This window comes from Methanosarcina baikalica (genome assembly GCF_031461075.1).
Lineage (GTDB): Archaea > Halobacteriota > Methanosarcinia > Methanosarcinales > Methanosarcinaceae > Methanosarcina > Methanosarcina baikalica.
Genome location: NZ_JAVKPK010000019.1, coordinates 1 through 55075 on the forward strand (window position 1 = coordinate 1; position 55075 = coordinate 55075).

A 55075-nucleotide genomic window follows, 5' to 3' on the forward strand; every position below is an offset into this window, starting at 1 on the left:
ATCTTATACTAAAAGAAGGCTTAAAGATTAACGAAGTCATACAAATGTTTTTAAAATAATTTCTCATATCTAAATGGGGGAAATAAATGTCATATAAGAGCAATTCTGAACTACCGGAAACAGTCAGAGAGAACTTACCTGAACATGGGCAAGAAATTTACAGGAAAGCTTTCAATAATGCATGGGAGGAATATAAAGAACCCTCTGAAAGAAAAGGAGATACATCGAGGGAAGAGACTGCTCATAAGGTTGCTTGGAATGCAGTTAAGAAAGTTTATGAAAAGGATTCTAAAGGGAACTGGATCAAAAAGAAAGACTAAAGCGCACTTTTCGGATTTAAGTCTGCAAAGCAAAACTTGCTAAAAGTTATTTATAGGACTTACCTACTTGAGAAGAAGATTACTTGAGCAAGTTAAGTAATTCCAGAAGTCAACCAGAAAGTCTTGTTTAACGAGCTAAAATTATTCTAAGTTTTCAGGCAGCAAACAATGCTGAAATCTCTTTGGAATTAAACATTGCTTACAATATCGTAAGAACTCAAATAAAAAGAGTTTTGGATTTTTGAGTTAGAGAAAGCGTGAAGGATAAAACGGGAGGTTGAAGACCAAGAAGATTACAGGCAGATCTCGTTCATGGGTTATCACGATCACATGTATGAAACCAAAAGATTGGGTATTTTGGACACTTATAAAGAAGTAAAAAACTAAACGAAATTAAAAAAAATAGAGAGTTAGAGAGACCGATTTTTTCCTGTGATGAAAAAACATGCATTAAAGCAATTGGAAATGTTTATCCAGATCTTATGCCAGTAGAAGGGCATTATTCTACAATGACAAGGGATTACGAATACATCAGACATGGAACCCTTTCACTATTAGCTGGAATTGACTTGATATCTGGGAAAATTCATTATAAAGTATTTGAGAGATATAGAAGCTGTGAATTCGTTGAATATCTCAAAGAACTGGAGTCAATACATCCAGAAGAAAAAATCATAATTATTCAGGATAATCATAAAATACATACATCAAAAGAAACTCGGCAATACCTGGAAACAGTTCCTGATAAATTTGAATTCGTATTCACGCCCAAACATGCTTCGTGGTTGAATATTATTGAGAGTTTTTTCAGTAAAATGGTGAGAAGTGTGTTTAGAGGAATAAGAGTAGACTCAATAAATGAATTAAGAGAAAGAATTAGTCAATATATAAACCAAATTAACGAAAAACCAGTTCTATTTACGTGGAGATACAAAATGGAAGAAAGGGATGAAATGCCTGGTGGAATAACAATCTAAAATGGAATTAATTAGGAATCGATGCACTAGTTGATGAAGGAGAAGTCGGTGCCTGCCTTTAGAAAATTCCTCGCGCAATTTCAATATGTGCTCGTTATCCTGCTGCTTATCGCAACACTAATTTCGGCAAATGTTATTGCCTCCAATAAAACAGGCACTCTCACAAAGAACGAGATGACTTTACTCACGGTTGTTACAGTGGGCGGGCCGTTAATTTAGGCGGTACGGGTTATGCTCCCGAAGGTGGAGTACTCCGGGAAGGAGGAGGGAAGATTGATGGTACGCTCCAGCTCGAGTTTGTACGTGCGCTTTCAGCCGTCAACTGTGCTAGTAACGCCGCGCTACATGAGCGCGATGAACGCTGCACGGTGCATGGCGACCCGACCGAAGGAGCAGTGATCGTCGGGGGTGTTAAGCCGGGCTGGAAGGTGAGTTTTTGCAGTTTTCAATGTGCGTTCTTTCATAAGCTATTTATTTAATGGCAGGAAAAAGGTATCCTATAGGTGATGAAGTCCGCCTGGACTCTTCAGTCTGAACCGCTTACGCTGATGACTTCTACATTAATTATTGAGGTTTTATTGTGTATACTATTTTATTGGTAGGTATAGGCGGCTTCATAGGTGCTATCCTTAGATACACTTTAGGTGGATGGATACAGAATGGCTTTGTTAGTTTCCCTGTAGGGACACTAATTATAAACACTATTGGCAGTTTCTTTCTGGGTTTAATAATGTACCTTTCTGAATACCAGGGTCTTTTTGGTGAGGAAACCAGGATATTTTTGACAATTGGCGTAATAGGAGCTTTTACAACATTATCAACATTTGGTTACGAATCATTCAGGTTGCTTGACGACTCAAAATTAACACTTTTGGCTATAAATTTAGTATCGACAGTATTATTTTCTATGCTAGCTGTATACTCAGGTAAAATTGCAGCTCTGAGCTTTAGCACTTATCTATTGAGGGGAATGAAATGAAAACGGATAAAATGAGAGCTATTGAGGGAAATCATATGAAAAGGGAGTCTACAGCCATATTATTGAGAATATTTATAGGTGAATCCGATCGGTACGAAGGCAAGCCATTGTATATGCATATTGTTGAAATGCTAAAGGCGGAAGGTATAGCCGGAGCAACCGTTTTCAGGGGCATAACAGGTTTCGGAAAACATAGCTTTATTCATACGACTTCTATACTACGCTTGTCAACTGATTTGCCAATACTTATTGAAGTCGCTGATCTTGAAGAGAATATTGATCGAATAAGACCAAAATTAGACGAAATAATTAATCAAGGATTGATTACAGAAGAAAAAGTTAAAATTATATTTTATGACAGTGATACCACAAATAAGACGTCCATCGTCAATTAATTCTCATTTTTATTATTAAAATTTTCACAATGGCTTTTTAATTCCGGATACAAAATATCCCCCATTTTCCTCAACCCTTGCAAACATTTGGCTTTTGTAGAAATCAAGATCAACAAGAAGAATACGGTCTTTGATCTAACCGATTTTTAATGTTTTTATCTCAGCTGGTTTTTCATTGTACAGAGCAATGGTTTTAGGTCCATTAACAACTGCACTTACCATAAAGCCGACTTTAAATCCTGAAGACACTGTCCTTTAGCGTAACGTTTATTGAGCTGCGAGTGGAAATTCTTTTGAACTTTTCATCTGCCACCTTGGACCCTATAGCTACGGAAAAAGCATCCTGATCGGTTATGAAAATCCCGCTTTCTATAGTGATATATCTGAGTTGCAGTTCGGTGTTGTAGAAGAGATTTTGCTCTTGACTCTATACGATAATAAAATTGGAACCCTGAGCTTTTGATCTCGCCTTCAAAATAAATATTAAAGCTCTCCCTAAGAGAGAAGTTTGCAACCAGTGCAGCAATCCCCATGATAATGACAAGCGTAGTCAGGCCCGAAAGGAGTTCTGCGCTTCATTATGCTCCCAAGAGATATTTTGATAGCTTGCCTTACATTTAGCATAAAACCCTCTAATTCTCCACCCTTGTCTGCTGTAACTCTGTTTAAGATTTGATATAAGTACCGAATTTCAAGTTATCAGCCTGCAGACAGTGTAATACCATGTACGTTGCATACGGTTTCTAAGACCCCTGTAAATATTAATCCTCAAATATATAATAAATGGCTGTTAAAAGAACAGTATATATTCGCACATTTCTTATATATGCTAGTGATATACATTAAAAAAACGAAGCATATGTACAAAGTGTCACAAGCTTAAAATGAGAAATATTGCTCTGGATTTTTTAAATTATTTTAAAATACTTTAAGTCTCATGGAATTTCTGAATATTACGGTTTATACCTTTGTAGACTCTGTCTCATACCCTATTCAAACCCGATTGCATACCACTTAAAACGTATTTACTGTAAGCACATGGAGGGGAAAGATTTTGCAAAAAAATATTAATGAAGACCCCGGACTTTTTTCAAGCGTTCAGCAGAGCTCCCATATCTCTGCCGTATATGAAGATATCGAAGAATTGACCGAATTACTTGTTGCTTATTTTAAGCAAGGGATTGAAAGAGGAGAATATTGCTTATGGGTTTCCCCGGATGATGTGGCAACTGAAAGAGCAAAGGATGAACTTAAAAAGACAGTGGACATCGAGCACTATCTCGTTTCTTCTCAATTAGATATCCTGAAGTCTGCTGAATCACTTCCGGAAAACACTATCCTCCTCGCATCAGCAGTAAAAGAACTTTTAGAAACAGGACGTAAAAAAGCCATTTCAGGAGGTTTTTCTGGATTTAGAACGAATTTCGATCTTAAAAATGCTGGAACTTCTCTTAAGTCCGATCTTGAAACGTGCAGAAAGACTGTTGAAATAGGTATGTCGGGTAGCAACAAAAGTCTCACATTTCTCTGTACTCTTCCTCTTAAAGAACTTTCGGGCAGCATACTGCTTGAACTAATGGAGGAAAAGGGGGAGGAAAAGGGCATTTTTATCAAAGGAAAATGGAAGTGTTTAGGACAGCCAGAAGAGCAACAAAAACTGGAAAAAGTTCTCCTCGTAGCTAAAAACGACGCTGAAGCCACAAACCGAGCTAAGAATGGGTTCATTATGAACATGAGCCATGAACTTCGGACTCCCCTCAACTCTGTGATAGGTTTTTCCGATTTGCTGTTGGAAGGGGCTTTCGGATCTCTGAACACAAGACAATCAAAATATGTCAATAATATTCTCATAAGCGGGAAAAACCTTCTGGAAATTATCAATAATCTTCTTGATATCTCAAGCCTCGAAGACGGTGAAGGGAATCTTAACTATGAAGAAATTGATATTGCCAGCCTTATAGGAGAGGTCAGAATGAGGCTCATCTCGCCTGCTTCAAATAAGAAAGTTAGCGTAGAAGTAAGAGTTGATACTTCCATTGAAAGTGTCCGGGCTGACAGAACAAAACTGAGGCAAATCCTGTACAATCTCATGAGCAACGCTATAAAATTCACTCCTAAGAAAGGAAAAATTATTGTAAGTGCCTGCAAAAAAGAAGGAATGCTTGAGATTAAAGTTTCGGACAGTGGAATAGGGTTGTCAAAAGGAGATCAAGAAAAAATCTTTATGCCCTTTATCCAGGTAGATTCTTCTACAGCCCGGGGGTACGGTGGAGCTGGACTTGGACTGTATATAGTCAAAAACTTTATAGACCTTCACGGAGGAAAAATCTGGGTAGACTCCGAGGTTGGAGAAGGTAGCACATTTACTTTCAATCTTCCGATAGACTAGAAAGAAGGCTTATTGTCCAAAAAGAAAGCGAAAAAAGAATATTTTAATTATTAAAAAAATAATTTGAAAAATTATTTGTTAAAGCTAGGGATTGGTGATTACTCTCCAGTTCCTAGCAGGATTTGATCGCAATGGCAGAGCGTAGCCTGAAACTGTCTGTTATACTTTCAGAAAGAACTGCCTAACTGTGCCATCCTCAACCATCTATGCAAATTTAGTTTTCTGAAAGATTTTACTCGATAGGAAATATTATATTCTCAAAGACGCTCACCTTTTACTTTGCTTATTCTTTCTGTAAAGAAAAACACCCGCAGCAACAACGACAATAAGTAATAAACCTGCAATAACCATATTTGAACTGCCTCCCTTAGTTTCCTCAACAGACTGAATAGACATATTACTTACTATATTTTCGTGTTTATTTATTCCGTTGCCGTAACTTGCTGAAAGTGTCAGGTTTATAGGCTCAGAGATTTCCCTTCTGGAATCCGAGGAATTATCTGCCACTGCATTAAATTCTATTGTAAAAAGCTCGTCAGGATTCATTGGCCCTATGAAATATTCCACAGGGTAAAATCTCACTCCTTGTGCTTCAGGTTTTATTCTTACAGAATTAAACTCGTTCGGATGGGTGTTCGCTACATCAAATTCAAGGGTAGATTCGCCATTTATCATTTGAAGTTCTTTTGAAGGTATCACTCTTATATTTGAAGAATCGACCTTGATAGGAATATTTTTTCTGCTGTTGTAATCGAAGGAATTACCTTCTATTGCAAGTTCAAGGTTGTGAGTTCCTTCTGCAGCATCCTCTGCAATCTTAACGTTAAAAGTCAGCGTGATACTATTTCCAGGTCCTAGAAGGCCCATCTCTTCATAAGGGGCGTCAAGGACAATTATTCCCTCGGATAAAGGCCTTAAAACAGCAGCCTGAATTCTGGCATTGGTATCAAAGTCACTTCCATCAATCGTGACAGTTGGAGTAGTTGCAGTGTTCGTAAGAGTTACAGTGATAGTGCCTCTGTCTCCGGGCATGAAAGCCTTGGGGTCCGAAACAATTTCCTTAAGCTCAACTGTACCTTTACTGTTAAATGTTTCAGTACCTATTCTGATGTCAAAGCTTTTCTCACTCCATGGGTTGTCTCTACCTGTTTTTGTTCTAATGTCAATAGAGCGTACTCCTTTCTGCGCATTTTTGTCTACAAAAAGGTGAAATTCCTTTGTAGCAGTCCTGCCAGGATTGAGGACTCCGACGTTCTGAACGGCGTTTGCCTGGGAATCAAGAGAGAAAGGATATTGAGGTACAATTTCTATGTCAATATTTTCTGCCTTGTCCCCCCCGATATTTTCCACCTGAACGGTCAGATTCAGATATTCTCCTATTTTTGCAGGATACGGGTTTGTTCCTATTATTGTGACTTTTAGGTTAGCCCCCCCGACAGATGCAGAAGCAGGAGCTGCAAAAAGAGAGGAGATAAAAAGAAACGATAATACAAAAAGAATAAATAGGCGTTTGATTTTTGTCATTATAATTCCACCCCGATTAGCTTAAAATTATTAAGTTTAAATATAAATTATTCTGAATTATTCTGAATTATCCCATCCTTTACGAGCACTATCCTGTCCGCATACCTTGCAATTTCCGGGTCATGAGTAATCATTACAATGGTTCTGCCATCTTCATTGAGTCTTGTGAACATATTCAGAATTTCACAGCCTGTCTTTGAGTCCAGATTTCCGGTGGGTTCATCCGCAAGCAGGATCGCAGGGTCATTGATCAGAGCTCTGGCAATAGCAACTCTCTGGGATTGTCCGCCTGAAAGCTCACCCGGCTTGTGATGCATTCGGTCCTCCAGCCCCACCAGTGTAAGAAGCTCTTTCGCCCTTGCATGGGCATCGATTCCGCTCCTTATATTCGCATAGGTAGGGAGCTCTACATTTTCAAGAGCAGTGAGCCGCGGAATCAGGTTGAATGTCTGGAAAATAAAACCGATCTCCAATCCTCGGAGCCTGGCAACTTCCTTGTCAGACAATTCATTGATATCAAGACCTTTAATTATAATCTTTCCTTCTGTAGGTCTATCAAGAAAACCTATGAGATTCATAAGGGTGCTCTTTCCTGAGCCAGAAGGCCCCATGATGGCAAGGAATTCCCCCTCCCGTACTTCCAGGTTTATATCATGAAGGATTGGAACTTCCATATCTGCAAGGATATAACTCTTTTTGACATTAATAACCTCAATAACGGGAGTTCCTGTAGTATGTTCTCCATCACTTTGCAGATGTCTGGAACGGCGCAACTCACATTTAAGGGGATTTTCATTTGAAGTAAAGTTGTTTTCTTTCGAATGCAGTTCCCCTATAAGTCTGGGATCTTCGGTTCCTGTATCCAATATTGAACCTCCTTGAGCAGAAACGTCTTCAATAGGTATTTTCGTTTCCATATCTACTCCTCTGTTTTTCAAATGTCAGGATCAATTTCTCCGCATTTGAGTTACCCATACAATATAGCCTCTTCTGACTTTTAGCTTAAGTATCAGGCAATAAATTTGTCAGTACGTTAAGCTGCCTAGAGACATGTATTGTTTTTCTCAATAGGAATTATCACTTTTTCCATTAGTCAGGTTGTCTATTTCACAGGTTTTGCCAATCCACTGACAAATGTAATTAATTTCTTTTTAACATGTTCATAAGCATTCATTTATATTCATTAAATATACTTAATAAGTTAATAATTAAGAAACTACTTAAAATTTCTTTTTATCCACTTAATGTCCAACTGGCCAATTATAAAGAATAGCAGACTGAAAATAAAAATCGGCTATTCTTGAAATAGAATAGCCCTATTCACGGGATAGATTCTTATTCATATCTTAGAGCATCCACCGGATTCATGCGTGCAGCCTTTCTTGCAGGATATAAGCCGGCAGTTATGCCCACAAGGACAGAAATTACAATACCGATTTCAATTAATTTTAAGGGAAATACTGGAGGAAGTTTGAGAACACTTTCAATGGCATAAGCTCCCATCCCTCCGATTGCAGTGCCTACGATCCCCCCAAAGAAACTGACCATTACAGATTCCAGTAAAAAGAGGGAGAGAATATTAGAGTTGCTGTAGCCTACGGATTTCATTATTCCGATTTCTCGGGTTCTTTCAGTTACGGTCACGAGCATAATATTCATTATCCCTATCGAGCCCACAAAAAGTGAAATTAAGGCAAGGACCAGCAGGAAAGAATTTAAAGCATCTCCTATTTTTCCAGTTTGTTCAAGAATGTCAGCTTGATTGAAGACATAATAGGGTTTTGAATCCTCATCCTCAATTTCTCTTTCCGGGACTCCGAAATTTCTGGCGAACCTTTTATCCACTTCGTCTGCAATGTCCCGAACTTTTTCAGGACTATCAGCCATCGCGAGGAAAGCTCCATAGTCTTTTTCCCCGGTCATCTCATTCAGAGTAGAAATGGGAATGAAAACTGTCAAGTCATAGTCGCTGTCTTCACTAACAACTGTTGGCTCGGAATTTTTCAGTATCCCTTTTACTTTAAAATTTTTTGTCACAACCGTACCGTTCGACTGCCGAAAAGCAATTTCCACACTACTTCTATGGGAAATATTCTTACTGAACTCATCGTTTGCAATATTATACCCAAGAACGGCAGATGAGCTATCTTTATCTGTTAGGAAAGTACCCCCTTCCATCTGCAGGCCCTGGATCTCCTGAAAATCTTTGTTGACCCCTGCAACATTCACGTTTTTAGTCTCTGAAAGATAAGTGAGATCTCCACTCATTGATTTTCTGGGAGATACGCCGGTAATTCCCGGAGTATTCTTCATAAGATTGTACTCGTTATCAAAGAAGAGATTTGGCTGCTCGCTGGCTGCAATAATAAAATTAGAGCCTACAGAAGAGATCTCATCAGTAAAAAACTGATTAAAACTGGCACCAAGAGATGCATTAACAACTACTGCAGCTATGCCAATTACTATTCCCAGTGTAGTGAGTGCAGACCTGAGCTTAGCGCTTCCTATACTTCCAGATGCTATACGGGCTGCCTGTGCGAATTTTATCATATTTTACCCCCAAATATGATGTCAGTTAATTTTTCCTTAACTATTGTTTTCTCCTTCTGTAAAACAAGAAGGCTGCAGGAATAGAAATTATAATAAGTCCACCTGCAAGTACGGCTTTTGAACTGGATTCAGGAGACTCGGAAGCATTTGTAAAATTAAGGTTCCCGACAGTATTTGCATGTCTGTTGATTCCATTGCTATAGTTTGCAGTAAGGCTCATGTTTATACCTTCCGAAGCTTCCCCATCGACACTAAATGAATTGTCTGCCATTGCGTCAAATTCTATTGTAAAAAGCTCGTCAGGATTCATTGGCCCTATGAAATATTCTGCAGGATAAAATTTCACTCCTTCTGCTTCAGGTTTTATGCTTACCGAGTTAAATCCATTTGGGTGGGTGTTCGCTACGTCGAACTCAAGGGTAGCTTGTCCATTTATCAGTTGAAGTTCTTTTGAAGGTATCACTCTTATGTTTGAAGAATCGACCTTGATAGGAATATTTTTTCTGCTGTTGTAATCGAAGGAATTACCTTCTATTGCAAGTTCAAGGTTGTGAGTTCCTTCTGCAGCATCCTCTGCAATCTTAATGTTAAAAGTCAGTTTGATGCTATCTCCAGGCCCCAGAAGGCCCATATCTTCATAAGGGGCATCAAGAACAATTATTCCCTCGGATAAAGGCCTTAAAACAGCAGCCTGAATTCTGGCATTGGTATCAAAGTCACTCCCATCAATCGTGACAGTTGGAGTAGTTGCAGTGTTCGTAAGAGTTACAGTGATAGTGCCTCTGTCTCCGGGCATGAAAGCCTTGGGGTCCGAAACAATTTCCTTAAGCTCAACTGTACCTTTACTGTTAAATGTTTCAGTACCTATTCTGATGTCAAAGCTTTTCTCACTCCATGGGTTGTCTCTACCTGTTTTTGTTCTAATGTCAATAGAGCGTACTCCTTTCTGCGCATTTTTGTCTACAAAAAGGTGAAATTCCTTTGTAGCAGTCCTGCCAGGATTGAGGACTCCGACGTTCTGAATGGCATTTGCCTCGGAATCAAGAGAGAAAGGATATTGAGGTACAATTTCTATGTCAACATTGTCGGCCTTATCTCCTCCGATGTTTTCCACCTGAATGGTCAGAGTAAGGTATTCTCCTATTTTTGCAGGATACGGGTTTGTTCCTATTATTGTAACTTTGAGGTTAGCTCCCCCTACAGATGCAGACGCAGGAGCTGCAAAAAGATAGGAGATCAAAAGCAGAGAAAAAAAAGTTGCAATAACATTCTTCTTAATCATTTCCATATACTTCCACCTTCAATTGTATTGAATTATTCCATCTTTTACCAGGATAACTCTGTAAGCATATTTCGCAATTTCAGGATCATGTGTAACGATTACTATCGTTCTTCCTTCCATATTCAAATCCATAAATATGCAAAGGATATCGGCTCCTGTCCTAGAATCAAGGTTTCCGGTCGGTTCATCCGCAAGCAGAATCGCAGGATCATTAATAAGTGTACGTGCACTTGAGACCCTCTGAGATTCGCCTCCCGAAAGCTCACCCGGTTTGTGATGCATGCGGTCGTACAGTCCCATAATTTCCAGAAGCTCTTTTGTACGCTTCCTTGAATCAATGATAATCCTCGAATTAGCAAAGGTAGGGAGCAAAACGTTCTCAAAGGCAGTCAGGCGCGAGACAAGATTAAAAGTCTGAAAAACAAAACCTATTTCAAGCCCCTTAACGCGGACAAGTTCCTCATCTGACATTTTGTTGAGATCCCTTTCCCTTACAAGAACCTGTCCTTCAGTAGGCCTGTAAAGCCAGCCTATAAGATTCATAAAAGTACTTTTTCCAGAGCCTGATGGGCCCATAGTAGCCAGAAATTCTCTTCTTCCAATTTTAGGATCGATACCTGAGAGAACCGGAATTTCCAGACTCCCAGGTACATAGCTTTTCCTGACATTGGAAACTTCGACAATAGGAAGTCCGTCCTCAGGCAAACTATTTTTGTTAATATTCACATCCCCCTTTCCCAAAGTTACTGAAATGTGATAGAAAGAATTACATTGATAATCTCAATGCTTTTACTTATTATGTAAGGAAGTCCATTTTAACTTATGCCTTATCAAATTTAGTCAAAAGATCCGATTTGAAGGCATAAAGCTATTGATTTATAGCTTTGAGAACATGCATTCGAAAGTGAACTTTCAAAATGCGCACTACTTACACCGTTTTTGACTCTTAAATGTATATATTCAGTCCCAAATACCATTCTTTGCCAAAAATTACCGGAAATGAAATCAGTCAAAATATAGACAGTGAGAACAGACAGCTGTAATTAATTCATGAAAGAAGAGGCCTTTTCCAAAAAATTTATGAGTCCATCCAGAAGTCTGCTTCCAGAAATTTAGGTTGTATTCTATATCCATAGTTTATGTAAAGATAATGGCAGACTTAAAGTGGCCTGAAGAATCATTTTCAAAAATTTTTTCACTAAGCCCTGGAACACATTTTAATATTTATCGCAAAGTAAGACTGAATTCTAAACTTCTAAACATTTAAAAAGTTAAAAATATATATATCTGTTAACGGAAATTCCGCTCGAAATATTTAGGAACTATTATTCGTAAGGAGAAGTAGTTCTATTGAGTTTATATAATTTTGTATATATAGGTATATACAGTCACTGTTAGCTAAAAGTTCAAACGGTGAATCTCAAAATGAGACTGAATTCACATAGTAATATTAGTAAGTAGCTGACAGGGCCTGCGAAATATGGAGGCTTGATAATAGAGAATTATATAAAAAGTAAACAGTCTGTGCAGATAACTATGCTGTTTCAGATATCTAACATTAAGCAAGCATCGGTGTAGAAAATTATGAAATACGGAGGGAATAAATATGCCATTCAGTATACCTAGCATTACCATTGCCTTTGGCCTTGACCAGCTCTTTACATTTGCAAATAACTTCGGCTTCTTATTGAATATATGTTAAATGATTTATCGATGTTGAAACTTATAAAATATGGAGGGAATAAATATGCTATTCAGCCTACCCAGCATTATCATTGGCTTTGGCCTTGACCAGCTCTTTACATTTGCAAATAACTTCGGCTTCTTACTGAATATAGGTTAAATGATTTTCTAAAGCAGAAGTGAAAGAGGTTTCTGCAGGGAATTATACTTCCAAATTGCAGAAGACCTGGGTATAACGGGGGATAAACAAACTCAGGAAACGATTGGAGGGAATAATATGACTTTCGCAATGTTATGGTCAAAGGTCTGCGGCACCTATACATCTGAAATCTTCAAACTCTATTACGAAGAGAGCTGCTGCTAATTAAACTGTAATTAAAAGGTTTCTGCAGGGAATTATACTTCCAAATTGCAGGAGACCTGGGTATAACGGGGGATAAACAAACTCAGGAAACGATTGGAGGGAATAATATGACTTTCGCAATGTTATGGTCAAAGGTCTGCGGCACCTATACATCTGAAATCTTCAAACTCTATTACGAAGAGAGCTGCTGCTAATTAGACTGTAATTAAAAGGTTTCTGCAGGAAATTCTACTTCCAAATTGCAGAAGACCTGGGTATAACGGGGGATAAACAAACTCAGGAAACGATTGGAGGAAATAATATGACCTTCGCAATGTTCTGGTCAAGCGTCTGCTGTACCTATACATCTGAAGTCTTCAAACTCTTCTACTGCGATTAAGCAGGAATGCTAATTAAGAGATAACAATCAGGCGGAATAAACAAACTCAGGAAACTATTGGAGGAAATAATATGACCTTTGCAATGTTGTGGTCAAGCGTCTGCCGTACCTATACGGCTGAAAGCTTCAAACTCTACTACTGCGATTAAGCAGGAATGCTAATTAAGAGATAACAATCAGGCGGAATAAACAAACTCAGGAAACGATTGGAGGAAATAATATGACCTTTTCAATGTTGTGGTCAAGCGTCTGCCGTACCTATACGGCTGAATGCTTCAAACTCTACTACTGCGATTAAGCAGTAATCTGATAAAAGAGCTAAAAATAATATGTATGAAGTTGCCTGCTTTTCAGGCGACTTCATCTTTATAAAGGAAATATATGACTGCCACTTTTTTACTTGCTTTTTATTTTCCTAATATTTGCTCTTTTAAAAGTTCCTAAGATTTCACATATACTTTTTGAAATATAAAGAGAGAAACGGCGTAAAATTTAAAATTGATTTAAAAAGCCCAAAATCGGGATAGTATAATATTTTTTAAACATTATAGGTTCCTAAAAGGGACTTACATCAAAGAAATTAGAGATTCTAATTAAATAAATGAGATGTTTAGACGTTCTGTATATCTAGTTCAATAAACGGCTCTATCTTGAAATATTTAAAGACTATTATTTGTAAGGAGTTCTCGTTCTTTACATTATATATAAATTCAGATGACTTTTTAATATTGATACTCTAAAAGGAATTAAAATTGGAACACATAGCTTAAAATAAATTAAATATACTTTATTTAGACAATATATAACTATAAATTGTCCAGATATTTGATCTAAGGTTCTTAAAATCCTTAAACTTCTTGCTGGAAATTTTTAAGATTGTTTGGGCTTAACTATAGTTCCAAAAGTAAGTTTCTGGGAGTATAATCTATCAAAAGGATATATTGAAGGGGGTTTGGCGAAAGCACACACTATCCTAAATAATCCAAAAATTGAGTTTAGTTAGCCAGAAGGTAAGTAAATTTGAATGAGAAATAACAAAATTCCAAGAATGGAGGGAATTATAATGTTTTTCTATCTCAGTTACACAAAAATCACCCTATCTATACAGATCATAAAGCTTAAGATAATACAAATCAGCGGCCAGGGCTTTGGTGGGTCTGGAAGATTCCTCAGGTGAAGTACATATACATGTTTGATAGAGTTGGTCACCATTTTGAGTGACCTGCTACCACAGGCTCAAACTGTTTGCTCAGGCAGCAGCATGGCCTGTATCACATATTTTTAGCGAATTGTATTCGAATTATTTGTAGACAAGCTACTCACAGAAATTAAGAACAGGCATAAATCTTCAGACAGAATATAGATCCTTTGTATATGCCAGTTCTTCTTATGTACTTGATAATTTAATAAGGAGATTTATTTCGGCGGAATAATTAAAATTTTTTGGAAACTCTTGACAAAACAGTAAAGGAATTATAGAATGGAGAAAAGGGTTCAAATTATTGAGATGAAAATGGTTTAAACTTTTAAGATGAGAAGAGTTTAAATTTTTAAAATGAGAAGGATTCCTACCTTCCGACTTTGTGTCAGAATTTCATCTTCACTGTTTAACAAGTATTATTGAGAATCCTTAAATTGTTTCGCTTACACGGAACAAAATGTCTCTATTCGTCAATCAGGCAACAGGATAATACGAGCTTTTATGCAAATTGTTATTCTCACTGAACAGGGAAACTCTATAGAAGCTGCCTGAAAACTTCAAGATGAGCTCATCTCAAAACTTGATTTAATCTCATTATACTACTAACAGTACAACTCCCAGATATGATATTTCTTTGATTTTATATCTTAGAAATACTTCTGCATGACTTTACCCAGCTAAATAACTTTTATACTACATTCTTCTTAAATTCATCCATATCTTCCTTTATTGGTCTTCCTCTTTTCTTTAAGTCATAATCCTTCTTTTAAAATTCATCGGACATTTCTGATAGATATCATGTTCCCACCAGGTAGAAATGAGCTACCTCTATGGACCTGCTGGTCTAGAGACAATACTAGAGAGAAATGCCTTCCCATGTACAATCTTTTGCAAGATAATTTTCATTTGTTAACTTCTTGTCTGAGCGATTCTTCCAGTATTCGATTCACGTGAAGAAAGATATGTTCCAGGATTCCCATAGAAAAATCATCGTTCACGAAATGAGATTATTTTGACTCTGGAGAAATTCTGAATTTTATAACTCTCTTACAATTTTTAACTGCTGCTTCGAATGTAAATATTCGCATTTCATTTACTCTCTACCCTGTAATCCTTGCAATAAATAGACAATCTAGACTCCGCTGTATCCTGGCTTCCTTTCTTCAGGGGTGCAGGTGCTTTCAGGGGTTTATCTTTTCGTTTGATACTTTTCGTTTGAGATGAGTAAAAGGATTTTGGTGTTCCATTATAAATTACAGCTTTAAACTTCGGAGTTTAAATAACCTGAAATTCAAATTTAGAGAGGATTTCTACAAAGACACAATATTAATTATATAGTTTTAATTGTATTGTTTAAGAGTAAGCTCCAATAAAAAACCGAAATTATTTAAAGTTAAAAAAGTCAATCATATGCATTTGAGGTGTTTTTCTAAAATTTTATCATCGGGATTTATGAAACCACATAAGGCCACTGATAATAAAAATTGCCTTTTTTACAGGCAATTTCATAATTTTCAGATATAAAAACAGAGAGGAAATAAGTAAAATTTTTAACTATTCAGCCTGGGACAAACAACCTCAATAGCCATTTTTCATAAGGTTCAATGTACATATTTTCTGAATTCGTTTCCCTTAATTGCTGGCTCTTGACTGCTTTTTTTATTTTTTCGTCAGTTAATAATCAGACGTATTCATCACGTCTAATCGAGATCAGACAACTGATTTTTAATAGGCTGAATAGTTATGAACATAGAAAGATTTACTTATATATTCACCTTATTAAACCTCCACATAGCAGCAGATAGCATTGCAAGGGCAAAGAAAATGAGGCCCAGGAAAGAGATACCTATATCAGCTGTAGTATAAATATAGTGATTTCCCATCGCAGAGAAATTCTGCCCTAAAGCAAAATAACGAATTCCATTTGCCAGAAGGGTCAGCGGGTTAAACATCGAGAGAAACTTGAGGACAGCAGGAAAGGCATCAATAGGATAAAGGGCATTACTTACGAAGAGAAGGGGCATGCTAAACAGGCTGAAAATAGACTGCATTCCTTCCGGATTTTCAATGGTGATTGCAATAGAGCCTGACAGGAAAAGGAAGCCTAAAGAAAAAATTGCCACCAGTAACATGATGCCTGTGACTGCGATAAAGGTTTCATTAAGGGTGTATCCCTTAAAGAAGTCCATTCCTATAAATTTGCCGAATCCTATTATTATGAATGTTTGAATAAAAGCTTTAGTCACACCGGCAAGTCCGATACCGAGAATTATATGAGATCTCGGAACAGGACTTGCGAGAGTCTCCTTCAAAAGGCTGAATTTTTTGTCAAACATAAGGGTAGTGCCCCCAAATAGGCTGGTGAACAGCACATCCATCGCAATTATTCCTGCACCCATATAGGAAAGGTAATCTACTATAGGAACACCGGATATGTTTGGAATAAGTGAAGTCAGTTGGTCAAAGCTATCTGACATCGCAAGCCCAAAGAACGCCAGCCACATCACAGGCTGAATCAGTGAACTGATTAGTAATGATTTGAATCTGAAGAATTTAAGCATCTCTCTCCAGTATATGGCACGAAACTCGAAGTTCATTCAGAAACACCCTCCGTTTCTATTCCTTCATATTTCTCCTTTGTATCTCCTTCCCTTAACCCATGTCCTGTGTAATGAACAAAAACATCATCCATAGAAGGCTTTTTAATATTTACAGTTGTGATATCTATCCCTTCCTCCCGTATTTTCTCCATAATTTGAGGAAGTACATGCGTAACATTTTCCCCTATCATGACTCTCAGGGACTTTGTATCTTCTGTTACGGTTTTTACAGAGTTGAGTGACCTTAAAATCTCTGCAGCAATCTTATTGTTACTGGTTTCCAGATAAATAAGATCTTTACCAAGTTTATCCTTTAATTCCTCCGCACTTCCGGTTACGATTATTTTTCCATGGTCGATTATGCTTATTCTGTCGCTCAACTGATCTGCTTCTTCCATATAGTGTGTTGTCAGGAATATCGTAGTGCCTTCTCTCTTAATTTCTCTAAGATATTCCCACATTCTCATTCTCGTCTGGATATCAAAACCTACAGTTGGCTCATCAAGGAAGAGGACTGCGGGTTTTGTCATCAGTCCTCTGGCAAGCTCAAGCCTTCTTTTCATGCCACCGCTCAGTTCTTTTCCCAGGGTATTCCTCTTGCCTTCCAGCTCGGTCAATTTTAAGAGTTCTTCGATACGTTCTTTCCTTTCTTTTTTAGGCATCGAATAGATTTTTCCATGATATTCAAGGTTCTCAGATACGGTCATTTCATGATCAAGGCAAAGCATCTGAAAAACGATGCCTATTGATCTTCTTACGGATTTTGATTCCTTGGCGACATCATACCCGTTAACTCTAGCTTCGCCTTTCTGGATTTTCCGGAGTGTCGTGAGAATATTAATCACGGTACTCTTGCCCGCTCCATTTGGGCCAAGAAATGAGAAAATCTCCCCTTGTTTCACAGTAAAACTGATATCGTCAACAGCTTTTACAGATCCATATGCATACTCAAGATTATTTACTTCTATGACGTTTCCGGTCATTCGTAAATCAACCCCTTCCCTCTATCATATCGGCTCACTTTATCACTCATATTAGACCCCCAATCTTGAGTGAGTGTGGATTTAATAAGTAATTTATTGCAACTATTAAGTTTGAATAAATATCTTGATAGTTTACACAAGTAGTTATGCACCGTAAGGTTTATACAAATAGGAAATAATGCTTCTAAACTAACCTCTCAGAGGCCCTTTGTTTTCCGTTTTAGATACTTTTGAAATGTCCAATATATTGCTTATTTCTGTCATGTCTTTTGAAATACATCTTCAATAACTTCGCCCTTTTGCTTTTTATTAAAAAATTACCTTCTGTATTATATTCTAATTAGAAAGTATAATAAATATTAAAATGATAACTTTATATTAAAGGAGAAGTCTCAAAATGAACATCCTTTTTTATTAGAAATCCAATTCTTATCATATATAACTGAAGATTCAAGTTTATTGTTGTATTCTGTTAATAAATTTATACAATATAAAGGACAATCGTCAACCTAAATAATTACTGTTATCCTATTCATGCATATTTCTTATTTTCAAATTACATTTCGCTTCAATCCTTTTTGATTTCAATAGTTTGTAATCTGCGACCCATATACTGGAAAGATATCTGAAAACGGAATTTAAATAAAAGTATTCCAAAGTTCTAAAGAACTTTGAATGATTCTCTTCTCAGGCAAAGATCACATGAATCCAAATCAGAAGAATTCAAAGCAGAGTGCTTGATCTTAGAAATCCCTCACAAATAACCTTATTTCAAAAGAATTCGACTAAACCTGAAACTATAATAAACGCAGTCTACAACTCACAAAATATTCAAGTATGCGGGTAAGATACGTATAAATACGTTAACAGGTGATGTTATTTGGGGGAATATGATGGCGGATACTTTGAGACTATCACCGGTTATCAGTGTATATCCTGACGATGAATACGAAAACCTGCAAATTGAGGTAATTCTTCCAGGAGTAGAAAAAAAAGATATTACTTTTAAGATCACCGAAAATGGCTTTTATGTAAAAGCTACCAAAGAAGGAGTTGAATATGCAGACAGTTACTCAGTCTGCTGCCCGGTAAGCCCGGAAAAAGCAGTCGCTAATTACTCAAATGGAGTGCTTAAAGTAACAGTGCCTTACCAGCAGCCTTTTGAAAAAGCTGTGGACGTGAAAATTGATTAAAGGAATAGATTGCACGGCAAACTTCTCTAAGGGGGAAAGTTTTATGGAAAGTGCTGTACCCAGAATACTGAAAACTCCGATACTAGCGATGTATCACGATGATAAACATGAAAACCTTACCCTAGAAGTTGAACTTCCTGACGTAGAAAATGAGAATATAACACTAGTGATGCATGAAAACAGCTTCTATCTGAAAGCATGCAGTAAAAATGTAGAATATCTGGGCTCCTTTTTTCTGGACGGGCCCGTGGATCCCCAAAAGGCTATTGCAGTTAATGATAAAGGAATGCTTACTATTAAAGTGCCTTACAAAGAATGTTTTATATGTGCAAGGAATATTCCGATTGACTAACTTAAAGAAAGACTTATCGGAAAAAAATCCTGAAGAACTTAGTTTTATATTCTATTAATTTATATTTTATTTAATTGATGGCGACCATTTCTGCGATATTTGTTTACACAGAGGAAATCTTATGAAAATAATAAAATGCGGCGATCTAGGGTTCAAGTGTAATTTTATGGCTGCTGGCAACGAGCTGGAAGAAGTTGAAAATGCCATGTTTGATCATATAGAAAAAGATCATAGGGAAGAGCTTCAGAATATGTCCGAAGATGATATTCATCATCTGAAGCATCGGGTATCAACCCTTCTGGGAAGAAGCTGCGGCTGCGGAGCCCTTTAATAATATTTAATACGAATAATACAACCCTAAAAAACGAAAATTTACCCTGGTACTTTCAGGGTAAACTTCCTTTTACGTCTTTTTTCTTAAGTGAGGATATCCTCTGAAGAATGATGAGTTCAGAGATAGCTGAGATAGAAAGCTAGTTTTGAGTAGCTGTAAATTCAATAATTATTTCAGAACCCTTCGTCAAGAGTTCAGAATCCAGATATAGTAGTTAAGCAGCATAGCGAAGCTGACCCATATGATGTAAGGTAACAGCAGATCAGAAGCTATTTTCAAAATCTTCCTAAACTTCAATATTGTCAGAAAGACTACAACCCAGAGCAAAATAATCTCAACAAAAGCGTAGTAAGGAGATTTTTGCCCAAAAAAGAAAGGATCGCAAAGCATTAAGGCCTAACTGAATGCCGAGATAACCAGTTCTCCTTTGATTTTCGGTTGTTCCAGCCCTTTTTGGCAAAAAAGGTAAAGGAAAATCCCATCAGCGTATAAAGCGTAATCCAGACCTGAAGAAAGACCTATGATGGGGGTTGAAAGCCGGTTTTTCAAGCAAAAGATACCGTTACCAAGAGATGAAGCCGTAAATGCTGAACCAATTCACCTGCGAGCTGGCAGAGCAACACACAGGCCAAAAGCTTGAGGAGATTTGCTCTGCGAAACATATAATATCTAAAAATTATATATTTCAATCATTATTACACTCAAATTAAAAAAGCTTTAGTCTTCTGATCCTGTTTTTTACACCTTTTTTGCAAATGCGCTCGATCAAAGGGCTAAAATTTAAATCGCATTAAGGAACCTATTCTTAAGAAATGAGCTTTATATACATGAGATTAGAGATATATTCAATGAAGTGGGGATGAAATATACAGATATTTTTAAAGGTAATGCAACTATTGGGACTTCAATAATATCTTGTATAAGAATTGCACGGGAAACATATATATATTGCTAAGGCGGTAATAGGCTACCGAATGCCTAGCGAGGGTGAACTCAAATGGTACAGATGAAAAAGTGTACAACCAAAGAAGATGTAATAGAGGCTGTAAATGAGAGAGACGTGAAGTTTATCCGGACCCAGTTTACGGATACACTCGGAATCATCAAAAGCTGGGCAATTCCTGTGGAACAACTGGAAGAAGCTTTCGAAAGCGGTGTAATGTTTGACGGATCTTCGATCCAGGGCTTTACAGGAATTGAAGAGTCTGACATGAAACTCGTGCTTGACCCGTCTACTTTCAGAATTCTTCCCTGGAGACCTGCAACGGGCGCAGTAGCCAGAATTCTCGGAGATGTGTATCTTCCCGATGGAGAGCCATTCCAGGGAGACCCCAGATATGTTCTTAAGAGTGCAATCAAAGAAGCCGAAAAAATGGGGTTCTCGATGAATGTAGGACCGGAACTGGAATTTTTTATCTTCAAACTTGACGCAAACGGAAATCCTACTACAGAACTTACTGACCACGGTGGATACTTCGATTTTGCACCCCTTGACAGAGCCCAGGACGTTCGCAGGGACATTGACTATGCCCTTGAACATATGGGGTTCCAGATCGAGGCTTCTCATCACGAAGTTGCGCCCTCCCAGCATGAAATCGATTTCAGGTTCGGTGATGTACTTAGCACGGCAGACAATGTTATAACCTTCAAATATGTTGTCAAGTCCATTGCTTACCACAAAGGATACTATGCCTCATTTATGCCAAAGCCCCTCTTCGGCGTAAACGGCTCGGGAATGCACAGTAACCAATCTCTCTTTAAGGGCGGGGAGAATGCGTTCTATGACCCGAACACTCCATCACAGCTTTCACAGGATGCAATGTACTATATTGGCGGGCTATTAAAACATATCAGAGAATTTGCAGCTGTTACAAACCCAGTTGTTAACTCCTATAAGAGAATCGTGCCCGGATATGAAGCTCCAGTTTATATCACATGGTCCGCAAAGAACAGAAGTTCTTTGATCAGGATTCCTGCCACCCGTGGCAATGGAACAAGGGTTGAACTTAGGTGCCCGGATCCGGCCTGTAACCCCTATCTGGCCTTCGCTCTCATGTTAAGATCTGGACTTGATGGGATTAAAAATAAGATCGAACCAGGAGAGCCTACAAACGTGAACATTTTCCATCTTACTGAAAAAGAGCGCGAGGAAAGAGGCATTCGCTCCTTACCTGCAGACCTCAAAGAAGCAACTAATGAGATGAGAGGCAGCACATTCGTAAAGGAAGTGCTTGGGGACCATGTTTTCAATCAATATCTCTATGCCAAAGACATGGAATGGAATGAATACAAAGCAATGGTTCATCCCTGGGAACTTTCGACCTATCTCCATATGCTGTAAGCATAAGGAAATTTCCTGAAACAGGATACGCTGGAAAATCTGTTGCGGTAGATTTTAACAGGAAGTTTATTTCAGGATGCGTATATTATCAGGCAGGTGTGGCATAACCTTCAAAAAAGCACGAAACTAATAGGAATATCCTTACAGGCAATATTTCTATTAAATTTTTTTATTTTCTTCTGGAAAAGTAAAGCCTGAAATGAATATTAATATAAAAATGCTTTCCTATAAGATCTGCAGTTTTAATATTGTTACTTTTTTATCTAAGAAGCAGCTGGAATGTATTCTACAGGAAAATGACACTGCCGCTCTGAAGATGACAGCAGGATATAGTATTGAAAACTCCAGCTTGGGAAAAATTCCAGATAAAAAAGAAACATTGGAGGGTTAAAACGTCGTGCTTTGCAACATTACTTCAAGGACTTTTAATCCAAAAAAAGAAACATATATATATTGTCAAATAGGTACTAAATTACTTACTTCCCTTAGTGGTGACCCTCTCAATCTATACAGAAGAAATGAAACCATATGTGGAAGCGTGGCTACTTACTCACATTATTTAGATAATTTAAATGAGACAAATTTAGTTAAATATCCTTTAAATTATAAAGATTCATAAAAAATTACCCCCGAAACCCAGTTTCTCAGCTGGCAAGTTTTTTGAACTATTTCTCAAAAATGAGCCGCAGAAATTACCCGAAAATTATTAACGAACATACTTTGCATTAGGTTCATTTCTATTTATTCTCGAGTGATCAAAATGTGTGGAATAATAGGCTTTATAGACCGAACTAAGTCCAGAATGGACGGGTCGAGCATAAAAGCCGCCCTCAGTCTCATGAACGAAAGAGGCAGTGGAGACGGGGCAGGTTATGCTGCATATGGGATATATCCTGACTATGCAGATTATTATGCTCTTCATGTTTTCTTTGACAACATGGCAGAATCAAAAACGAAGGTTGATGAACTCCTCCAGCAGTGGGGAAAGATCGTTCATCAAGAAGAGATCCCGACTACTCCACAGCCTGGTATAAAAAAGGTACACACTCCCTGGAGATACTTCTTCAAGCCCTCAGAGGATCTGATGGCAGGAAGAATGGCTTCTGAAAATGATGTTGTTACTTATATAGTCATGGAAGTAAACGCCAATGTAAAAGGAGCTACTATCTTTTCCTCCGGAAAGAACATGGGCGTTTTCAAAGCTTCCGGCTGGCCTGAAGATGTGGCAAACTTCTACATGATTGAAAATTACAAGGGATACATCTGGCTCGCTCACAACCGCTATCCCACAAATTCTCCGGGATGGTGGGGAGGAGCTCATCCTTTCAACCTGCTTAACTGGTCAGTAGTACATAACGGAGAAATTACCTCATACGGCACAAACCAGCGCTATGTCGAAGGGTACGGATACAAATGCACCGCACTTACCGATACTGAAGTTGTAGCCTATCTATTTGACCTGTTAGGAAGGCAGCATGAACTTTCGCATGAAATGGTTGTCCGAGCTCTTGCTCCGCCTTTCTGGGATGACATCGACCGGATGCCTGCAAAAGAAGCAAACCTGAACAAGGCAATCCGCCTTACCTATGGGTCTGCCCTCATGAACGGGCCCTTTGCAATTGTAGTCGGAACGGATGATGGCATTGTCGGCTTTACTGACAGGATTAAACTGCGCCCCCTCGTAGTTGGTGAGAATGGGAACCGTCTCTATATCTCCAGCGAAGAAGCTGCAATAAGGACCCTTGACCCCGAAGTTCAGAATATATACACTCCCAGGGCAGGAGAACCAATTATAGGGAGGTTTATCGAATGACGCTCGGAAGTGTACCCCCAAAATTTAAGGTCAGCATTGACCGCGACCAGTGTATGGACTGTGGACGCTGTATTGAAAACTGTTCCTACGGCGTATACCGGAGAGAAGGCGATAAAATCCTAATAGAATCCAGGAAATGCACAGCCTGCCTCCGTTGTGTCGCCATGTGCCCAAGGGACGCGATCACACTTACCGAGAAACCTGTGGACTACCGTTCCCACCCCGTCTGGACCAGAGAAGTCAGAGAAGATATCATCAACCAGGCTCGTAGTGGAAAAATAATCCTTTCAGGAATGGGAAATGCCAGGGATTTGCCGATTATCTATGACCGCCTTCTTCTTGACGCGTGCCAGGTTACAAATCCGAGTATTGACCCCCTGAGAGAACCTATGGAACTGAGGACCTACATAGGGAAAAAACCGTCCAGACTTAGATTCAGGAAGACTGAAAGTGGAGACGTAGAACTGGAAACAAAGTTGGCTCCCAACCTCAAGCTTGATACTCCTATTATGATAGGGCACATGAGCTTCGGAGCTATCAGCCTGAATTCCCAGCTCAGCATGGCAAAAGCTGCAGCTGAAAGAGGAACTTACATGGGGACCGGAGAAGGTGGTTTGCACAAAGCGCTCTACCCTTACCAGGATCACATGATTGTTCAGGTCGCCTCAGGCCGCTTCGGTGTTAACATTGACTATCTGGAGAGAGGTGCAGCCATTGAAATTAAAATCGGCCAGGGCGCAAAACCAGGTATAGGAGGACATCTGCCTGGAGAAAAAGTAAACGAGGAGGTCTCAAGGACCCGTATGATTCCTCTCGGTAGCGATGCGATAAGCCCGGCCCCTCACCATGACATATATAGCATTGAAGACCTTGTCCAGCTTATCAGGAGTCTGAAAGAAGCAACCGAATGGAGAAAACCAGTATTCGTGAAGATTGCAGCCGTGCACAATGTTTCCTCCATTGCCGCAGGCATTGCCCGCTCCTCCGCAGACGCAGTGGTCATAGATGGGTTCCGTGGTGGGACCGGAGCAGCCCCGAAGGTCTTCAGGGATCATGTGGGAATCCCCATCGAAGCCGCAATCTCAAGCGTTGATCAGAAACTCAGGGACCAGGGTGTCAGGAACGAGATCTCTATCATCGCAAGTGGTGGAATAAGGAGTAGTGCCGACCTTGCAAAGTCCATTGCGCTAGGAGCGGATGCAGTCTACATAGGAACTGCAGCTCTAGTCTCTCTGGGCTGCAGGGTCTGCGGTAACTGTTACCGAAACCTTTGCCCCTGGGGCATTGCTACCCAGCGCCCTGACCTTGTGAGCAGGCTTGACCCCGAACAAGGAGCAGTTCAGGTTTCAAACCTTATTAAGGGCTGGACTCTTGAACTGAGTGAGCTCATGGGTGCTGCAGGGATTAACAGTATAGAAAGCCTGCGCGGCAACAGGGATCGCTTGCGTGGATATATGCTGGATGAAGGGATGCTTGAAATCCTGGACGTATTGCCAGCGGGGGCCTGATGGAGATGAAGACGGTAAAAATTGACGCCAGAGATATGCACTACACCCCACTAAACCAGAAAATAAGGGCTGCAGTTGCGGACGGGGCAGAGGAAATAATCCTCGATAACGTGCTCGGACAGCGCTTTATAGGGGATGGGTTGAGAGGCAATGCCCGCATCATAATCAATGGAGTTCCCGGAGGGGATCTGGGAATGTTCATGAGCGGGCCGACCTGTATTGTACATGGGAATGCCGAACACGCTCCTGGAAATACAATGGACAGCGGTATGCTTGTTATTCATGGAAGTGCAGGAGATGCAGTTGCCCACAGTATGCGGGGAGGAACAGTCTTTGTAAAGAATAACATTGGCTACCGGGGCGGCATCCACATGAAACAGTATGAAGTGGAAGCTAGGCCAATACTTGTTGTGGGAGGCACTGCCCATTCCTTCCTTGGTGAGTATATGGCAGGTGGCCTTGTGCTTGTGCTGGGTATAGGCAAGGAAAAAGCCATGACAGACAGGGGCATAGGAAGTGGGATCCATGGTGGAGAAATCATCGTCCGCGGAGAAGTCGATGATTATCTCCTTGGAGTCGGAGCCAAGAAATTCAAGTTTACTGAGAGTGACCTCGAACGCATAGCTCCGATTATAAAGAACTTCTGCGAGCAGTTCGGGTATGACCCTGCAGAATTTCTGGACACTAACTACACGAGGATCGGACCTGCAAGTAGCCGACCTTTCGCAAGCAAGTACGTCTGGGAGTGATCAGACATGGCAGAACAGAAACCAATAAGTAAAAATTACCTTGACCTCAAATCACAAGTCTGGGACGAAGGCCTTTGCTCAGGCTGCGGGGCCTGCATTGCAGTCTGCCCTGCTGATGCTCTGTACTTCGAAACAGGTGGCGATTCCACACACCCAAAGAGCAATAACTACTGTAAAGACGCTGTTGACGGTGTGCCCTGCGGAGCCTGTTACGAGGTTTGTCCGAGACTCGACGAACAGCCCTCAAGCCTGCTCGGAGAGTACCTGGAAATCACTACCGGAAAAGCCGAATTTGATATCCCGAGAAAACAGAGCGGAGGGGCCGTCACGGCAATTCTTGCAAACGCTCTGGATACAGGCCTTGTAGATGCTGTTGTTACGGTTACGGAAGATCCCTGGACCCTCAAGCCGCACTCCATGGTAATAACCAGAAGTGAGGCCCTTATTGCTCATGCCGGAAGCCGTTACAACTGGTGGGTTCCTCTTGTATCTTCCCTCAAAGAAGCGGTTGTAAACCGGAAGTACAGGAACATTGCAGTTGTCGGAGTCCCCTGTGTAGTCCAGGCAGTCCGCAAAATGCTTGAGACTGACCACCAGCTTGTCCGCCCATACAAAAATTCAATCCGCTTCGTCGTTGGGCTCTTCTGTACTGAAAACTTCGACTACGAAAAACTTATCGCAGGCAAACTGAAAAGTGAGTACGCACTTGAACCGATGAAAGTTTGCCGTATTGATGTTAAGGGTAAACTGGAAATCACCCTCAATGATGGGGTACAGTACATAATTCCCCTTACCGAACTAGAAGACACCGTCCGCTCAGGCTGTGGCGTATGCACGGACTTTACCGCCCTGAAGGCTGACATCTCAGCCGGCTCGGTCGGAAGCCCGGATGGCTACACCACCCTTGTCGTCCGCACTGTAGTAGGGCAGCACCTCCTTGACAGTGCAGTTGCCAATAAGAAACTAAGCGTCGGCGGCGAGGTTAACCTTGAGATAATCGAAAAGCTTGCAAAGAAAAAGCTTAAAAGAAAACTGGAATAAATCTAAATTTAAAGGGGTTTTAGATGGAGCCGTCAAACTCCATCTTTTTTACTTTTTTATTTTATTGTGCTGATTTCCAAATCAAAATACAGGAATCAAACCCGGGTTGTAGCCGGTAATACATTCTCCACCTTCAGCAGTTACTATAAAGGTATTTTCAATTCCTACCATTCCGATGTTTTCAATTCCTTTTTTAGGTTCGAGGGCAAATACCATTCCTTCCTGTAGGGGTTCATCAAATCCTTCTGCAATTACAGGCAGTTCATCGATTAACAAGCCAACCCCGTGCCCGAGGAATTTCACTTTACGGTTTCCAAAACCCATAAAGTTCTGCAGAAATTCCGAGTCAAGCTTGTTCATTATGCTATTGTAAATTTCTGAGGGAATAGCACCGGGTTTTAACGTTGAGGCAGCCTCATTCTGTATATCCACACATTTATTATGGGCATCTATGGCATATTGAGGAAGTGAAGAACCAAACATATATGTGGTCGTTTTATCCGTATTGTAACCTTCAACTCCGCACCCTACATCTATGAATACCAGATCGCCTTTTCGTAGTTTCCTATCACGGCTTCCGATTAGAGGTACTGCAGGGCTCATCCCGTAGTTTCCACCAGGTCCGTTAAAATAAGACGGATAAATGGAACTTTCACCGAAACAGACATTTCCCAGGAACATCTCGGTATCAAACATTCCAAAGCGACATAATCCGTGATGTCCTTCTTCGACCATAACCGAAAACAGTTCGGTTGCAAGGTCTGTTTCATTCATTCCTTCCTGCAGCATTTCAGGTACAAGATCTTCCAGCACATGCTGATGAATCCTGCCTGCTTCTCTTGTCAGCAAGAGCTCATATTCGCTCTTTACTGCTCTAACAGCGGAAATTTGAGTATCAACGGATTTAACATTCTTAAAAGGAAAGTATTTTTGAAACCTCTGGTACAGAGCTAGAGGAACAACCTCGGTTTCAAGGTATACCGTGTCTGGAAGCTTGCTTAGACTTTTTGCAGCATCACGAAAACTGTTCATAGGTTCTATATTGGAAAATAAGGATTCGTCCAAAGCTCTTTCATAGCTGCGGCGTACCCAGAAAGTTGCTTCTTCGTTCTTAGGGATAAGCAATATTCCATCCTGCATAGTGCCAGTAAAATAATAAAGGTTTATTTTGCTGAAGATAACAGATATTTCCCATTCGGGACTTGAGGTGTCCATCCGTTTTCTAAAACTTCTCATGCGGTTTTTCAGTTCAGTTATAGGTACTTTCTTAGTCATGCGGATCCCTTTACTAAGTTATCTGTTCTCAATTATAGAAGTGTAACCTACAGTAGTGAATATACTAAGAACTTATGAGCAGATGTACATAATAGATGTGCATAATAAATGTTCATAGTAGACGTGCATAGTGGATGTGCATAACAATTATTTTTCACAACGAACTCGTAAAAAGATAAAAAGTAACTGTCGGAGTAGTGCACACCTAAGTTCTTTTTCCAAAACGGAAATAATAATTAGAAAGGAGACAAATTAAAAGAAAACAAAAAGTAAAACGAAAAGGGCTTTTTGAAAAGGGTTTATCATGCTTGGAAAATTCGAGGATCTTGTTGAAAAGGCTTCAGAGATGGGGCTTAAGGCTTATTTTATGAGCGTAAAAGACATTCCGGTTGAAAACCGGATTGCTCTGAAATGCGCTTACGGCTGCAAAAGCTATGGAAAAAGGTTGAGCTGTCCGCCTCATATTATGTCAGTTGAGGAGTTTAGAAAAGTTCTAGGGGAATACAGCAGTGCGCTTCTCCTTTTAGATGAACGCGATACTTCAAGAGTACAGGATGTCCTTGAAGCCTGGACAGAAATTCGGAAGGATTCTTTCCATAAGATGTATGAGCTTGAGCAGGAAGCTTTCAGGGAAGGCTTTACTTTTGCACATCTTCTGAGGCCCGGCTCCTGCAACGAATGTGATATATGTAACCTTGAAATGTGCGTAAAGCCGGAAATGAGACGTTTTGCACCTGAAGCTGTGGGAATAAATCTCCAGAAGGCAATGGAAGAGGCAGGGCTTGTGCTTGAATTCTGCAAGCCGGAGAAAACCATATGTATCGGCATTTTGTTGCTTGAGTGAAAATTCCTGTAAATAATTTAGTGATTGTGTAGTTTGTTTCAGATAATTGAGAGAATAAGGAAGAAGAACCGAATTAATTCGAAAGTTTGGCTTTCTGATTCTGAAGATCTTTCAGAAATAATTATAAAAATATTCGCTGCTATACTCAATATTATAATTTAATTAGTGAAGACAGAAGTTATATTAACTTTCTGATATATGTTATGGGAGACATAGCAAAATGGAGGTTTTGTTCAAATTGAATTCTGAAAAGTTAAAAATAGCTGTCCTGGGAGGAACCGGCAATATAGGGGAAGGCATGGTGCTCAGGCTAGCCCTTCAAAATCTCATGACTGAAGGTGTAAAAAATGAGATCATTATAGGTTCCAGGTCCAGGGAAACTGCAGATGAAGCCGCAAAAAAAGCCTTATCAGAGCTTGAGAACTGTGGGTTCAATACTTCCGGAATAACCATTACAGGAAGCACTAACCTTGAAGCTGCACAGGCAGCTGAAATGATAATCCTTACAATTCGCTTTGACAATGTTTTACCTCTTCTGGATGAAATCCGTGAAGCTCTTGAAAACAAGATTCTTATCACTCCTGTGGTTCCGATGGTAAAGGAAGGAAACCTTTTTATATACAAACCTCCGGAAGAAGGCTCAGCCGCACTTGCAATCCAGAAAAGAACTCCAGCTTCTACAAAAATTGTTGCAGCCTTCCACAATATCCCGGCAGGGAAATTGAAGGACGTTGTCAAGTGCAAGGCTGTACACCATGCATTGGTATGCAGCGATGACGTAGAAGCAAAGAAAAAGGTAATGGAGCTTACACAACATATGGGATGCCTGAAACCCCTGGACGGAGGTCCTCTTCAGCAGGCAAACACTATGGAGTCTCTTACGCCATTGCTGATCAACCTGGCAAAACTAAACGGACTTAAAGATCTCGGAATAAACTTTTCCTGAAAAAATTGGTTGAGAAGATAGTGAAAAACCATACAGGAAAAGAGCCGACTAGAAAAATGATCTGAATCTGGAAAAAAATGGACGTTTTTTTCGAAGAACTTATTTTTATATAACAAAAGATATAATTTTACCTAAATGCACAGGTCTTATAAGATGTCAGAAGTGAGAGCTTTTTGCCTGAGTGTATAAAAACAAGTCCGATAATAGTAAATCAGTAATAATAAATTCATAAAAATCCATAACAATACTCTCAAAATCATACTCTTTATTATTTCATCTTACCTTTGCTTTTCTAAAACAGATGAACCGATATTAAAAATCAGACAGTGAACCTGTATGAGTGAAGAACTGCTAAAAGTATTAAAGGCTGCAGGGCTTGATGTACTTTCCTGCATGCAATGTGGCACATGCACAGGAAGCTGTCCTTCGGGACGGCACACAGGGCTTAACACCCGACGAATTTTACGGGATGCATGCAAGAATAGAGCAACAGTCCTCTCAGATGAATCCCTCTGGCTCTGCACTACCTGCTATACCTGTCAGGAGCGCTGCCCACGTGGTATCCCAATTACGGATGCTCTTCTTGAGCTCAGGAGACTTGCGGTTAAAGAAGGTTTCATGCTTCCACAACATAGGCTGATATCGAAAATGGTGCTGGAGTGCGGACACGCAGTCCCTCTGGATGAAGAAACGAAGAAAAAGAGGGAAGAACTCGGGCTTGATCCCATACCTGAGACTGTACAGAAGTATCCTGAAGCTCTTCAAGAACTGAAAAATCTTCTTAAAGCATGCAAATTTGACGAACTGGTGGCTGAAAAATAAGGAGGCAGAGATATGACAAAACTAGCACTATTTCTTGGCTGTATCGTACCTAATCGCTACCCTGGAATTGAGAAAGCAACCAAACTCTGCCTGCAGAAGCTTGAGATAGATGCATCCGATCTGCCAGGAGCTTCCTGCTGCCCTGCTCCAGGGGTGTTCAAGTCCTTTGATAAAGCAACATGGCTTGCCCTTGCCAGCAGGAATATAGTTCTTTCGGAAAGGATGGAAAGGGATATCCTGACAATCTGTAACGGTTGTTACGGGTCGCTGGCAGATGCCAATTTAGAGTTGAAAAAAGACTCTGAGATGAAGGCGTGCACAAACAGTTGCCTTAAAGAAATCGGTATGGAATTTAAAGGAACTGCAGAGGTAAGGCACATAATTGAATTTCTCTATAAGGAGTTTGGGCCTGAAAAACTTAAGAATTATATCACAATACCCCTTGATCTCAAAGTGGCCTTACACTACGGATGCCATCTTATCAAGCCCTCAAAAGACCGAAAACTTGGAGAAACGGAAGCTCCGGTATTTTTTGACGAACTTGTTGAAGTTACAGGCGCAAAAAGTGTGGACTATACGGATAAAATGATGTGCTGCGGAGCAGGAGGTGGAGTCCGTTCAGGGCACGTTGCCGAATCTCTGGAAATGCTTGAACACAAGCTAGCCTGCATTCGGCGAGCAGGAGTAGACTGCATTGTCAATGCATGTCCTTTCTGTCACCTTCAGTTTGACAGAGGACAACTTGCAGTCAACGAGAAATTCGGCACTGATTATTCGATCCCTGTCCTTCATTATTCCCAGCTTCTTGGCCTTGCTCTTGGCTTTTCTCCTTACGAATTGGGGATAGAACAGAATGCAGTCCAGAATATTGAATTTCTTGCAAAAATCTATGAAATCAGCGCAGGTTTAAGGTAAAAAGTTAAAGATTGAAAGGTTGAAGAGCAAAAATAGGTAAAGATATTTTTCATTTTTTCCTTTAACCCGAAATTATAACTTTTATCTTTCGGTTTGCATATACCAGAGACACTTCTGTCTCCACTTGCATGTTCCGCAGACGTCTTCGATATCGGATGCACTATTCAGTTTTGAATTTATTAACCTGAAAGCTTTGTCTGCCTTCATTAAAGCCCCTTCTTCTATCTTTAATTTCTCCATGACAATAAGATCCATATTCCTTATCCTGCGAGAGAGGGTCGATTTCTGAATAGTGCATTCCCTTTTGCTGGGACAGGAAATACAGATCACATCACATTCAGATACGAGTTCCAGAGTTCTTGAAGGAAAAGCTCCAATATCCGAAATTACGGCCCGCATATTAGCTACAAAAGCCGGACTGTATCCATAGCCTTGAAAACCCTGGATACAACAAAGGTGATGAGCTCTGATCTTCAGGCATTCAGATCCGGTTTTAGAATCAGATCCAGATGCGTTAGATTTTTCGAGCATGTATTTCTCCGGGACTTGAATTCTCAAAATCAAAGTATTCATTCTATAAAATTCATTCAATAATATCGATTTCTGAATTCTCTAGCTGAGGTAATTCCTGAACAGGCAGTGTTATCGAAGGCGCTTCAGAGTATTCTGCAAAGAGAATGTCATAACCTGTTTTAAGTCCCAGCATGATATTCAAACTGGTACGGTCGTTGTTCAAGAGCAACGCCTGACCTATAGGGTTGCAGGCAGCCTCAAACTCAAGGGCTTCGGATTTTTTGATTCCCAGGTTGGCTTTTTCTAAGCTACATACCTTACAACAAACAGAAAATACCTCAAAATATCTTGAAAGAATGTCATAGGCCATCCTGGCTTCTCTTTCATACTCGATACAGAAAGCAATTCCTATTTTCCTGTACCCCAGCCTTTTTGCGTAAATCGTAATTTCTTCTAGTTTTGTCCGTTTTACATAATCGGATTCGAGCCAGGCTGAAATCTGAATTGACTTCAGATCATTGTCGCTATATTCAAGCCCAGATTTAATAACAGAACAGTTTTTGCCTTTCAGGCATTCTTTATTTCTGCACAATGCACACTGCACATTTTTTCTCCCGGGTTTTTAACAAGGATCGGTGGGTATAATCATAAAGAAGCTGTGAAGGTATAAATATTTCTATAGGACCCAACGGAGATTCCGGGCCAGGAAGTAAAAGAAACATTTAAAAGAATTCAGTGAAAAAGAAAAAAAGGCCAGAAAAACTGAAAAAAGCCTAATCAAAAAGATTATTTCTGTCTTTTTTTCGGTAACTGGCCTTTGTAGAGTTTTTCAAGGGCATGGACAGCTTCTTCGAGTTTGTTGAAAGGAATTTCGAGGAGTATTTCGTCATTCTTAATATCAATAGCTTCCACGTATCCAAATCAGCCTAAAGAGATATTTATTTCCCTCGTAAAGGAATGGGAAGATCTATTATTTGACTTACGAAGTTTTCAATCCAAACAAAAGAACTCGCCAGCAGATGAAAAACAAATTATGGAACTGCCGTCTTAATACATTTTTTTATTATTTGTCATTCATAAAAAGCAGTAGCTTACTTCACCAGGAAGCGGGGGCAAAAGATGCCGAGCCGTCATAACTTCTCTAAAATATACCAATTCACCCTCCGTTCTATAAATACCCACCACTTTCGATTTAAAAATAGAAATTGTTATATATTCATCATACACTGTGGATAAGTTACCCATGAAAAAATGTAGAGGAAGACCAGAATGTCCGAGACATGTTGAACAAACGCCTGATATCATGTGCTTCAAGCCCGGAGGTATCACGCTATCGGATCTGAAGTGGTATCCCCTTGCAGTAGAAGAAACTTGAAGAACTGAATTCAATATTATCTTTTGTTTGTTAAACGTTGAAGGTTTGAGACAGGAAGACGCAGCCACCAGAGCAGGGATATCAAGAAGGGTTTTCTGGGAAGATCTAAGCTGCCAGGCTGAAAATATCTCTTGCTCTTAACACAGAAAAAGCGATAGAGAGGAAAGGCGGTAACTATATCAGGACTGAAGGCTCTGACAATAGTTAAGATACGGCACATAAAAGAGAAAACCGGAAAAATTGAAGAACGCAGAAATTTACACAGGCGATAAAAAATGACAGATACGGTTCAACCATTGGAAAGTTTATCAAAAAAGCCAGAGGAGCCAAAATTAGTAGTTAACCTCAGGCGCATCAAACGCAAGATTATGATAATGAGCGGGAAAGGAGGAGTAGGAAAAAGTACAGTTGCTGCAAACCTTGCTGCAGGGCTGGCCCTGCGCGGATATAAAGTGGGGCTTCTGGACTCCGATATTCACGGCCCGACTATTCCTACAATCTTTGGGCTGGAATCTGCAAGACCTGACGTCAATGAAGAAGGAATTCTCCCTATTGAGGTACTTCCCAACCTTTCGATAATGTCTATTGGTTTTCTGCTCGAGAATAAAGATTCCCCTATAATCTGGAGAGGACCTGCCAAAATGGGAGCAATCAAGCAGTTCCTGGAAGAAGTTAGTTGGGGGGCACTCGATTTCCTTATTATAGACCTGCCTCCGGGAACAGGAGACGAACCCCTGAGCGTGGCCCAATTGATTCCTGATTGTGACGGCTCAGTGCTTGTTACAACCCCCCAGGACGTAGCCCTCATTAGCGTCCGGAAATCGATCAGATTTTCTGAAAAACTCCATGTGCCTATCATAGGGCTCGTTGACAATATGCATGGGCTTATCTGCCCCCACTGCGGCAAGCCAATAGAAGTATTCGGAACTGGAGGCGTGGAAAAAGCCTCAAAAGACTTCAATATTCCCATTCTTGCAAGGCTTCCGATTGAGCCCAAAGTCGCAGAAATGGAAGATAAGGGCACTGTAGTTCAGGGACTTCTTGAGCAAAGTACTGAATGGCAGAAAAACTTTGAAGATGTTGTAAGCGCAGTAGAAAAAACCCTTGACGAGAAGTAAGGCAGGATAAAAAGAGGGAAAGATTTACATATTTCCCTAATTATCTAATTTTTTCCAATCAGGTAGTTTTTCTCAATCAGGTAGTTTTTTCTCAATCAGCTAACTTCAGTTATTAAAACTAATTGTTCTGATCCTTTTCTTTTCCTCTACTTTTTAATATTTTCTCTTACATTTCCTTTTATAATTATATCTCTTAGGATTCTTTTAATATATTTATTCATGCGAAGTGGAATTTCTTAAATGGGGAATATTTTCCTTTTTTACGGTTAATTATTTGTGGTTTATCGGTAATTCTACATCAGAATTGAGATTTCAAAATCAACCGAGAATAAAATTATTTGTGAGAAGAGAGGATTATTAACATATAATATGCAAAGAATTACAAAATAAAAAATTAGTGTTGAGAACATGAAAAAATTAGTTATACTATTGATCCTCCTTGCAGCTGTAATATTTACTGCGGGCTGTACTGAAGAAACCCAGGAGAAAAGTGTTGTCGAAGCAACCGATCCTGGGCAGAACATATCCTCCCAGGAAAAAAGTGTTGTTGTTGATGCGACCACACTTGAACAAATAAACACATCACTCCAGGAGGGCCCTGTTCTTATGAAAATCGGGTCTGAGGGATGCGGACCATGCAACGCTATGAAGCCCATGCTTCAAGAACTGGCAACAGAATACAGTGGAAAAGCCACTATCATGTCCATAGATATAACTCAGAGCCCTGCTCTAGAAGCTTATTTTAAAATAGGATATGTCCCTGATTCAACTGTAATCGTGAATGTTACAGACGGAGAATATGTCTACATGAAACCGGACGGAAGCGTTACCACAGATAGGTTCCAGGCAAGGATTCCCGGTCTCATGGAAAAAAGCGTATTTGAAGATGTTCTTAATCTCGCCCTTCTAGAGAAGGATAAAAGCAAATCTGAATAAAAAGAAGCCTGTGATTGGGAGACTTAGCTTCAAAACTCCAGATACACTGGAAGTTCAAGTCTCCTAAAATCAGGGGTTCGGATTAAAAAGCAGCAACGTATAAAACCAAACTTTAAATATCACACTTGAAAAACCATGTTTTATGATGCAATATCCCCTCTGGCTGCATTTAGCGCAGGAATTCTCAGTGTCCTCTCTCCCTGTATCCTCCCCCTTCTACCTGCAGTCCTGGCAACATCCGCAGGAAAAGGGAGATTAAGGCCCCTTGCCATAGTTATTGGGGTCTCTATATCCTTCACTATGATGGGAGTAGTGACCTCTGCGTTCGGGGCAGCCTTCCAGACATACATAGGCCAGCTCAAAATTCTGGCCGAGATCGTGATCCTTTTAATGGGTTTTGCAATACTTTTTGAAATAAGCCTATTCAATTCCTTTTCGAAATTTCCCCTTCTGGCAGGAATGAAAGGGGAGGGGCCTATCTCAGGCTTCCTACTCGGGCTTTCCCTGGGAGTGCTCTGGATCCCATGTGTCGGTCCTATTCTGGCCTCGATCCTGATCATGGTAGCTCAGGAAGGGAGTGCTGCAACCGGCGCATTTACCCTCTCACTTTATTCCCTCGGATTTGCGATGCCAATGCTCCTGCTTGCGTACTCAGCTCACATTTCCTCTTCAAAGATCCGGCTTATATCAAGGTATGATGCAGCTTTTAAAAAAGGAGCAGGAATAGTGCTTGTCCTTGTAGGGCTCTCGATGATATACCAGAACCATTTCCAATGGCTCTTTTAAAAAAATTGAATTTAGAGAACTAAAGAAGCAGGATAAGTTGAAAATTGAAGTTTAAACATCATACAGATAAAAAATAGTAATAAAAAGTAAATAAAGAACTCACGTCACCATGCATAAATAAGAAAGACATAGAATTGTTGCCAGGGCAGCTCTAGATAATGTATGGAATGAACATCTTTGTTTTCTTTTTATATTCAATATATTCGTTGCCAAACTCCTTTTCTATGTCTATTTCCTCTTTTTTCGCCAGTTTGTAATACAGGACAAGAAGCAATGAGTACAATATTATAAGAGGCAGTGTAGCCCACTCTAACATCATTCCCATGGTTATCATGAAAAAGCCGGTGTACTGCGGATGGCGAATATATTTGTAAATACCGCTTGTAACGAGTTTCCCCTGACCTTCTTCCTTACTCCAGTAATCCTTATGGATCCGGTGCCAGCCTGATATAACCAGTGCAACTCCAGTTAGCGATATAAGAATTCCGACATACATTCCCCAGAAGCCGATATATTGCACGAGTGTATGGCCCCACAGTATGCCTTCTGGAAGGGTAAAGCCAAAGAGCCATCCTATAGCGAACATGCTGAAAGGCACACCGAACATTTCAAGTGCAAATGCAATAATGAACGCCAAGTAAACTCCAGAAGGTTTTATCTGACTTTTTTTATAGAACGGCACAAATAGGAGGAATACGCCGTAGATAATTATCCACAAACCAACTGCCCACCACATTCCGAAGTGTGCCCAAATATCTTCTGCTACCATATTATTACCTTACTTTATATTCAACTGACCGTAATAACTGTTCAAATTGATATTTCCAAGTTCATCCTGTTTCAAATCATAGCTCTTTTTAGATATCTTAACAGCAGGAGCTGTATGGAGAATGTTCCGGATAGAAGAGCCCACGAAAATAGTGATCCTCTGAAGAAAAGTTTCTCAGCTGCATAAATGATGTGCATTGTGCCGTCTCTTCTTTTATGTTTTTTATCAATGTTGGCATGTTATCCATTTTCGTTTTTAATATAGTGCCGTAATAATTTGAACACCAGTTAATAACATTATGTTATTTTGCTGACATTATGCCAAATTTATTTAATATTTATTATTTTATCGGAAGGTAACTGTAAAGCCGGAAACAAATTCATGGAATGTAGGTAATATGAAAGCGCAAAAATGAGACTTATGAAAAGTAAAAATATTCTAAGGATAAATCAATAAACTGAAAAATAAAGTTGAAATCAAAATAAAGCTGAAAATGCAAACTGAAGCCAGAGTAAAGAAAGGAAAATTGGAGAAAGTATTATTCTTCACTTTCTCTTATTCTTCACTTTCTCTTGCTATTGCCACAAGCTCATTTACACATGCGACAGCCATCGGAGTCCCGCCTCTTGTCCCGACACAACTGATGGATGGTATGGGGATTGTCAGGTTTCTAACCATTTCCCTGGATTCGGCTGCGTTTACGAAACCTACCGGAAGCCCGATAATAAGGGCTGGTCTTACACCTTTTTCAATCAACTTGCAGACCATAATGAGAGCAGAAGGTGCATTTCCGATTGCAATAATGCTTCCATCGAGCCGGTCGCGGGCAGCCAGAAAACCTGCAGATGTGCGCGTAATCCCGTATTTGTTAGCAATCTCGGTATCAGGGTCTTCGTCGAGCACGCAAATAATTTCGGATTTATGTCCTGCCTTTGTAATCCCGGCTTTTACCATGCTGATATCGACGAAAATCGGTGCGCCTTTTTTAATAGCTTCCATGCCTGCAGGGATGGGATCATGCATAAAACGCATGATATCTGCCACGGAAAGGTCTCCGGTAGCAATAACGCAGCGCTGGCGGAAGCGGTCTTCAGGCGTTTTGTTCCCGATAAGCTCCTGGATCATTGTCCGGCTTTTCATGTAGATAGCTTTGGCTTCTTCAGTCCTTGCCCCGGAATCCTTGCAGATTTTTACAAGTTCGGGATTGACGTCAACTGTAAGATCGGTAAATTCCTCAAGATTCTCAAGGTTTCCGGCCTTCTCATTAGCGCTCTTTTCAGTAGTCATACTTTTTGTGATACCCCCTGGGGGTGATTATAAAGTCCTTCTTTTGAGAATTCCAGATCCTGGAATCTCCATTTCCAACAAGAATCGTAGTGCTCATATCCACCCAGTCTTCGTATTCCATGACCTTTCCAAGAGTTGTTACGATCCTGCCCTCTCCTTCGCCCCTGAGAGCATTCTTCACAAGCCCTACAGGTACGGATTCGGCCTTGTACTGGCGAATGATTTCGATAGCTCTGGAAAAATTGGACTGTCTCTTGCGGCTCTTCGGGTTGTACAGGGCCATCACGAAATCGGCTTCTGCAGCAAGATTAAGCCGTTTTTCAATAACTTCCCAGGGAGTCAGGAGGTCACTCAGACTGATCACTGCAAAGTCCGTTACAACAGGTGCGCCTAGCATGCTTGCACCGGCTAGAATTGCCGTGACACCAGGAAGAATCTCTATATCAACTTCAAGGCCTTCGTGCTCAGCAACCTCGAGTACAATACCTGCCATGCCGTAGACATTAGTATCCCCGCCACTGACCATGACAACATTTGCGATTTTTGCAAGCTCTACAGCTTTCCTGGCCCTGTCCACCTCTTTACCCATGTGGCTGCGGATTACCTCCTGAGTTCCGAGGAGACTCTCTATTTGGTCGAGGTAAGTACCGTTCCCGAGCACATAACCGGCATTAAGGATTACATCCCTGGCTTTAACCGTCATCTGTTCCACAGACCCCGGCCCGATCCCTACGATGTAGAGTTTTCCTCCGGTTGCTTTATCTTGCGATTGCGATTGTGACTCTGCCATAGACTTTCTTCCTGCAAATCAATTGTTTTTCTTCAGAGAGGGCAAGAGCTGCGGGTTCTGCAACTCCTTTTAATCCGAAACGGGAAGCCTGGGATGATGAAGGAGGATTGTAACTGTTTATCAGCTCATCCGACAAAAAGTATATAGGAATTCCAAGCATCTTTTCCGCTTCCAGAAGCCCCAGTTCATTTTCCTTAAGTTTCGCAGAAGCAAAAGCCGTAACCTCTTCCAGGTTCAGGCCGCACTCATCGAGAGCCTGTTTCACGGCTTCAATTACCTCTTCTTTTGTAATGCCCCTGCGAGTTCCAATTCCAATGATCATCTATTATCGTCTGTCCGCTGGTTTTTCATGCAGTTATTGACCGGTTAATTCGCGTAATTGCAGATCAGTTAATTATTGGCTTATTAACTGTTAGCTATGCTGCGATCTTCACTTCTGCCGTCTCCTGCCGTCTCCTGCCGTCTCCTGCCGCTTTCTTATCAGCACGGATACATCTTCATCCACCACAACAATCCTGGGCCCCTTAACCTCAAGAACCTCTATTTCCTGGTCAAGGAGTGCACAGTTTACAGCTACAGTGGATTCTTTGTTGAAAATCTCGCAGCTTAACCTGTCGGCAATGCCCTCGACTGAGGGTTTACCATGAACTTCAGTCGCTGTTGTAAGCACTGGGACTGCTCCGAGTTCTGAAACCTTTCGAGCAATTTCATTTGCGCCGTGATGTCCCCCAAGGAGAGGGATTGCGAAGTTCAGGTTTGAATCCACCACGACCACAGCAGGGTCAGACCACTTATTATCGAGAAGAGGGGCAATGTCCCTGACCACAATGCCTGTGGCAAAGACAGCAACTATTGCCCCATAATTTCTAAAGGCTTTTTCAAATACTCCCTTTTCATAGAGAAGCAGGTCGGCTTTCAGGTGTTCTGCTATTCTTGCCGCGATTTCCCGATTCCTTTCAAAGGTAATTACAACGGTTCCTGGGCCACTCCGTATAAGTAGGACCTCCTGTAGTTTTTAGGGTCAACAACCCCGCCGATGATTATCATTGCCGAGCGTGTAATACCCGCATCCTTTACCTTGTCTGCGATATCTTCCACTGTCCCGGTGATGACTTCCTCATCTTCCCAGGATGCGTGAAACACTACTGCAACAGGCGTATCTTTCGGGCAGCGGACTTTTTCCATAATTTCCCTGATTTTCTGGGTCCCAAGGAAAATTGCCATTGTAGTATTGTAGGCAGAAAGCTCGGGAATAAGGTCTTTTTCCAGGGTTTTTCCAGCAGGACGGGTGATGATGAGAGTATCGGAAACGCCGTTAAGAGTCAGCTGCGTGCCCAGGGCGGCAGCGCTTGCAAAAACCGATGAAACACCCGCGACTCTTTCTACTTCGATATCGTACTTTCTAAGCTCTTCCATCTGCTCTATGACAGAGCCGTAGAGAGACGGGTCTCCGCTGTGGAGGCGAACGACCAATTTTCCTTTATTTACCGCATCCGCGATTATTTTAGTCGTCTCTTCAAGAGTTAACCCATAGCTGTCCACTGTCTCTCCCTGTGTGTAATTAAGAACTTCGGGATTTACCAGAGAGCCTGCATACATTACAAGGTCGGCTTTTTCAAGCATCTCACGCCCGAGTACGGTGATGAGTTTGGGGTTTCCTGGGCCTGCCCCTACAAAATATACTTTTCTTTCCATCTGACCATTCCCTTTGCCTGTATTTATTCCAAAATTATGTACTGATTCCCGCAGAACATTATTCGGGATTTTATCATTTTTTTCCATAGATGATACTGAAATAGTTTCCTTTCTCTGGAATTTCTTCTTTTTTGCAGATTATAAGCTCGTTTTCCGAAAAGAGTCTTTCTGCAAAGATGAATTCCCTGTACCCTTCAGCTTCAAGCTGTTTAACTATCGTTTTCGGCTGCGTAGCTTTCAGGTGAATCTTGTAGCCGACCTCGGAACCATCACTGACCTCAAAAGAACTCTCAACTGCAACGTCAGTCCTGGCAGCAAAGGAGGTGATTGAACTTATTCCAGGAACAGTTGCTAGCTCAACATCCGGATAGTGTTTACGCATTACTTTTTTGAGATGGGAAAAAGTAGAGAAAAAGTTTGGGTCACCTATAAGCCCGAAAGCCACAGTTCCCTTTCTCGCTTCTTCTGCTACTCTGTCAGCGTTTTCTTTCCAGAGAGCATTGAGAACTTCAATATCTCTTATCATGGGAAATTCGAGGATTTCAGCATCTGCGTAAGGAGCCACAAGGTCTTTTGCCAGGCGGCCTGGCACATATACCTTGTCACTGTTTTTCAAAACATCTATTGCTTTCAGGGTCAGAAGTTCAGGGTCTCCGGGACCAAGTCCTACTCCTATTAACATGCTATCGCTCCGTAAGTTTTTGTAAAAATAAATGTAAAGCAAAATTTCAATTATAAGAGAATTTTCAGTTTTGCGTTTTTCCGACAACGATATACACCGGATTTTCGGGCTTGAACATAGTTTCTCCGGCAATTGGTGCACTTCTCGAGACCGAAATATGGACTACTTCATCAAAAATCCCAAGTCTTTTCATCGATTCAATTGTCCTGACAACTGTTTCGATGCGAACGGCATTTACCACGATGCTCCTGGCTTTTTTCTTCACAAGTATCTCAAGCACTGAGCCGATATTTTTTGTACCGCCGACAAAAGCACAGTCAATAAAATCGACAAAATCTCCAGAGCCAAGGATATCCGACGCCTCGCCAGCTAAAACCCTGGCATTTTCGATATTGAAATTTTTAAAGTTCGTCTCAGTGGCTCTCAGGGCTTCCTTGCGGGCATCTATTGCATAGATCGTCAGGTTTCGGGTAATCCTGGCTGCTTCGATAGATACCGATCCTGTACCGCAGCCTATGTCTGCAAACCGATCCCCGTCACGTAGCCCGAGTTTGGAAAGGGACACAGCAATGATTTCGGGTTTTGTCGGGCCGCCGCTAACACTTACTATTTCGGACATGTTTTACCTCGGGATAAAGTAAAGCAAATATATGAAATATAAATTAAATATATGACGATATAATTTTCAATTTTATTATACCGGTAATATAGCAAGTCGAGCCGGAAGTTATGATATATTCAGGTGTAATTATATAAAGTGTATACAAAGATAATTGAAACTCGATTTTTCGGATCAACCCGATTATAAATATAACTTGTTGTAGATATACCTTATTATCAGTAAGAAGGGCATGGTAGGAAAGTAAACTTTCATGAGACTAAAGGGGAACTCGGGAAACATCTACAAGAAAAATTTGTATTGATTTTATACATTGACTTCCAGTAAACCATTTTTAAAGAGGTGTCCGGAAGTTCTTTTTGGAAGAAAAGAGGAGTGACCTCTTCTTTCAGCTTTAATACCCTAAAGATAATAAATATATATAAGTAAAAATACATTTTGTATTTTAAAAGAAAGAGATTTTAACTATGAGAACATATCATAATTTGATCATAGGCATATAAGGTAAACTGCCGTTTTGAAAAAAAGCGATAAGTTCTCCCCAAGAAGAGTGTTTTTTAAACGAGACGCCGAAGTTATTCGGTTAAATACAATTGATTTTCTGTCCTGTATACCTGAAAAATATCTTTTTCACAGGAAAAAACCCCCGCAGTGAAAGCCAGCTCTCTCGATGCAGGGCCCTGCCGCCTGAAAGAAAGGAGGAAAAGCGATGAAAATTTACGAATCATATGAAGATCTGCCCAAAATAAAGCTGCCTTATGGGAACGACGTATTTATAAGTGACAGCACTATCCGCGACGGCTCCCAGATGCCGGGGATAGTCCTGAGCAGAGAACACAAGCTTCAAATCTATGAGTACCTGCACGAAATAGGAATTGAAAAACTCGAGGCTTTTGTATTCAATAAAAGGGACAGAGACGCTGTAGATCTTATGTTTGATAGAGGCTACGAGTTTCCCGAGATCACAGGCTGGGCAAGAGCCTCAAGGGCTGATATAGATAAGATTCTGGAAGTCGATGGGATTAAAGAAACAGGAATCCTGATGTCTGTCTCAGATACACATATTTTTTCCAAGATGAGGCTCTCAGGCAGGGAAGAAGCGGAAGAGAAATATCTGGATGCTCTGCAGTATGCAGTGGATCACGGGCTTCGCACACGGGCTCACCTTGAAGATATGACCAGAGCAGACAATTATGGTTTTGTTTTCCCTCTAGTTGAAAAAATTATGGAAATCGACCCTCGCTGCATTATCAGAGTCTGCGATACTGTCGGATACGGAATGCCCTTCATGGATATCGACGAGCCTTATGGAATTCCGAAAATCGTGCAGTACCTCAAAAAGGAAATCGGGGTTAAAAATATCGAAACCCATATTCATGACGATTACGGATTCGGGTCATCAAGTTCTATTGCAGGTTTCTGGCATGGGGCTAACTGGACAAGTGTAACTTTCCTGGGTATAGGAGAACGTGCAGGAAATAGCGAAATGGAAAAAATCCTGCTTTTCCTTGTAGACAGGGTAGAGGGTTTTGAAAGATACAACCTTGAACCGGTCACTCGCTTTGCAAGATTCATGGAAAAGGAGCTATGGCTGCGGGTTCCGAGAAACAAGGCGGTTGTCGGGAAAAACATTTTTGCCCATGAATCAGGGATACATGCCGCAGGCGTCCTCAAAAATCCCTTCAATTACGAACCCTATCCTCCAGAACTTGTTGGGGGAAAGCGACTCCTGCTTATAGGGGATTCTTCAGGGCTGGAAGTTATCCGCTATAAGGTTCAAGAGACCTTAAATGACCTCCTTGACGTTGAAACCATAGTAGAAAAAGATGACCGCAGGCTCTTGAAAATCCAGAACGAAATCCAGAAGCTGTATGATAACGAAGAACGGGTTTCCTGTATTTCGGACGAAGAACTCCTTGCTTATGTGGAAAAATACTTCCTTTACCAGCCGATTTGCAATCCTACACATGCAGGTAGAGGAAAACTGAAAATCAAGGGAAAAATAGCTGAGTCCGAAGAAGAAAGAGTGAAGGAATGAAGAAAAGAGATTTCCTTCAGTACCTTTTTATTTGAGAATTTCTGCCGTATACTTCGCAATCTCACCAGCCATCTGACTGAGTTTTGCACTGCCTCCGAGGTCGTAAGTTACGTACTTACCTTCGGAAATTACGCGCTCAGCAGCTTTGAATATGGCTTTGGACTTTTCCTTTTCGCCAAGGTAATCAAGCATCCAGGCTCCTGCAAGTACGGTTGCAACAGGGTTTACTTTATCCTGACCTGCATACTTTGGAGCCGAACCATGAGCAGGTTCGAACATTGCGAAAGAATCTCCTATATTGGCAGAGTAGATAAGGCCGATACTGCCAACCAGTGCAGAGCACTCCTCACTGATTACATCCATAAATAGGTTTGTGGAGAGGAGAACTTTTTTATTGAAAATCTGGGGGTTCTTGATCAGTTGCTGGGCAATATTGTCTATGTGATAGGGCCATATCTCAATATCTGGATAATTCCATCCAGCCTTTTCAACTTCCTCTAAGAAAGAGCCACAGGTAAGTTTCAGGATATTGCTCTTATGAATGGGCACAACAGTGTCATAACCTCTTCTTTTTGCTTCTTCGAAGGCGTACTTTGCAATCTTGCTGGATGCAGTGCGTGTAATCTTACGGATTGCAATTGAGACATCATCCGTGAGCTGGATTTCCTCTCCAATATAAAGCCCTTCAGTGCCCTCGCGCACACAGACCATATCCACATATCCCAGAGGTGCATTTGAATTGGGGAAAGTCTTGATTGGTCTGACATTCGCATAAAGATCATACTTTCTTCTTATGGACACAGCCACACTTCTCGGGGAACCGATTCCTCCAGGGGTGGTTGTCGGGCCTTTAAAACAGGCATCTGAGCTGTCAAGGATCTCCCATGTCTCATTCGGGATAAGGGAATTGCCTCCGTTCTTTTCCCACCAGCCGGCGCCTGCCTCACACATAATAAATTCTATGTCTGTGCCAGCGGCTTCTGCAACTTTAAGCATCGCGTCTACAAGTTCGGGGCCTACCCCGTCACCTTTGATTACTGCTGCGGTTTTACTCATATTATCACCGGGTTTTAAGGTTCGTGTTCAAAGAACCGTAGCGACTGAAAAACTAAAAAAGCGGAACTTTTTGAGAAATTTGGTAAGAATAATTGGATCTTCCAGTGTACTCAACGTAAGGCTATATATTTCAAGTTTTGGGTAATTAATACTCCGCTGAATAATTTTTCACTCTAAGTCAGATCTGGAATATGATGCCTGCGCACATTTCTAAAAAATCAAATTTGTATATTTTCTTCAGGAGGTATCCGATCCAGAATCCAACCCGAAACTTTCGATGAACCGAATCCGAACCTTAATCAAACCCAGAAACCACATACCTTCGAGGAGTAAGAATGCCCGCAAAAATTCCGATTACCGATAATCATATGCATATCGACCCTAGAGCCAGGGGACTTGAAGCAGTGAAAGATTTCATGAATTCTGGAGGGACTCACATAATTCTGGTCGCCAAACCCAGCTGGTCCCTTGGAGTAATGGTCAAAAAGCCTGAGGATTACCTCAAGGTCTTTGACGAAACCGTGGAAATCGCATCAAAGATCAGGGAGATTGGAGTTGGAGCCTTTCCCGTGCTTGGGGTTCATCCGGCAGAGATCTCGAAGCTTACTGAGTATATGGAACTGCCAGAAGCTACGGAAATAATGAAGAAAGGTCTTGAGATTGCTTCGGGATATGTGGAAAAAGGCCTTGCTGTAGGGATAAAGTCAGGGCGCCCTCATTACCCTGTGGCTGCGGAAGTTTGGGCAGCTTCGAATGAGATTATGGAGTACGCTTTTTCCCTGGGAAAAGAACAGGACTGCGCTGTTCAGCTTCATACCGAAAGCGTGGGAGAGCCTGAACTCCGGGACATAGCAGAGAGGGCAAGAAAAGCAGGAATCAAAATGAACAGAGTTGTCAAACACTACTCTCCCCCTATGGTAAAAACCTGCGAAGAGCTGGGGCTCTTTCCAGGGGTGATCTCGATCAAAGGGGCAATCGAACAGGCGCTTGAAGAAGGGACACGGTTCATGATGGAAACGGATTACATTGACGACCCTGACAGGCCGGGTGCAGTGCTTGGTCCGAAAACAATTCCCAAAAGGACCATAAAACTGATGGAAACACATGGTGAAGAGCCTTTCTGGATCATCCATAAGGAAAACCCTGAAAGGGTATATGACATAGAAATCGAGCTTTAAAAGTTTATCGCAAAAGAAAATCAGACGAAAGAGTCAAAGAATGCAGTTTGAGAATATTAAAGGTTAAAAGAAAAGAGTTAAGTCCGTAAAAGATAAAAAACACATAAAAACAGAGGTGAAGGAGATCAAAGGAAAAATCCCTTCGGATTGTACCCTCTGTTATTCCGGAAAGAAAAACCTGCCGGAAACTAAGTATTGCTGCCGGAAAAAACCCGCAGTCAAGATTTACTTTCTCTTTATTTTTACGATATCTCCCAGAGTAGTATCTTTCATTAAGTGAGAGACTTCCTGCCCTGCGGCGTCAACACGTTCCGTAAGTTTGATGTTAAGGGTGTGTTCAAGCTTCTTTCGAACGGGCTCTTCTGGCACGATTTCACTGCGTTCTATCTTTTTGATCAGAGATGCTTTTTCTTTGATATTTTCAGCCAGGTCTTCCTGAGACCAGCCTTTTGCTTCTCTCGCGTCCCGGATAATCTGATCATAGTTATCCAGGAGTTCGTCTTTCAAAATGTCGAAAAAATCCTTCTTTTGCCTCTTTTCAGTTCGTGTTACCGTACGAACCACCGGAGAGACTTTCCTTGATACGGGAGTCCGCTTATCAACGGGTTTACCGTAAGGAGCACATTTTTGGCAGACCTGGAGTTCGCTGTTATCAATTGTAATGCATATAGACGTTCCGCGGATCTCTGCACCACATATTTCGCACTGCATATTGATCACTTCGAAAACGCTATATACGGTACGAACTTAAATATTATTCGGAGCTCCATGACGGAAAGTACCAAAAGTAAGGATGAAAGCATGCGCAGTCACCTTGGTAAGTCCGGACCTGTGTATGACGGAATCGAGCCTGGAGAGCTGGGGGAAGTAACTGAAAGCGTCCAGGACCGAGTGAGGCAACTTGAAAGCCGCAACAGTTTTCTGGAAGAGCAGTGCAGCCAGATTGAGTCCGAAAAACGTTATTTGGAAAATCAAAAGATCAAATATGAAAGGGAAATCAGAAAGCTGCAGTCTGAGCTGGACCGGATGAAGACCTCTCCGCTCATTATTGGTACGGTCATTGATGTGATTAAGAACGACAGGATAATTGTCCGGAGCAGCAACGGGCCTCAGTTTCTGGTTAATGTCTCACAATATATAGATGAAAAAAAACTGCTGCCGGGGGCAAAGGTTGCCCTAAACCAGCATACGCTTGCCATTGCCGAGGTTATTCCTTCTACGGAAGAGCCTTTTGTTGCCGCAATGGAGGTATTCGAAAGCGTAGAAGTGGATTACGACCAGATAGGCGGTCTCGAAGAACAGATTCAGGAACTTCAGGAAGCAGTCGAACTTCCTCTCATCGACCCGGAACGGTTTGTCCGGATAGGTATCGAGCCTCCTAAAGGAGTTCTTCTCTACGGACTTCCTGGAACAGGTAAAACCCTGCTTGCAAAAGCCGTGGCTCACAGGACCAAGGCGACCTTTATCAGGGTTGTAGGCTCTGAACTCGTGCAGAAATACATAGGGGACGGGTCCAAACTTGTAAGGGGAATCTTTGAGATGGCTCGGAAAAAAGCCCCAAGTATTATCTTTATCGATGAGCTGGACTCGATTGCTGCAAGGCGCCTGAATGAGACTACGGGCGCAGACCGTGAGGTTCAGAGGACACTAATGCAGCTTCTTGCAGAGATGGATGGATTTGACAAAAGGAAAAACATCAGAATTATTGCAGCAACAAACCGTCCAGATGTCCTTGACCCGGCAATTCTCAGGCCAGGTCGTTTTGACAGGCTTGTCCATGTTCCCATGCCCGGAGTCGAAGCCAGAGGAAAAATTCTGGAAATTCACTGCGAAAAAATGATTCTTGCAGGAAATATCGACTTTAAGAGGCTTGCAAAAGCTACCGAAGGGATGAGCGGAGCAGACCTGAATGCAATTGCCACCGAGGCAGGCATGTTTGCAGTCAGGAAAGACAAGGAAATGGTTGAGATGGAAGACTTCCTCGAAGCAGTTGATAAGGTATCTATGGCTGCAGATACGCAGAAGATGATGCCTGTAACTCTCCCTGAAACAACTATGTTCGTGTAAAAAAGCTCGGATAAACGGATTAAAAGCCCCTATCGGGGCTCATTTTTTCCTTGAGTGAAGTGAGGTTTTATGCCGGAAAATATGAGTCTTTTTCCTTAAAACCGGCAAACTATTTTTGTAATCCCTACGTAAAAACACATGTGAATTCAGATTTTCATATCAAATCCGAAATTCGAATTCTGGGTATAGATGATTCTGCGCTCCTTAACAAAAATGTAATGATAGTGGGGACTGTTTTCAGGGGAGGAAGCTGGATAGACGGAGTCCTTCGTTCAGAGATCACAAAGGACGGGCTTGATGCTACCGACATTATCTCCAATATGATAAAGAAGAGCAAACATTACGGCCAGATAAGGGTTGTCATGCTCGACGGAATCACTTACGGAGGCTTTAATGTTGTTGATATAGAGAAGCTTCATAGGGAAACAGGGATACCTGTAATTGTAGTTATGCGTTCATACCCGGATTTTGAGAAAATCAAATCTGCCCTCGAGTATTTCTCGGACGGGAAAGAACGTTGGACAATAATAACGAGAGCCGGAAAAATAGAAAAAATCGCTGGTGGAAAAGGACGAAATCCCATTTATATCCAGAAAGCAGGCATAGGCCTGGAGAGTCTGAAAAAGATAATTCAGCTTACCTCAATAAGAAGCAATATTCCTGAGCCTCTGCGGGTTGCCCATCTAATCGCAACAGGAATTATCTTGGGAGAGTCGAGAGGAAAAGCATAATTGTTTACATTTTTTACATTTAATTCTCCAAAAAGAAGAAAGATGTGAACAGGATTTGGAAGCGTGGTATTAGGTCTGGGAAAGATGGGTATATAAATCCGAATAAAGAGAAAGGTAAAAATACAGGAACTGGCTTCAAAAAATATAAAAAATAAAAAAATAATATTTTACGTAAAAAAATTGGAAGAGATTGGGAACAAAGAATAAAGAAAATCGGAAATAAAGGAAAGCCGGATCATAAAAGCAGTGAAAAGCAGAACCTGAGGCAAACAGGAAAGTAGAAGAGTTTAATAAAATTATTAAACAAATACAGTATAGATTTAAAGACTGGAAAAGGAAAACTATTAAATTGGAAACTGTATATGTGATGGTTAAAATAGATCTATTCTTCTTAAAATACATTTGTTCTTTAATACAATCCGTTAAATATCACCCCATAGGATGGAGGAAAACAGTAGCATGAGATCCATTGTGGAAGAAGCCCTTGCTCGATCTGCCCTGGAAGGACGTGCCGGGCAGGGAGAGTACTCAAATTCAGATTACTCTAACGCAGACTCAGATGTGGATGCCGAACTTGAAGAGATCCTCAGAAGCCTTAAAACAACCATCAAGGTCGTAGGTTGCGGAGGCGGCGGCTCAAACAGCATCCAGCGTATGATGGGCGAAGGGATCCAAGGAGCGGACCTCGTTGCCGTGAATACCGATGCCCAGCACCTTCTTCATATACGCTCCGGCAAAAAGATCCTTATCGGGAAAAAGAAAACCCGTGGACTTGGGGCCGGCAGCCTCCCCCAGATAGGAGAAGATGCTGCAATCGAGAGTATTGATGAGATTAACAAGATTGTCGAAGGCTCTGATATGGTCTTTATCACGGCGGGCCTTGGAGGAGGAACTGGGACAGGGTCGGCACCTATAGTAGCTGAGGCCGCCAGGGACGCAGGAGCTCTTACGATCGCCGTCGTCACCCTGCCGTTCAGTGTGGAAGGTCATGTCCGCAGAACCAATGCAGAGGCCGGCCTGGAGCGCCTGAGGGATGTTGCAGACACGGTGATAGTGGTTCCCAACGATAAGCTGATCGAAGTAGTTCCGAGACTCCCGCTTCAGGCCGCCTTCAAAGTCTCAGACGAAGTTCTTATGAGAGCCGTAAAGGGTATAACCGAACTGATCACAAAACCCGGGCTTGTAAACCTCGATTTTGCGGATATCAGAACTGTTATGCAGAACGGAGGCGTTGCGATGATAGGGCTCGGAGAAGCGGACGGAGATAACAAAGCTGTCGAGTCCGTACAGAAAGCTCTGCGCAGCCCACTTCTTGACGTAGACATATCAGGTGCGACATCTGCCCTTGTTAACGTGGTTGGAGGGCCTGACATGACAATTTCGGAAGCTGAGTCAGTGGTTCAGGAAGTTTATAGCCGGATTGACAGCAATGCCCGCCTGATCTGGGGTGCTCAGATTGACCCTGACCTCGAGCAGACCGTACGTACCATGATAGTGGTCACAGGAGTAACCTCAGCCCAGATTTATGGTCATGGAAATGACAAGAACATTACTTTTAAATATGGAATTGATTTTGTAGAGTGATCAAGCCAGACACTAAAGGGATTAAAATAGTCGGTTGGAATAAAATATACTGTTTTCCTCTCTTTAGAATAAAAATAAGGAATCGGAATCGAAACCCAATCGAAAACTATTTTTATGGTAAATGCCGTATGATGCCGATACTATTCGGCATCAAAAAAATAAATCTTTATACTGACGCGATCAAAGATCTGAAGTAAATATAATCCTGCATCGAAATCTTGTGGTGTTTTAAAAGCCGTGCCAGTGATATCTTCATATAATAGGAATCAATAATATAATCCGCCCGTTCCTTCCTTAAGAGAAATCCGAAAATTCGGTGTATAAAAAAGTGAATTTCGGAAATGGAAAGCATATAGGAAGAACCGTAAGCGGAAAGTTCAAGATATATGAACAAAATAAAGAAAACCTGGATGTGAATTGATTGGTAGAACTCCCGTTTGAAATGAATGTAACTAAAGAAAGCGTTGGTCAGGTAATCCGGGCACACTTGAGAGTCCTGAAACTTACTAAAAAACCGTCCAGGGAAGAGTTCTTGACTATTGCCAAAGTTGCAGGTATTGGCATTTTGGCTGTGGGAGCAATAGGATTTATAATATATGTACTGTTGACAATGTTGCCCCAGTGGGTGGCTAAATGAGTGAGGATTCTCAGATATTTGTAATCAAAACCACGGCAAACCAGGAAAGATCGGTTGCAACCGCCCTTGCCAGGATTGCAAAAAAGGAGAAACTGGACATAAGGGCAATTCTGGCTCCTGATGAGCTAAAAGGATATGTCCTTGTTGAGGCTCCTAAATCCGGAATCGTAGAACTGGCAATCCAGACTATTCCCCATGCACGAGCTCTTGTGAAAGGGAGCTCTACAATTGCTGAAATTGAGCATTTCCTTAAACCCAAACCAATAGTAACAGGAATCAAAGAAGGGGCTATAATTGAGGTCACTTCAGGACCCTTCAAGGGGGAGAAAGCCCGGGTTAAAAGGGTTGATGAAGGGCATGAGGAAATTACTGTGGAACTGTTCGATGCGGTGGTTCCGATCCCCATCACGATTCGCGGCGATACTGTAAGAATCTTGAGAAAAGAGAAAGAATGAAGCCGCAGCGAGATGGGAAATACCGAAAATTCCAGCTTACTATAAATAAAATTACCAGTATTCAGAGTGGATTGAAAGAGATCTGCAAAGTTTATATTTATTAAAACCGGTGAAACTCAGATGACAAGTATTGTTGAAGCACTCGTCCCTGGAGGAAAAGCGAATCCTGGACCACCTTTAGGTCCAGCGCTTGGTCCGCTCGGGGTCAACATAAAAGAAGTGGTCGAAAAGATCAATGAAAAAACAAGGGACTATAATGGAATGCAGGTCCCTGTGAAAATAATTGTTGACGACAAAAAAAATGTCGAGATCGAAATCGGCACTCCCCCAACAGCGTCCCTTATAATGAAGGAGCTAGGGATTCAGAAGGGATCCGGAAATGCGGGAAGCGAAGTTGTTGGAAACCTCAGTATCCCACAGGTCGTAAAGATCGCTCGCATGAAGAAGGAAGATGTACTTTCCTACGATCTCAAAGCAACAATGAAAGAAGTTATGGGCACCTGTGTACCTATGGGTGTGACTGTAGAGGGAGTCAAGGCCAAAGACTGCCAGAAGGCACTCGATGAAGGCAAGTTCGATGATTTGCTTGCTGGCGAAGAGTGGTAAGCCTTCCCCTCCCTTTACTATTTAATCCGGGATTTTATGATACACCAATAGTTTTAAATTGGATACCACTAATAGCTCAGGAACCTTGAATACCGTTCTACTGTAATAAAATAAAAACTGAGAGTTATTAGAGGCTTACTATTTAAGAGTGAAAGAACCGGATTCACGGGAAGCCCTAAAACCAACCGTAGTAAGCCGAAAAGGCTGCTTGGACGAGAACGTTCAAACACTACGGGGAGGAACACGATGGCAGAAAAAAATATACTTGAAGCTGTCAAGAAAGTACTTGAAGAATCGCCAGAGCGAAAGTTCTCTGAAAGCGTAGACCTGGCGATTAACTTAAAGAATCTTGACATGAATCAACCGAAGAACAGAGTCGATGAAGAAGTAATTCTTCCGCACGGGCTCGGAAAAGAACTGAAGATCGGCGTTTTTGCAAAAGGTGATGTGGGCCTGAAGGCAAAGGCTGCCGGTGCTGCGTATGTTATTTCTGATATTGAGCTCGAAGAACTGGCGGCTGATAAGAATAAAGCCAGGACTCTTGCAAATGAATATGACCTTTTTATCGCAGAAACCCAGTTTATGCCGGTAATCGGTAAGAAACTTGGTATTGTTCTTGGACCCAGAGGGAAAATGCCTATTCCACTCTTACCAAACAAGGATGTAGGCGAACTGATCCAGAGCAAGCAGAATGCGGTAAAGCTCAGGTCAAAAGACAGGCTTACCTTCCATGTGGCTGTCGGCAGAAGGGATATGAATCCTGATTACCTTGCCGAGAACATTGAGACTGTTGTAGCCAGGCTGGAGCGTGTCCTGGATAAGGGCAAGCACAACCTGAGAACGGTATATGTCACGACAACCATGGGAAAATCAGAGAGGGTGGTGTAAATGGCAGAAGAAAGGCATCACACCGAGCACATCCCGCAGTGGAAAAAGGATGAGATCGAAAATATAAAGGAACTCATCCGGTCCCATAAGGTCTTCGGGATGGTGGGGATCGAAGGCATTCTCGCAACCAAGATCCAGAAGATTCGCCGGGACCTTAAAGACGTTGCGGTGCTCAAAGTCTCCAGGAACACCCTCACAGAGCGGGCTTTAAATCAACTCGGAGAAAGCATTCCCGAGATGAATAAATACCTTGACAAGCAGACTGCTCTGGTATTTACTAATGAAAGTCCATTCAAGCTTTACAAAGTACTCGAACAGACAAAAACCCCGTCTCCTATAAAAGGAGGCGCAATAGCTCCTCTGGACATTATTGTTAAGAAGGGGCCGACCAGTTTTCCTCCTGGCCCAATTCTCGGAGAATTCCAGAGCGCGGGAATTCCTGCCTCAATAGAAGCAGGGAAAGTCGCAGTAAAGGAAACGAAGGTTGTCTGTAAAGCAGGTGAGGCAGTCCCGCAGAAGCTCGCAACCATGCTCTCAAAGCTGGAGATATACCCTCTTATTATAGGGCTGGACTTAAGGGCCGCCTATGATGAAGGGACAATTTACGAGCCGGAACTCCTTGCAATTGATGAAGGCCAATACTTCTCTGACATTATCAGAGCAACTCAGAACGCTTTCAATCTCTCTGTCAATACCGCATACCCGACAAGCGCAACAATCGGCACACTGTTGGCAAAAGCCTCGGTAGAGGCAAAGAACCTTGGTGTCAATGCTGTTGTGTTTGATTCAGGAGTCATGGATGCACTGCTGGCAAAAGCCCATATCCAGATGACATCTGTTGCGTCCAAAGCCGCAGATAAGGATGCAAACGCAGTTGATGACGACCTGAGGGAAGCTCTCGGAGCAGCAGCAAGCGCAGCAGCAGCAAGCGCAGCAGCCACACCGTCCGAGAAAAAGGAAGAAGTAAAAGAAGAAGAAGCAGAAGAGGAAGAAGATACCTCTGAAGAAGACGGAATGGCCGGTCTCGGTGCCCTCTTCGGATAAACAAATTTACAATAATTGAAAGTAAGGTGATTATGATGGAATACATATATGCAGCTCTCTTATTGCACAACGCTGGTAAAGCAATTACTGAAGAAACAATCACTGCTGTTCTCAAGGCAGCAGGTGTTGAAGTGAACGAAGCTAGAGCAAAGGCCCTTGTAGCAGCCCTTGACGGCGTGGACATCGAAGAAGCAATTTCAAAGGCCGCATTTGCAGCCCCTGCAGCAGCAGCTCCTGCAGCAGCAGCTCCTGCAGCAGCAGCTCCTGTTGAAGAAGTAGAAGAAGAGGAAGAAGACACCTCTGAAGAAGACGGAATGGCCGGTCTCGGCGCCCTCTTCGGATAAACTCAAGTAAAACTTTAATACCTACAGCTCGCCTCACGGCGAGCATTCTTTTTTTCAATAGAATTTAGCAGTAGTTTAATAACGTAGAATTATCTGATTTTCTGTAGAATTCTTTATC

54 protein-coding genes, 3 pseudogenes and 1 riboswitch are annotated in these 55075 nt (G+C 41.3%); of the genes and pseudogenes, 34 read left to right on the forward strand and 23 right to left on the reverse strand.

Annotation, left to right across the window (positions count from 1 at the left end):
- Positions 1–86 precede the first annotated feature (86 nt).
- The 5 genes and pseudogenes from RG963_RS06195 to RG963_RS06215 all read left to right on the forward strand — a co-directional run bounded on the left by RG963_RS06195 (position 87) and on the right by RG963_RS06215 (position 2671).
- Positions 87–320, forward strand: a complete 234-nt coding sequence (locus RG963_RS06195; protein WP_310575408.1) for a ChaB family protein — start codon at positions 87–89, stop codon at positions 318–320.
- Between the two features lie 83 nt (positions 321–403).
- Positions 404–1297, forward strand: a pseudogene (locus tag RG963_RS06200) (IS630 family transposase).
- Between the two features lie 33 nt (positions 1298–1330).
- Complete coding sequence (locus tag RG963_RS06205; protein ID WP_310575409.1) at positions 1331–1516, forward strand: cation-transporting P-type ATPase; 186 nt, start codon at positions 1331–1333, stop codon at positions 1514–1516.
- A 274-nt stretch (positions 1517–1790) separates the two neighbouring features.
- Positions 1791–1862, forward strand: a riboswitch (Fluoride riboswitch).
- Positions 1863–1877: 15 nt separating this feature from the next.
- The gene (gene crcB, locus RG963_RS06210) at positions 1878–2276 is read left to right on the forward strand and encodes a fluoride efflux transporter CrcB (RefSeq protein ID WP_310575410.1); all 399 of its coding nucleotides are present in this window, start codon (positions 1878–1880) and stop codon (positions 2274–2276) included.
- The gene (locus tag RG963_RS06215; protein WP_310575411.1) at positions 2273–2671 is read left to right on the forward strand and encodes a DUF190 domain-containing protein; all 399 of its coding nucleotides are present in this window, start codon (positions 2273–2275) and stop codon (positions 2669–2671) included. Before crcB ends, RG963_RS06215 begins: the two co-directional genes overlap by 4 nt.
- Before the next feature lie 33 nt (positions 2672–2704).
- Here RG963_RS06215 and RG963_RS06220 read toward each other — a convergent pair.
- Positions 2705–2926: pseudogene (locus tag RG963_RS06220) on the reverse strand (IS4 family transposase); the annotation flags it as partial.
- Between the two features lie 799 nt (positions 2927–3725).
- Between RG963_RS06220 and RG963_RS06225 the strand changes: the two are divergent.
- Positions 3726–5060, forward strand: coding sequence for an ATP-binding protein (locus RG963_RS06225; protein WP_310575412.1), 1335 nt, complete (start codon positions 3726–3728; stop codon positions 5058–5060).
- Positions 5061–5327: 267 nt separating this feature from the next.
- On the opposite strand, the gene RG963_RS06230 is transcribed toward RG963_RS06225, so the two are convergent.
- From RG963_RS06230 to RG963_RS06260, 7 genes are all read right to left on the reverse strand, one after another.
- Positions 5328–6584 carry a COG1361 S-layer family protein gene (locus RG963_RS06230; protein WP_310575413.1) on the reverse strand — a complete coding sequence of 419 codons (1257 nt, stop codon included), beginning with the start codon at positions 6582–6584 and terminating at the stop codon, positions 5328–5330.
- 47 nt (positions 6585–6631) lie between these two features.
- Positions 6632–7501 (reverse strand): ABC transporter ATP-binding protein, encoded by an 870-nt coding sequence (locus RG963_RS06235; protein WP_310575414.1) that lies wholly within the window; start codon positions 7499–7501, stop codon positions 6632–6634.
- A gap of 418 nt (positions 7502–7919) precedes the next feature.
- Positions 7920–9134 (reverse strand): ABC transporter permease, encoded by a 1215-nt coding sequence (locus RG963_RS06240; RefSeq protein ID WP_310575415.1) that lies wholly within the window; start codon positions 9132–9134, stop codon positions 7920–7922.
- A gap of 40 nt (positions 9135–9174) precedes the next feature.
- A complete protein-coding gene (locus RG963_RS06245; RefSeq protein ID WP_310575416.1) occupies positions 9175–10422 on the reverse strand; it encodes a COG1361 S-layer family protein in 1248 nt (415 codons plus the stop codon).
- 12 nt (positions 10423–10434) lie between these two features.
- Complete coding sequence (locus tag RG963_RS06250) at positions 10435–11142, reverse strand: ABC transporter ATP-binding protein (protein WP_310575417.1); 708 nt, start codon at positions 11140–11142, stop codon at positions 10435–10437.
- A 4664-nt stretch (positions 11143–15806) separates the two neighbouring features.
- A complete protein-coding gene (locus RG963_RS06255; RefSeq protein ID WP_310575418.1) occupies positions 15807–16640 on the reverse strand; it encodes an ABC transporter permease in 834 nt (277 codons plus the stop codon).
- Positions 16637–17626: an ATP-binding cassette domain-containing protein gene (locus RG963_RS06260; protein WP_310575419.1), complete on the reverse strand. Its 990-nt coding sequence runs from the start codon at positions 17624–17626 to the stop codon at positions 16637–16639. Before RG963_RS06260 ends, RG963_RS06255 begins: the two co-directional genes overlap by 4 nt.
- 890 nt (positions 17627–18516) lie before the next feature.
- Between RG963_RS06260 and RG963_RS06265 the strand changes: the two genes are divergently transcribed.
- The 3 genes from RG963_RS06265 (at position 18517) to RG963_RS06275 (ending at position 19502) form a co-directional block, all read left to right on the forward strand.
- Complete coding sequence (locus RG963_RS06265) at positions 18517–18819, forward strand: Hsp20/alpha crystallin family protein (RefSeq protein ID WP_310575420.1); 303 nt, start codon at positions 18517–18519, stop codon at positions 18817–18819.
- A gap of 43 nt (positions 18820–18862) precedes the next feature.
- Positions 18863–19171 (forward strand): Hsp20/alpha crystallin family protein, encoded by a 309-nt coding sequence (locus RG963_RS06270; RefSeq protein WP_310575421.1) that lies wholly within the window; start codon positions 18863–18865, stop codon positions 19169–19171.
- A gap of 121 nt (positions 19172–19292) precedes the next feature.
- Entirely contained in the window at positions 19293–19502 is a 210-nt protein-coding gene (locus RG963_RS06275) for a DUF1059 domain-containing protein (protein ID WP_310575422.1), read from the forward strand.
- Positions 19503–19691: 189 nt separating this feature from the next.
- Here the strand turns inward: RG963_RS06275 and RG963_RS06280 are convergent, their stop codons facing one another.
- A complete protein-coding gene (locus tag RG963_RS06280) occupies positions 19692–19895 on the reverse strand; it encodes a TspO/MBR family protein (protein ID WP_310575423.1) in 204 nt (67 codons plus the stop codon).
- Positions 19896–20502: 607 nt separating this feature from the next.
- Between RG963_RS06280 and glnA the strand changes: the two genes are divergently transcribed.
- The 6 genes from glnA (at position 20503) to RG963_RS06310 (ending at position 26957) form a co-directional block, all read left to right on the forward strand.
- Complete coding sequence (gene glnA, locus RG963_RS06285; RefSeq protein WP_310575424.1) at positions 20503–21846, forward strand: type I glutamate--ammonia ligase; 1344 nt, start codon at positions 20503–20505, stop codon at positions 21844–21846.
- A gap of 199 nt (positions 21847–22045) precedes the next feature.
- The gene (locus RG963_RS06290; protein ID WP_310575425.1) at positions 22046–22237 is read left to right on the forward strand and encodes a hypothetical protein; all 192 of its coding nucleotides are present in this window, start codon (positions 22046–22048) and stop codon (positions 22235–22237) included.
- 369 nt (positions 22238–22606) lie between these two features.
- On the forward strand, positions 22607–23659 hold the full coding sequence (locus RG963_RS06295) for a class II glutamine amidotransferase (RefSeq protein WP_310575426.1): 1053 nt from the start codon (positions 22607–22609) through the stop codon (positions 23657–23659).
- The gene (locus tag RG963_RS06300) at positions 23656–25167 is read left to right on the forward strand and encodes a glutamate synthase-related protein (RefSeq protein WP_310575427.1); all 1512 of its coding nucleotides are present in this window, start codon (positions 23656–23658) and stop codon (positions 25165–25167) included. Before RG963_RS06295 ends, RG963_RS06300 begins: the two co-directional genes overlap by 4 nt.
- 5 nt (positions 25168–25172) lie before the next feature.
- The gene (locus RG963_RS06305; RefSeq protein ID WP_310575458.1) at positions 25173–25916 is read left to right on the forward strand and encodes a GltB/FmdC/FwdC-like GXGXG domain-containing protein; all 744 of its coding nucleotides are present in this window, start codon (positions 25173–25175) and stop codon (positions 25914–25916) included.
- 6 nt (positions 25917–25922) lie between these two features.
- The gene (locus RG963_RS06310; RefSeq protein ID WP_310575428.1) at positions 25923–26957 is read left to right on the forward strand and encodes a Coenzyme F420 hydrogenase/dehydrogenase, beta subunit C-terminal domain; all 1035 of its coding nucleotides are present in this window, start codon (positions 25923–25925) and stop codon (positions 26955–26957) included.
- Positions 26958–27038: 81 nt separating this feature from the next.
- Here the strand turns inward: RG963_RS06310 and RG963_RS06315 are convergent, their stop codons facing one another.
- Entirely contained in the window at positions 27039–28232 is a 1194-nt protein-coding gene (locus RG963_RS06315) for a M24 family metallopeptidase (protein WP_310575429.1), read from the reverse strand.
- Positions 28233–28536: 304 nt separating this feature from the next.
- Between RG963_RS06315 and RG963_RS06320 the strand changes: the two genes are divergently transcribed.
- From RG963_RS06320 to hdrB, 4 genes are all read left to right on the forward strand, one after another.
- Complete coding sequence (locus tag RG963_RS06320) at positions 28537–29076, forward strand: DUF2284 domain-containing protein (protein ID WP_310575430.1); 540 nt, start codon at positions 28537–28539, stop codon at positions 29074–29076.
- Positions 29077–29314: 238 nt separating this feature from the next.
- The gene (gene npdG, locus RG963_RS06325) at positions 29315–30022 is read left to right on the forward strand and encodes an NADPH-dependent F420 reductase (protein ID WP_310575431.1); all 708 of its coding nucleotides are present in this window, start codon (positions 29315–29317) and stop codon (positions 30020–30022) included.
- A gap of 336 nt (positions 30023–30358) precedes the next feature.
- Positions 30359–30844, forward strand: coding sequence for a CoB--CoM heterodisulfide reductase subunit C (gene hdrC / locus RG963_RS06330; RefSeq protein ID WP_310575432.1), 486 nt, complete (start codon positions 30359–30361; stop codon positions 30842–30844).
- A gap of 12 nt (positions 30845–30856) precedes the next feature.
- The gene (gene hdrB, locus RG963_RS06335) at positions 30857–31759 is read left to right on the forward strand and encodes a CoB--CoM heterodisulfide reductase subunit B (protein WP_310575433.1); all 903 of its coding nucleotides are present in this window, start codon (positions 30857–30859) and stop codon (positions 31757–31759) included.
- Positions 31760–31840: 81 nt separating this feature from the next.
- On the opposite strand, the gene RG963_RS06340 is transcribed toward hdrB, so the two are convergent.
- The 3 genes from RG963_RS06340 to RG963_RS06350 all read right to left on the reverse strand — a co-directional run bounded on the left by RG963_RS06340 (position 31841) and on the right by RG963_RS06350 (position 33184).
- Positions 31841–32290, reverse strand: a complete 450-nt coding sequence (locus tag RG963_RS06340) for a DUF1284 domain-containing protein (protein ID WP_310575434.1) — start codon at positions 32288–32290, stop codon at positions 31841–31843.
- 52 nt (positions 32291–32342) lie between these two features.
- Positions 32343–32876, reverse strand: a complete 534-nt coding sequence (locus RG963_RS06345; RefSeq protein ID WP_310575435.1) for a DUF1847 domain-containing protein — start codon at positions 32874–32876, stop codon at positions 32343–32345.
- 182 nt (positions 32877–33058) lie between these two features.
- Positions 33059–33184: a hypothetical protein gene (locus tag RG963_RS06350; protein ID WP_310575436.1), complete on the reverse strand. Its 126-nt coding sequence runs from the start codon at positions 33182–33184 to the stop codon at positions 33059–33061.
- Between the two features lie 331 nt (positions 33185–33515).
- Here RG963_RS06350 and RG963_RS06355 point away from each other — a divergent pair.
- The 4 genes and pseudogenes from RG963_RS06355 to RG963_RS06370 all read left to right on the forward strand — a co-directional run bounded on the left by RG963_RS06355 (position 33516) and on the right by RG963_RS06370 (position 36487).
- A pseudogene (locus tag RG963_RS06355) lies at positions 33516–33855 on the forward strand (DUF134 domain-containing protein).
- A gap of 67 nt (positions 33856–33922) precedes the next feature.
- On the forward strand, positions 33923–34765 hold the full coding sequence (locus RG963_RS06360; protein ID WP_310575437.1) for an Mrp/NBP35 family ATP-binding protein: 843 nt from the start codon (positions 33923–33925) through the stop codon (positions 34763–34765).
- Between the two features lie 408 nt (positions 34766–35173).
- Positions 35174–35701: a thioredoxin family protein gene (locus RG963_RS06365; protein WP_310575438.1), complete on the forward strand. Its 528-nt coding sequence runs from the start codon at positions 35174–35176 to the stop codon at positions 35699–35701.
- A gap of 135 nt (positions 35702–35836) precedes the next feature.
- Positions 35837–36487 (forward strand): cytochrome c biogenesis CcdA family protein, encoded by a 651-nt coding sequence (locus RG963_RS06370; protein ID WP_310575439.1) that lies wholly within the window; start codon positions 35837–35839, stop codon positions 36485–36487.
- Between the two features lie 151 nt (positions 36488–36638).
- Here the strand turns inward: RG963_RS06370 and RG963_RS06375 are convergent, their stop codons facing one another.
- The 8 genes from RG963_RS06375 to cbiT all read right to left on the reverse strand — a co-directional run bounded on the left by RG963_RS06375 (position 36639) and on the right by cbiT (position 42329).
- Complete coding sequence (locus RG963_RS06375) at positions 36639–37256, reverse strand: methyltransferase family protein (protein ID WP_310575440.1); 618 nt, start codon at positions 37254–37256, stop codon at positions 36639–36641.
- A gap of 555 nt (positions 37257–37811) precedes the next feature.
- A complete protein-coding gene (locus RG963_RS06380) occupies positions 37812–38543 on the reverse strand; it encodes a precorrin-8X methylmutase (protein WP_310575441.1) in 732 nt (243 codons plus the stop codon).
- Complete coding sequence (cobJ, locus tag RG963_RS06385; RefSeq protein WP_310575442.1) at positions 38533–39333, reverse strand: precorrin-3B C(17)-methyltransferase; 801 nt, start codon at positions 39331–39333, stop codon at positions 38533–38535. Before cobJ ends, RG963_RS06380 begins: the two co-directional genes overlap by 11 nt.
- The gene (locus RG963_RS06390; RefSeq protein WP_310575443.1) at positions 39302–39655 is read right to left on the reverse strand and encodes a cobalamin biosynthesis protein; all 354 of its coding nucleotides are present in this window, start codon (positions 39653–39655) and stop codon (positions 39302–39304) included. The genes cobJ and RG963_RS06390 overlap by 32 nt, the downstream gene beginning before the upstream one ends.
- Positions 39656–39763: 108 nt before the next feature.
- Positions 39764–40276 carry a cobalamin biosynthesis protein CbiG gene (locus RG963_RS06395; protein WP_310575459.1) on the reverse strand — a complete coding sequence of 171 codons (513 nt, stop codon included), beginning with the start codon at positions 40274–40276 and terminating at the stop codon, positions 39764–39766.
- Between the two features lie 23 nt (positions 40277–40299).
- Positions 40300–41028: a cobalt-precorrin-4/precorrin-4 C(11)-methyltransferase gene (locus tag RG963_RS06400; RefSeq protein ID WP_310575460.1), complete on the reverse strand. Its 729-nt coding sequence runs from the start codon at positions 41026–41028 to the stop codon at positions 40300–40302.
- A gap of 73 nt (positions 41029–41101) precedes the next feature.
- Positions 41102–41710 carry a cobalt-factor II C(20)-methyltransferase gene (locus tag RG963_RS06405; RefSeq protein WP_310575444.1) on the reverse strand — a complete coding sequence of 203 codons (609 nt, stop codon included), beginning with the start codon at positions 41708–41710 and terminating at the stop codon, positions 41102–41104.
- A 64-nt stretch (positions 41711–41774) separates the two neighbouring features.
- Positions 41775–42329 (reverse strand): precorrin-6Y C5,15-methyltransferase (decarboxylating) subunit CbiT, encoded by a 555-nt coding sequence (gene cbiT, locus RG963_RS06410; RefSeq protein WP_310575445.1) that lies wholly within the window; start codon positions 42327–42329, stop codon positions 41775–41777.
- A gap of 709 nt (positions 42330–43038) precedes the next feature.
- On the opposite strand from cbiT, the gene RG963_RS06415 reads away from it, so the two are divergent.
- Positions 43039–44367 carry a homocitrate synthase/isopropylmalate synthase family protein gene (locus RG963_RS06415; RefSeq protein ID WP_310575446.1) on the forward strand — a complete coding sequence of 443 codons (1329 nt, stop codon included), beginning with the start codon at positions 43039–43041 and terminating at the stop codon, positions 44365–44367.
- A 27-nt stretch (positions 44368–44394) separates the two neighbouring features.
- On the opposite strand, the gene RG963_RS06420 is transcribed toward RG963_RS06415, so the two are convergent.
- The gene (locus RG963_RS06420) at positions 44395–45423 is read right to left on the reverse strand and encodes an isocitrate/isopropylmalate dehydrogenase family protein (RefSeq protein WP_310575447.1); all 1029 of its coding nucleotides are present in this window, start codon (positions 45421–45423) and stop codon (positions 44395–44397) included.
- A gap of 335 nt (positions 45424–45758) precedes the next feature.
- Here RG963_RS06420 and RG963_RS06425 point away from each other — a divergent pair, with 335 nt between their 5' ends.
- A complete protein-coding gene (locus tag RG963_RS06425) occupies positions 45759–46601 on the forward strand; it encodes a TatD family hydrolase (RefSeq protein WP_310575448.1) in 843 nt (280 codons plus the stop codon).
- Between the two features lie 225 nt (positions 46602–46826).
- On the opposite strand, the gene RG963_RS06430 is transcribed toward RG963_RS06425, so the two are convergent.
- Positions 46827–47312: a multiprotein bridging factor aMBF1 gene (locus RG963_RS06430; RefSeq protein ID WP_310575449.1), complete on the reverse strand. Its 486-nt coding sequence runs from the start codon at positions 47310–47312 to the stop codon at positions 46827–46829.
- A 57-nt stretch (positions 47313–47369) separates the two neighbouring features.
- On the opposite strand from RG963_RS06430, the gene RG963_RS06435 reads away from it, so the two are divergent.
- The 9 genes from RG963_RS06435 (at position 47370) to rpl12p (ending at position 54957) form a co-directional block, all read left to right on the forward strand.
- Positions 47370–48668, forward strand: coding sequence for a proteasome-activating nucleotidase (locus tag RG963_RS06435; RefSeq protein ID WP_310575450.1), 1299 nt, complete (start codon positions 47370–47372; stop codon positions 48666–48668).
- Positions 48669–48808: 140 nt separating this feature from the next.
- Entirely contained in the window at positions 48809–49399 is a 591-nt protein-coding gene (locus RG963_RS06440) for an endonuclease dU (protein WP_310575451.1), read from the forward strand.
- Positions 49400–49858: 459 nt separating this feature from the next.
- The gene (ftsZ, locus tag RG963_RS06445) at positions 49859–50983 is read left to right on the forward strand and encodes a cell division protein FtsZ (RefSeq protein WP_310575452.1); all 1125 of its coding nucleotides are present in this window, start codon (positions 49859–49861) and stop codon (positions 50981–50983) included.
- Between the two features lie 421 nt (positions 50984–51404).
- Positions 51405–51620, forward strand: coding sequence for a protein translocase SEC61 complex subunit gamma (locus RG963_RS06450; RefSeq protein WP_310575453.1), 216 nt, complete (start codon positions 51405–51407; stop codon positions 51618–51620).
- On the forward strand, positions 51617–52075 hold the full coding sequence (locus RG963_RS06455; protein ID WP_310575454.1) for a transcription elongation factor Spt5: 459 nt from the start codon (positions 51617–51619) through the stop codon (positions 52073–52075). Before RG963_RS06450 ends, RG963_RS06455 begins: the two co-directional genes overlap by 4 nt.
- 120 nt (positions 52076–52195) lie before the next feature.
- The gene (locus tag RG963_RS06460) at positions 52196–52681 is read left to right on the forward strand and encodes a 50S ribosomal protein L11 (RefSeq protein WP_310575455.1); all 486 of its coding nucleotides are present in this window, start codon (positions 52196–52198) and stop codon (positions 52679–52681) included.
- Between the two features lie 246 nt (positions 52682–52927).
- Entirely contained in the window at positions 52928–53569 is a 642-nt protein-coding gene (locus RG963_RS06465) for a 50S ribosomal protein L1 (protein ID WP_310575456.1), read from the forward strand.
- A complete protein-coding gene (locus RG963_RS06470; RefSeq protein WP_310575457.1) occupies positions 53570–54613 on the forward strand; it encodes a 50S ribosomal protein L10 in 1044 nt (347 codons plus the stop codon).
- Between the two features lie 35 nt (positions 54614–54648).
- Positions 54649–54957, forward strand: a complete 309-nt coding sequence (gene rpl12p / locus RG963_RS06475; protein WP_310575461.1) for a 50S ribosomal protein P1 — start codon at positions 54649–54651, stop codon at positions 54955–54957.
- The last annotated feature ends 118 nt before the right edge of the window (positions 54958–55075 follow it).

What these genes read in the sequence shown, in the direction of transcription:
- RG963_RS06195 (WP_310575408.1), top strand. Translation starts at nt 87, where the DNA reads ATGTCATATAAGAGCAATTCTGAACTACCGGAAACAGTCAGAGAGAAC.
- RG963_RS06205 (WP_310575409.1), top strand. Translation starts at nt 1,331, where the DNA reads ATGAAGGAGAAGTCGGTGCCTGCCTTTAGAAAATTCCTCGCGCAATTT.
- RG963_RS06215 (WP_310575411.1), top strand. Translation starts at nt 2,273, where the DNA reads ATGAAAACGGATAAAATGAGAGCTATTGAGGGAAATCATATGAAAAGG.
- RG963_RS06230 (WP_310575413.1), bottom strand. Translation starts at nt 6,584, where the DNA reads ATGACAAAAATCAAACGCCTATTTATTCTTTTTGTATTATCGTTTCTT.
- RG963_RS06235 (WP_310575414.1), bottom strand. Translation starts at nt 7,501, where the DNA reads ATGGAAACGAAAATACCTATTGAAGACGTTTCTGCTCAAGGAGGTTCA.
- RG963_RS06240 (WP_310575415.1), bottom strand. Translation starts at nt 9,134, where the DNA reads ATGATAAAATTCGCACAGGCAGCCCGTATAGCATCTGGAAGTATAGGA.
- RG963_RS06245 (WP_310575416.1), bottom strand. Translation starts at nt 10,422, where the DNA reads ATGGAAATGATTAAGAAGAATGTTATTGCAACTTTTTTTTCTCTGCTT.
- RG963_RS06255 (WP_310575418.1), bottom strand. Translation starts at nt 16,640, where the DNA reads ATGAACTTCGAGTTTCGTGCCATATACTGGAGAGAGATGCTTAAATTC.
- RG963_RS06260 (WP_310575419.1), bottom strand. Translation starts at nt 17,626, where the DNA reads ATGACCGGAAACGTCATAGAAGTAAATAATCTTGAGTATGCATATGGA.
- RG963_RS06265 (WP_310575420.1), top strand. Translation starts at nt 18,517, where the DNA reads ATGATGGCGGATACTTTGAGACTATCACCGGTTATCAGTGTATATCCT.
- RG963_RS06270 (WP_310575421.1), top strand. Translation starts at nt 18,863, where the DNA reads ATGGAAAGTGCTGTACCCAGAATACTGAAAACTCCGATACTAGCGATG.
- RG963_RS06275 (WP_310575422.1), top strand. Translation starts at nt 19,293, where the DNA reads ATGAAAATAATAAAATGCGGCGATCTAGGGTTCAAGTGTAATTTTATG.
- RG963_RS06280 (WP_310575423.1), bottom strand. Translation starts at nt 19,895, where the DNA reads ATGCTTTGCGATCCTTTCTTTTTTGGGCAAAAATCTCCTTACTACGCT.
- glnA (WP_310575424.1), top strand. Translation starts at nt 20,503, where the DNA reads ATGGTACAGATGAAAAAGTGTACAACCAAAGAAGATGTAATAGAGGCT.
- RG963_RS06290 (WP_310575425.1), top strand. Translation starts at nt 22,046, where the DNA reads ATGAATATTAATATAAAAATGCTTTCCTATAAGATCTGCAGTTTTAAT.
- RG963_RS06295 (WP_310575426.1), top strand. Translation starts at nt 22,607, where the DNA reads ATGTGTGGAATAATAGGCTTTATAGACCGAACTAAGTCCAGAATGGAC.
- RG963_RS06300 (WP_310575427.1), top strand. Translation starts at nt 23,656, where the DNA reads ATGACGCTCGGAAGTGTACCCCCAAAATTTAAGGTCAGCATTGACCGC.
- RG963_RS06305 (WP_310575458.1), top strand. Translation starts at nt 25,173, where the DNA reads ATGAAGACGGTAAAAATTGACGCCAGAGATATGCACTACACCCCACTA.
- RG963_RS06310 (WP_310575428.1), top strand. Translation starts at nt 25,923, where the DNA reads ATGGCAGAACAGAAACCAATAAGTAAAAATTACCTTGACCTCAAATCA.
- RG963_RS06315 (WP_310575429.1), bottom strand. Translation starts at nt 28,232, where the DNA reads ATGACTAAGAAAGTACCTATAACTGAACTGAAAAACCGCATGAGAAGT.
- RG963_RS06320 (WP_310575430.1), top strand. Translation starts at nt 28,537, where the DNA reads ATGCTTGGAAAATTCGAGGATCTTGTTGAAAAGGCTTCAGAGATGGGG.
- hdrC (WP_310575432.1), top strand. Translation starts at nt 30,359, where the DNA reads ATGAGTGAAGAACTGCTAAAAGTATTAAAGGCTGCAGGGCTTGATGTA.
- hdrB (WP_310575433.1), top strand. Translation starts at nt 30,857, where the DNA reads ATGACAAAACTAGCACTATTTCTTGGCTGTATCGTACCTAATCGCTAC.
- RG963_RS06340 (WP_310575434.1), bottom strand. Translation starts at nt 32,290, where the DNA reads ATGCTCGAAAAATCTAACGCATCTGGATCTGATTCTAAAACCGGATCT.
- RG963_RS06360 (WP_310575437.1), top strand. Translation starts at nt 33,923, where the DNA reads ATGACAGATACGGTTCAACCATTGGAAAGTTTATCAAAAAAGCCAGAG.
- RG963_RS06365 (WP_310575438.1), top strand. Translation starts at nt 35,174, where the DNA reads ATGAAAAAATTAGTTATACTATTGATCCTCCTTGCAGCTGTAATATTT.
- RG963_RS06370 (WP_310575439.1), top strand. Translation starts at nt 35,837, where the DNA reads ATGTTTTATGATGCAATATCCCCTCTGGCTGCATTTAGCGCAGGAATT.
- RG963_RS06375 (WP_310575440.1), bottom strand. Translation starts at nt 37,256, where the DNA reads ATGGTAGCAGAAGATATTTGGGCACACTTCGGAATGTGGTGGGCAGTT.
- RG963_RS06380 (WP_310575441.1), bottom strand. Translation starts at nt 38,543, where the DNA reads ATGACTACTGAAAAGAGCGCTAATGAGAAGGCCGGAAACCTTGAGAAT.
- cobJ (WP_310575442.1), bottom strand. Translation starts at nt 39,333, where the DNA reads ATGGCAGAGTCACAATCGCAATCGCAAGATAAAGCAACCGGAGGAAAA.
- RG963_RS06390 (WP_310575443.1), bottom strand. Translation starts at nt 39,655, where the DNA reads ATGATCATTGGAATTGGAACTCGCAGGGGCATTACAAAAGAAGAGGTA.
- RG963_RS06400 (WP_310575460.1), bottom strand. Translation starts at nt 41,028, where the DNA reads ATGGAAAGAAAAGTATATTTTGTAGGGGCAGGCCCAGGAAACCCCAAA.
- RG963_RS06405 (WP_310575444.1), bottom strand. Translation starts at nt 41,710, where the DNA reads ATGTTAATAGGAGTAGGACTTGGTCCCGGAGACCCTGAACTTCTGACC.
- cbiT (WP_310575445.1), bottom strand. Translation starts at nt 42,329, where the DNA reads ATGTCCGAAATAGTAAGTGTTAGCGGCGGCCCGACAAAACCCGAAATC.
- RG963_RS06415 (WP_310575446.1), top strand. Translation starts at nt 43,039, where the DNA reads ATGAAAATTTACGAATCATATGAAGATCTGCCCAAAATAAAGCTGCCT.
- RG963_RS06420 (WP_310575447.1), bottom strand. Translation starts at nt 45,423, where the DNA reads ATGAGTAAAACCGCAGCAGTAATCAAAGGTGACGGGGTAGGCCCCGAA.
- RG963_RS06425 (WP_310575448.1), top strand. Translation starts at nt 45,759, where the DNA reads ATGCCCGCAAAAATTCCGATTACCGATAATCATATGCATATCGACCCT.
- RG963_RS06430 (WP_310575449.1), bottom strand. Translation starts at nt 47,312, where the DNA reads ATGCAGTGCGAAATATGTGGTGCAGAGATCCGCGGAACGTCTATATGC.
- RG963_RS06435 (WP_310575450.1), top strand. Translation starts at nt 47,370, where the DNA reads ATGACGGAAAGTACCAAAAGTAAGGATGAAAGCATGCGCAGTCACCTT.
- ftsZ (WP_310575452.1), top strand. Translation starts at nt 49,859, where the DNA reads ATGAGATCCATTGTGGAAGAAGCCCTTGCTCGATCTGCCCTGGAAGGA.
- RG963_RS06455 (WP_310575454.1), top strand. Translation starts at nt 51,617, where the DNA reads ATGAGTGAGGATTCTCAGATATTTGTAATCAAAACCACGGCAAACCAG.
- RG963_RS06460 (WP_310575455.1), top strand. Translation starts at nt 52,196, where the DNA reads ATGACAAGTATTGTTGAAGCACTCGTCCCTGGAGGAAAAGCGAATCCT.
- RG963_RS06465 (WP_310575456.1), top strand. Translation starts at nt 52,928, where the DNA reads ATGGCAGAAAAAAATATACTTGAAGCTGTCAAGAAAGTACTTGAAGAA.
- RG963_RS06470 (WP_310575457.1), top strand. Translation starts at nt 53,570, where the DNA reads ATGGCAGAAGAAAGGCATCACACCGAGCACATCCCGCAGTGGAAAAAG.
- rpl12p (WP_310575461.1), top strand. Translation starts at nt 54,649, where the DNA reads ATGGAATACATATATGCAGCTCTCTTATTGCACAACGCTGGTAAAGCA.